The sequence below is a fragment of the Solibacillus palustris genome (genome assembly GCF_022549215.1).
Classification (GTDB): domain Bacteria; phylum Bacillota; class Bacilli; order Bacillales_A; family Planococcaceae; genus Solibacillus; species Solibacillus daqui.
Genome location: NZ_JAKZFC010000001.1, coordinates 173015 through 230685 on the forward strand (window position 1 = coordinate 173015; position 57671 = coordinate 230685).

The window sequence follows — 57671 nt, forward strand, 5'->3', positions numbered from 1 at the left end:
AGGTATTGGTACGATTGAAGATTTAAAAAAGGCATATGATGCCGGCGCTCGCATGGTACGTGTAGCAACACATGTTACAGAAGCAGATGTTTCAAAGCAGCATATTGAAACAGCAAAAACGATGGGAATGGAGACAGTCGGCTTCTTAATGATGGCGCACAGTGCTCCACCAGAAGTTGTTTTGGAGCAGGCGAAGCTAATGGAATCTTACGGGGCAGATGTTGTTTACGTGACGGATTCTGCAGGTGCAATGCTACCAAGTGATGTAACCGCTCGCATTAGTTTATTAAAGGCGCATTTGTCGGTAGATATCGGCTTCCATGCACACAATAATTTATCATTGGCGGTTGCGAACACTCTTGCAGCTATTGAGGCAGGCGCCAACCGTATTGATGGGAGTGTGTGCTGCTTAGGTGCAGGAGCCGGAAATACACAAACAGAAGTATTGGTTGGTGTATTAGAACGCTTAGGATATGAAACGGGTATCGACCTTTACAAAATGCTCGACTTGGCAGATGATGTGCGCACGAATCTTTTACCAGCGCCGCAAGATATTACGAGCGGTAGCTTCATTATGGGCTATGCCGGTGTCTATTCAAGCTTTTTACGTCACGCCGTCCTTGCGTCAGAAAAATTCGGTGTCGATGCACGCGATATTTTAGTTGAGCTTGGTAAGCGTAAAGTAGTTGGTGGACAAGAAGATATGATTATTGAAGTAGCACAACAAATGGCAGAAAAAAGGGTGAGAGTATCGTGAGTACAATTTATGAATTTGTAGAGCGCGTAGCAACAGCACAATCAGAAAAAACAGCAATCGAAAAAATTACGAATAGTAACCCAACTTTAACGCTTGAAGAGGCATACGAAATTCAACGTCTTAGCATCGAAAAATCGATTTCAGCAAGCAATGCATTTATCGGATGGAAGATGGGTTTAACGAGTAAAGCGAAGCAACTTCAAGTAGGTGTGGAGTCAACAATTTACGGTCGCTTAACAAATAATATGTTAATGAATCATAACGAAATTACAGCAGCAGATCACATTCATCCGCGTATCGAGCCGGAAGTCGCTTTTACATTCAAAAGTGCGATTGCCGGTGAAAATTTAACGGCGTATGAAGTATGGTCAGCAGTTGAATACGTTTATTTAGCACTAGAAGTAATTGATAGTCGCTACGAAAACTTTGCCTTTTCGTTAATGGATGTTATAGCAGACAATGCTTCTTCCACAAAATTCTTAATGGGAAGTCAGCCATATGCACCGACAACAACGGACTGGGCACAAATTAAAGTAGATGTGTATCACAATGGTGAGCGAAAGTATGAAGGTGTTGGTGCAGCAATTTTAGATCATCCGATTCATTCTGTGATTGAGCTGCTCAATTTGCTAAGCAAAGAAGGGCGCGGCATTCAACCAGGCCAGCTTGTATTAGCAGGTGCCATGACGGACGCAGTAGCTGTAAAAGCAGGCGATACAGTGACAGCGGATTATGGTGTGTTAGGTAGCCTAACAATAAATGTGAAGTAATGGTGAGAATTCTATGCCAATTGTACAAATTCAATTATTAGAAGGTCGCAGTGCGGAACAAAAACGACAGATTATTTATGAAATGACGGAGATGCTAGCGAGAGTTGCTGACGCTCCGAAAGAAAGCATTCGCATCATTATTCAAGAAATTCCATTAGATCATTGGGGCATCGCAGGTGAAACGATGACTGAGTATCGAAAAAACAAGGAATAGAGGGGATTCAATTTCATGAAAAAGTTTTTAAGTTTTGCAGCAATGCTTATGTTACTTCTAGTTTTAGCGGCATGTAATAATGATGAAAAAACAGTCACTACGAGCACTTCAGCAGGATCAGGTGATTATCCAGAAGTAACGTTTAAGTTAGCGCATATTACACCTACTGATCACATGTGGCACAAGGCTTCTGAAAAATTCAAAGAAGAACTGGAATCGATTACTGGCGGTAAAATGTCCGTTGAAATTTACCCAGCGAGTCAATTAGGCTCTGAGGCGGACATGGTACAGCAAGTAGAAGCGGGTTCAGTAGATATGGCGATGATTACAGCGGCCTATTTAACATCTCGTACACCAGAAATGGCAGCATGGTTTGCGCCTTATTTATTCGATTCATTAGAGGAAGCAAATAAAGTAGCACAATCCGATTTAGGGCAGCAAGTACTAAAGAAAGTGGAAGGCACAGGTCTTAAAGGCTTAACGTATTTATTTGCAGGGCAACGTACGATGGTTACGAAGGATGTAAAAATCAATTCGACAGATGATTTAAATGGCTTAAAATTACGTGTAACACCAAGTCCAGCACTACAGTCATTCTACCGTAATGCAGGCGCGGCGCCAGAATCTTTATCATTAACAGAAGTATATTCGGCGTTACAAACGGGCGTTATTGATGGAATGGACATGGACTTAGACGCAACAATTACAAATAAATATGCGGAAATCGCAAAATATGTAGCTGTAACAAACCACATGGTATGGCCTTCAACAATTTTAACAAATGAGAAAAAATTCAATGCCCTTTCACAAGATGCACAGGATGCCGTAACACAAGCTTGGAAAGTAGCAAGTGAATTCGCTGTAACAACACGTGCTGGTCAAGAAGAAGAATTCCGCAAAGAGTTAGAAAGTCAAGGCATGGAAGTATATGACCTAGATGCAAGCGTGTTCGAAAAGCAAATTGAAGCATTCGACAGTGAGTACGGTGGTCAGTCAGATTTAATTAAGCAATTCATTGAAGCGAACCGTTAATCAAATGAAGTAATCGAACAGTGATTTGGAGGGTGTAGGATGACAAAGCTCAGCAATGTTATTACAAGTGTAGAGGAAGTTATTATGGGCGTTTTAATGGCGATTTTAACGATTATCATGGTAACAGCTGTATTTTTTCGCTATGTATTATCTGATCCACTCCCTTGGGCAACGGAAGTTTCGATTTACTTATTCATTTGGTTTTCATTCATAGGAGGTAGCTGGGGCTTGAAGTATGGTACGCAAGCCGCAGTTACTTTTTTACTTGATGCTTTATCAGAGAATAAGCAACGAATGTTAAAAATTGTCCAAGATGTAATTATGTTAGCTTTTCTAATCATTATTTTAGTATATTCCGTGAAATGGCTTATGCTGCCTTCAACGATGCTCCAAAAATCTACGTCTCTTGGCATGCCGATGTGGATTCCATATAGCGCTGTGCCAACGGGTATATTATTTGCGATAATTCACATTGTTGCACGTCTAATTCGTCTATTAAAAAATGAAGAAAAACTACAAGAAAAAGAGATTGGAGATGAATTAGTATGACATTTATTACAATCGCTGTATTTGTCATTTTATTAATTTTAGGTATTCCAATTTCTTTAGTATTGGGGATTACGACAGTTGTTTACTTTTTAATTAATGGGCAAGCGATACTACTAGATTCTACGCCTTTACGCATGTTTTCAGGGCTCGAAAATTTTGGTTTATTAGCGATTCCGCTATTCATGTTAATGGGTGAAATTATGAATGAGGGCGGTATTACGACACGTCTTGTGAACTTTGCAAAGCTAATTTTAGGTCATTTTCGTGGCGGTTTGGCGTATGTAACCGTCGTAGCGAATATGTTTTTAGCGTCTATTTTAGGATCTGCCAACGCACAAGCAGCGATGATGAGTAAAGTGATGGTGCCGCAAATGGAAAAAGAGGGCTATAAGCGTGAGTTTGCAGGGGCAATTACGCTTGCTTCATCAATTATTGCCCCAATAATTCCACCAAGTATGATTTTCATTATTTATGGAACGTTGTCGAGCACATCGATTGGTGCGATGTTCATGGCTGGGATTTTACCGGGGATTTTATATGGACTTGCCTTTATGGGAATGATTGCATATTTGGGCTACAAAAATAATTTCCCAAAAAGTAAACGCCATTCTTTTAAGGAGATTTTGCAAGGGACAGTAAAAACGTTACCTGCATTATTAATTCCATTAGTAGTCGTTGTCGGAATTTTACGTGGCGTTTTTACTGCAACTGAGTCAGCGGCAGTTGCATGCTTTTTAGCAATTATCATCGGGTTATTTGTTTACCGTGAGCTCGATCTTAAAAAGTTTCCGAAAATGCTGGTTAACACTGTGACAAATACAGCGACGGTGACCTATTTAATCATTATGGCCAACATTTTTGGTTGGATGATAGCGTTTGAGCAAATTCCACAATTAATGGCCGACTTAATTTTAAGCTTCACAGAAAGTCCATGGGTGTTCTTACTATTAGTTAACGTTTTGTTATTAATTGTTGGTATGTTAATCGATGGTATTGCAGCGCTTGTTATTTTAGTACCAGTATTAATGCCTCTAGTACACGCGCTTCAAATCGATCCGGTACATTTCGGGGTGATTATTTGTATTAACTTAACGCTAGGTTTATTAACACCACCAGTAGGTACAGGGCTATTCATCGTATCATCGATGGCAGATATTAAGTTTGAACGACTAGTAAAGGCGGTTTTCCCGTTCATTATCGTATCGGTTGTCGTATTATTTATTATTACCTATATTCCAGATTTAGTATTGGTCATTCCTAGAATGCTAGGATTCTAATATGAAGCAGTTAAGATGGCTCGTTTTTCTCATCGTTATTGCTCAGCTATTAACTGCGTTTGTTGGAAGAAGCCTAAATCCATTTGCAGCGTATATTGGAGAAAGCCTAGCGCTGACCAATTTTCAAATTGGCTTTTTACCAACGGCGTTATTCGTGGGGCAATTTTTAGCCACATTACCAATTGGGTTTATAGCAGATTATATGGCGACCCACCGGCTGATGCTAATATTAATGTCAATTGTAGGGGGCGGATTTTTGTTGCTCTCTACAATTGATGAAAGTTATTTTTTAGCGCTTCTTTTTATTATGTTAGCGGGGCTTGGATATGGTGGCATGCATCCTGTAACGAATAAAATGCTTGTACAGCTTTATCCGATTCATAAAATTGCGCTGCCGATGGGTGTGAAGCAAATGTCGATTACGCTTGGCTCGGCTTTGTCGAGTATTGTGTTAATCGGCTTTGCACAGCACATAGGCTGGCAGCCAACCATTGCAATGGCATCCCTTTTATTATTAGTAATGGGTGTGTTCGTATATTGGTTATTAAAGCCGCATAAGGAAACGTTTCTTTCATATAGTGCTACGGAAGTTTCATTAGTTACACAGTTAAAAAAAATAATGAGCTCAACGCCGCTTTTATTTACTACGTTAATTGCGCTCATTTTAATGGGGATGCAAATTACCTTTAATACGTATCTTCTATTGTATTTAGTAGAGGTGAAAGTATGGGCCATTTATTTAGCAGGTTTGGCGCTTGCTTGCTCCGAAATTTTTGGTGCACTTGGTCGCGTTTTATGGGGTGTCATTAGCGACAAATTTCTACGTAGCAATCGCTGGTTAGCGCTGTTGATAATTGCGCTTTGGCTACCGTTCGCTTTATATGGGTTACATATCGTGCAAGATCATCTGCTATTGCTCCTTGTTATTGCCACGATTGGCTTTTCGCTTTCGGGGTTTAATGGTGTTTGGATGAACTTAGCTGTTGAAAGTGTCCCAAAAACATTAAGTGGTTCGGCAAGTGGCTTTAGCGTGACATTTGCGTCGGTAGGGGTCTTTATTATCCCACCGCTTTTTGGACTTATTTTAGATAAAGCTAATTATGTACAAGCAGGGGCTTTTTTAGCATGTGCAAGTAGTTTATGTGCACTGATTATTGTAGGGGTGCTGTTTAGTAAAAAGAAGAGCAGTGGCATAATTTAGAACCATACTTGATTGTATCGAAGTAGCTGTAAAACTAATAAATCTCGGGATATTATAGTTATTAAACTTAACTAACATTGAGCAAATTCACTAACAAAAAATGGATTAAGTACAGTGTTACTAATTTTCGGCGGGCTACGGCATGACCGCATTATGGCCACGTGTTACGTGTCCATACTACTGTCTTTAATGCCGCATGCAAGGCCCGCCAAATTAAAATGTTACGTTTTTTATAAAGGTAAAAGAGTCCAATGTTGCCACTTACGCTATCGCGAGGCGGCGGTGAAGAATAAAATAGTACGCTGTATACAAATTGTATCTATGGTTACAAGTTAGCTCTGTAGAAAAATGAGCTATTTTGAGTGTCTCAAAAATAAAATCATTTTAGACGAAAGTGGACTTTATTTCAATTACAAAGTTCAATTCTGTACACTTCATTCAAAAGTTTTGTAATAAAAACCAACTTTAGTTTTATAGTAGAGTGCCGCGAAGTGAAGGGGGCGACTTCTAGGGGATTAAGCGTGCGCGGAAAATCCACTATATATATAGTTAGTTGAAGCCACGCCCCCAGAAAAGCGTCCCCCGTAACGTAGCAGAACGGACTGTATTATATAAATACACTTGAATCCAAATTTTGTATTGAAAAATGCTCATTATGAGTTTTAATAAGAAAAGTCGATTCATACTAGGGCTTCTAGTGTGAATCGGCTTTTTTCATATGACACTAACGTCGTCATCATAGTACTTTGCTATATCTTGGTTTAATCGTGTTTTCAAAAATATCAATGGGCATAAATATGAGTGATCATTTAATTATTTCATTACTTTTGAGTGCATCATAAACGCATAGCCTTCAGCGCTTTCAAGTGAAAAAGAAGCACCCATACCTTCCATGACATCGACAATAATTTGCATATGTTTTAAATACGTATCCTGTGTTTTATCAATATAATAAGGCACACCTGCAATTTCACCAACACGTACATTTTGACTGCTAATATAATGGCCATCCGCGTGAAAGCACATCGGCACCGTGCCATCACAGCAGCCCGAAGATTGCTGAAACAACAAATTGCCGTGCTTTTTCTTTAACAGTTCGATTACTTCAATAGCCTTGTCTGTTGCGATTAATTTTTCCATTAAGTTAAACCTCCTTTTCGCATGAAAAAAGGGATGCGCTAAATTAGCACATCCCGGTATGAGCTTTATCGACTTAGAAGAAGCCCATTGGTGATTGGTTATAGCTTACTAACATACATTTCGTTTGTTGGTAGTGCTCTAACATCATTAAGTGGTTTTCGCGACCAATACCTGATTGTTTGTAACCGCCGAATGCAGCGTGAGCAGGGTATTGGTGGTACGTGTTTGTCCAAACGCGACCAGCTTGGATACCACGAACTGCGCGGTAAGCTGTATCCATGTTACGAGACCATACACCAGCACCTAGGCCGAAGTCTGTGTCGTTAGCAATTTCCATTGCTTCTTCAAACGTTTTGAACGTTGTTACAGAAAGTACTGGACCAAAGATTTCTTCTTGGAAGATACGCATGTTGTTTGTACCTTTGAATACTGTAGGCGCTACATAGTAACCGCCTTCTAATTCGCCTTCAAGAACGTTTTGGTGACCGCCGATAAGTAGCTCAGCGCCTTCTTCTTGACCAATTGTCATGTAAGACATGATTTTTTCTAATTGTTGTTGTGAAGCTTGTGCACCCATCATTGTTTCAGTATCTAATGGGTTACCGATTTTGATTGCTTTAATGCGTTCTAATGCACGTTTCATAAATTCTTCATAAATGTCTTCGTGTACTAATGCACGTGATGGACAAGTACAAATTTCACCTGAGTTTAGTGCGAATAATACTAAACCTTCGATTGCTTTATCTAAGAACTCATCATCTTTATCCATTACGTCTGGGAAGAAGATGTTCGGTGATTTACCACCAAGCTCTAATGTTACAGGGATGATGTTCTCTGTAGCATATTGCATAATTAAACGACCAACGCCAGTTGAACCAGTGAAGGCAACTTTGTTGATACGAGGGTTTGTTGCAAGTGGTTTACCTGTTTCAACCCCAAGACCGTTGACTACGTTGAATACACCTTTTGGTAATAAGTCTTGGATTAATTCGATTAATACCATCATTGAAGCAGGCGTTTGCTCAGCAGGCTTCATTACGATTACGTTACCAGCAGCTAATGCAGGAGCGATTTTCCAAGCAGCCATAAGTAACGGGAAGTTCCAAGGAATAATTTGACCTACAACCCCGATTGGCTCGTGGAAGTGGTATGCTACTGTATCGTTGTCGATTTCAGAAATACCACCTTGTTGTGCACGAATAGCACCAGCGAAGTAGCGGAAGTGATCTACAACTAATGGAATATCAGCATTTAATGTTTCGCGAACTGCTTTACCATTGTCCCAAGTTTCAGCAACAGCAATCATTTCTAAGTTTGCTTCGATACGGTCAGCAATTTTGTTTAAAATGTTGGCACGGTAAGCAACAGATGTATGAGCCCAAGCGTCTTTTGCAGCATGTGCAGCATCTAAAGCTAACTCGATATCTTCTTCAGTTGAACGAGCAACAGATGTGAATACTTTACCTGTCACTGGAGATTTTACGTCTAAGTATTGACCTTTAACAGGAGCTACCCATTCACCACCGATAAAGTTCTCATATTTTTCTTTGAAATTAACTACTGCACCAGTAGTATTAGGATTTGCATAAATCATGTTATATCGCCCCTAAATGCTAGATTTAAAGTTTGGTAACTTTATGCCTCGATTATGCATCTGCATATTCAAATAAGCAAACAAAAAAATTATTTTATTATTCAGAATAGTATCTTTTTCTGTGGGAAATGAATAGAGTATTCATCAAGAAAAGTTCGTTATTGTACTTATACAGATAGATTTCGAATAATGATATTGGAAAAATTGGATATAAATATATTATTTTGATATAAAAATGTATTATATAACAAATTGGATTAGTAAATATTAATTCGATTAATTGTATAAAAATTCTTGATAAAAATTCTCGATTAATCAAATGAATATTAAATGTAAACATTAAAAAAATTTAAGTCGCTGTTATTTTTTATGGTCATTGTCAATTTGATTTTGTTTGGCTTTTGTTTAGGAATTGCGTGGGTCATTTCCAAAACGACCGGGCTTATGTTTAAAACATCAGTCGCTGCCAATGTACCAGGGGGATTATCACAGTTGGTGCTTTTTGCAGAAGAAGAGGGCGATGTGAATTTAACGGCGGTAACGTATTTTCACATTATCCGTGTGTTAGGGGTTGTGCTCCTCATTCCGTTTTTAGTATCGGGGCATGTCATGAGTGGGGGAGCGATTCCAGTTTCGGTTGATGCTTGGCAAATCGTGCAGCTGATTTTAGTAGCAGCTGCACTTGTTCCGCTTGGAAAGAAAATTAAATTGCCGGTTGCACATTTTTTAACGCCAATTTTAGTTATCATAGTTTTGAAATTGTTTTCGATTGAAGCAGCTCCAATGCCGAGCGATGTCTTGCATGTTGCACAACTATTAATCGGGGCATATATTGGGCTCTTATTAAAGCCTGAAACGTTGCGCTTACCTGTAAAGGTGTTAATTGGGGGCATTGCTAGTACGGTGACGATGATTGCACTCACTTATGGAACAAGTCTTCTCATTGCCAATTATTTAGATTTAAGCTTTGCGACGAGCTTTTTAAGTACAGCGCCAGGAGGTCTCGACCAAATGGGCTTACTTGCCGCTGCTGTACAGGCGGATATTTCAGTTGTGACGGTGTTTCAGCTGTTTCGTTTATTATTCATTTTCCTTTGTATCCTGCCGCTTATAAAATGGGTTTACAGTAAAAAAAATACGTAATTGTGTCTGTGATTTTACAGGGGTGAGCGTGAAATTATTTGAAAAGGAGCTTGGAAGCTAACCCTTTGCGAGTGGTTTAGGTTATACTAGAGAAAGTGATTAATTGAGGGAGTAGGATTAGGAAACATGCAAACGCAATCAAATCGACAGTTGTGGGCGCAAGCTGTGAAAACCGGCATTATCAAATCAAACTTGATTCCGATGATTGCTGCACTGATGCTCGCACTATACACATATAAACTAGACTTTATTGAACAGATTCCAGCAATTATTTTTGCGACACTTGGCTCTGCAGCTGTTATTGCCGCAGCAGGTGCATATAACAACGTCTATGACCGAGACATCGACCAAATTATGCCGCGTACGAAAATGCGTCCGACGGTAACAGGTGAGCTATCATCCAAACAAGTGCTAATCGTGGCGACACTTTTACTAATTGTAGGTTGTGTAATGCTTTACTTAGCATCACCACTTGCTGCCTTACTTGGTTTTTTAGGTGTATTTTTCTACGTCGTTCCATACACAATGTGGACAAAACGCCGTACAATTTGGAACACAGAAGTCGGCAGTATTTCGGGAGCAATGCCACCGCTAATTGGTTGGGCTGCTGTTGCACCAGACATTTGGCACCCGGCTGCATGGGCATTATTTTTAATTATGGTCATTTGGCAAATGCCGCACTTTTACGCTATTGCCATCCGTAAAAAAGAAGACTATGCCGCAGCAAACATCCCGATGCTACCGGTAGTAAAAGGGGAACACCGCACATATATTCAATCGAATGTGTACTTAGTGTTACTAAGTTTATCTAGCTTATTATTTTTACCGCTCAGCTTAGGCTTAACGATTGTATCGTTTATTTTAGGGATCATTTGGCTGTGGATGAGTATTACCGCGTCAAAGAAAAAAGAACAGAAAAAATGGGCCAACAAAATGTTTGCTTACTCGTTATTCCATATGATGGCAGTTTTCGGAACTGTGTTCATCTATGCATCAGTCGGCATGATTTTAAATGCGCTCTAATTAGAGATACCGTAGTAGCTATGAATTCAATAGCGGCTACGGTTTTTTTATGGATAGGAAAGACGTTACATCAAAAGAAGTTAATATTTTGTGAACAGAAGATGTGATCATACTATGACAATCAAATAAGTGATATTTTGAAGTGGGCAGGCAAATGCTATGATAAATGTATCAAGCGAAGCCAATTGCTTGAAAATAAGTTTCGCACTCAAAATGATATGCTTAATTTTACTCATATTTCGTATACGACTTCGACAACATATAAAACCCCCTATTTTTATATGGTCAAGTACGGAAAAGAAAACTCCAACATGCATGTGGGCTGTTGGAGTTTTTTGTTGTTGGTGGCAATGAAGCAATTCAACAATTGACAGATGCTTCATTAGAGGAGATTGAATCATTACGCCAACGATATTAAATAACGAAAACACCGCTACATTTTCTTTTAAATAGACTATACTAATTAGAGGATAATATGTTCAATATATGAGCATATATCCTCTTATCCATAAGGGGGTTTTTTAATGACACCAGAACAAATTGTTAGAGAATTTTTTGAAAAAGTACGTTCAGGAAATGATCCTGAATACTCCAATCAATTAATGGCAGAACAAGTATTGGCACATCAAATTGTATCTGAAGTAGAACAAACAGTGGTGAGGACACCTAAGGATTATACTGAACACGTAAGAGAAATGATTGAAGCATATGGTAATTTTTCTTTAGAAATTCAAGAATTATTAGTAGGCGGAAATAAAGTATATGTACGATGGAAACAAAAAGGTACGCACGTAGGAGAAATTGATGGATACCAACCTACAGGGCTTCCAATAATACAAATCGCAAGTGCGGTATATAAAATAGAAAATGAAAAAATTTCAGAGTATTGGATACAGATTGATAGGTTAGGTATTCAAGTACAATTAGAGAGTAATAAAAATATTAAAAGTGTTTAATTTTCAATGTATTTGTTAATAAAATTATAGCTTTCAAAAATCTTGTTTCATTAACGGGTGCTTTAGTACAAGAAGAAAGGGATCTACATATTAGATATGACTAATATGTAGATCCCTTTAATTTATCTATCTTTTTTAAAATTAGATCTTGATAATATCAAGCGTAGCGGTGTTTCTCTTTAATCCTAGTAACGATGCTTTCTATAGCTTAATACTCGCTACTTCATGCATATAATCACCAAGTACGCGTAAGCCTTGGTCGAAGTTTTCTAAATGGAAGTGCTCGTTTGGTGCGTGGAAGTTTTCGCTTGAAAGTCCGAAGCCCATTAGCACAACTGGTAAGTTTAAAATTTCATCAAATGCAGCTACGATTGGAATCGAGCCACCGCCGCGCGTATAAGCAGTTGGCACATTGTATACTTTTTCGTATGAACGACCCGCTGCTTGAATTAATGGGTGATCGAATGGTGTGATGTAAGGTTTCCCTTTATCAAACTCAGAAATCACAACCTCAACACCAGCAGGCTTGTGCTTTTCAATATGTGCTTTAAGTAGCGCTACGATTTCATTTGGATCTTGATTTGGTACTAAGCGGCACGTAATTTTTGCGCCTGCTTCAGCTGGTAACACCGTTTTAATCCCTTCACCTGAGAAGCCACCGAACACGCCGTTAATTTCTAGCGTTGGACGAGCCCACGTTTGTTCTAAATAAGAGTAACCGGCTTCACCGAATAATTCTTTAACGCCCACTTCTTCTTTTAATGCATTTTCGTCAAAATTTAGGTCGCGGTATGCTTGGCGCTCTTCTTCTGATAATGGCAACACATTGTCATAGAAGCCATCAACTTGGATTGTGCCATGCTCATCGCGGAATGACGCTAAAATGTCAGTTAATGCGTGAATAGCGTTTTGTACGCCGCCACCGTAAAGGCCTGAATGTAAATCACCTTTCGCACCGCGCACATCAATTTGTACACCTGTTAAGCCACGTAAGCCGTAGCACACTGCTGGTTTTCCTTTTGCGTAAAGACCAGTATCCGAAATAACGATTAAGTCAGCAGCTAATTTTTCTTTATTGTCTTCCGTATATTGAGGTAGTGACGGACTACCGATTTCTTCTTCGCCTTCATAAATAAATTTAACGTTTACAGGCAATGTTCCTTCCGTAGCAAACAGCGCTTCAATCATTTTTAAGTGCATGAACACTTGGCCCTTGTCATCAGAAGACCCACGTGCATACAGCTTGTTGTCACGAATTGCTGGCTCAAACGGCGGTGTTTCCCATAAATGTAATGGATCAACTGGCTGTACATCATAGTGACCATAGAATAGAATCGTTGGTTTTCCTTCTGCGTGTAACCATTCACCATATACAACAGGGTGGCCAGCTGTTTGTTCAACTGCAACGTTTTCGATATTTAATGATTTTAAGTGATCTGCTAACCAGTTCGCAGCAGTCGCCATATCTGCTTTGTGCTCGGATAGGGCAGAAATACTTGGAATGCGTAAAAATTCGTTTAATTCGGCTAAATGGCGCGCACGATGTTCTGTAAAGTAAGCATCTAATGTTTGTAAATGATTCATAAATGGGCCTCCTATTATTTCGATTATAGAAATAAGTATAGCATACGCTTTAGCCTTTATCATGATTTGGCTGCACAGAATACGGTACATTCATAATAGAAATTCCAGGCTGTGCTAAAAGTGCTTGCTTCAATGCAAAGGCATGATGGTTATGCAATGCGGCATGCCGTTTTTTTTGTGTCACGAGCTGCGGTACAGCAACCATTACATGATAATTTTGTTTGTCTGCTCTAGCTTTTATTTTCAAAATCGTACGCATGAGCGGCTTTAACAAATACTGATTACTTGAGACAAAGGTGATGAGACGAATATTTGGTGCAAACTTAGCCCATTCCTCCTTCATATGTGCCACATCCTCCTTGGAGTGCCCAATATAAAGTGCATACATATTCGAGCAATGCTGTAATTCTAATATAGCAAGTGCTTTTTTCGTTGTTTGATAAATACCGCTAATCGGAATAATCATGATTTGCCCATTATAATTAGGGAAAACCGTTTCATTCGTTAAAGATTGTGCCACTTCATCATAGTGGTGGCGAATACGCAAACAGCCATAGACAATGATTGGAACAAAAATAACAACAGGCCAAACGACCATCCATTTTGACATAATAAGGGCGATCACAACCGTAGAAGTTAAGAGCATCGCCAGTAGAGGAACAATCATCTGAGCCGTTTTCCAATAGCAAATGACGAGCCCCAGTAATGCACACGTAAATGGTACAAATACACCGACTGCATATAAAGGAATCAGTTGCTCGGTATTACCTTGAAACACCACAATACACAGAATAGCTGCGATACTAAGAGCAATCATACTATTAGAGTAGCCTAAGACGATCTCCACGATTTAAAAAGATACGCGGTGCATAACCGTCCTTCGCGAGATTCGCTAATAGTTGCGGAAACGCTGCAAAGGAAGTGTTCGCTGCAAGTAATAAAATACTAATCGTTACAGCCTGAATGAAAAAATAAAAGCCATTTCGTCCAACAATTTGAGACGCAAGCTGTGATAAAACCGTCTCATTCATCGATGGTGTAATTTGAAAATGCGTGGCGAAAATCAGGACACCACTAAAGAGCAACGTTAAGATACCCGCTAATACTAACATCGTTTTTTGTGCATTGACGGCAGTTGGCTTCTTGAAATTGGGAACCGCATTACTAATCGCTTCTACACCTGTAAGCGCGGAACAGCCAACCGCAAAAGCTTTAATGAGCAACATCCATGAAAAAGCTTCCACTGTAGTCGGGGAAACGATCACCGCATCATTCCATTTAAAAAGTGCCATGATGAAAACGAGAAGCATCGCCACAATAAAGCCGTACACAGGAAACATCAATACACGTGCGGTTTCCGTTACACCACGTAAATTAAGTAATAGTATCCCACCGATAAAAAGCACACTAATTAAAATTCGAGACGCATGTAAACTTGGAAAGGCACTAGTTAAGGCATCCACACCAGCAGATACGCTTACGGCAATCGTTAAAATATAATCGACTAAAAGAAGCCCGGCTGTACAAAGTGCTACATAGTTATTCATATATTTTTGTGTGACTTTATAGGCGCCTCCACCCTCTGGAAACTGGGTAATGACCGAACGATAAGCAATAACAAGTAAAAACAGCAAAGCCAATATGAGCCCAGCAACGGGTAATGTATAGAGCGAATTCAAGGCAGTTGCCGCCCAAAGTACGATCATGATTTGTTCTGGTCCATAGGCAACCGAAGATAATGCATCCGAGGACAGGAGAGCAAGCGCTTCTTTTTTCGATACCGCTTGCTGTTTTTCACTGTTCAATTTTAAAGGCTTTCCGATAAAAATTTGTTTCCACATTACACACCACACCTTTTCCTGAATTTCTGTTTCATGTATTGAATATTTTGAATGAATGCATTATGCGCTCGAAAATGCTAGATAACAAGTTACTATCGATTCATTTATTTTCCAGTTTCGTGACGCATCATCAAAATGAGAGAGGGCTTTCTACTATGAAGGAAAAGCGAAGCATATAAAAAAAGAAGTGTAGGAAATTTAGAAAAACACAAATCGAAACCAAATAGCGCGACTTTATGTCTTTACTTATGTAGATTTCATTTGGAAAATTTTACGTTTCTATCGTCAAAAAAATACGCTACGATAGAATGAACAGATTTAACTTGTTTCAGCGGAAGTCCCAATTTCTATAAGAGGGGGATAAATGCCTAAATGTGCAACTCGATTCAGTGGAAGTTCAAACTCTAGCTGAATCAAGTTATGCCCCGGCGGATGTCACAGATTTTTAAGGGGAGTTTTTCGAGCGCGCTCGAAAAAATCTGGACGCAATTACGCCGAGGCGTAATTGATAATAAGCAATAAAGGAGATGCAGGCAATGCTGTATATTTTTCTAAGTTATTTGGTCGGCACCATTTTATTTGCGGTTCTAGTGGGTAAAGTAAAGGGCATTGATTTGCAACAAGCCAATAGTGGCAATTTAGGCGCACGTAATGCAGGACGAACACTTGGAAAAGGTGCCTTTGTCATTGTTGCGATTGGAGATGGCTTGAAAGGGCTCCTAGTCGTCTTAGTGGGGCGGCTGCTGGACTATTCTGAAATAACGATTGCACTTGCAGTTATTGCCGTTATTCTCGGTCACCTTTATCCATTTTGGAATAAGGGGAAGGGGGGCAAGGGCGTTGCAACAATCATCGGGGCAATGGTAATGTTTGCACCACTGTCTTTTCTCGTATTTTTAGGAGGATTTGGATTAAGCGTCATTCTTACAAAAAGTGCAACAATTAGCATGGTTGTAGGGTTTGTTGCTTATGGATTGCCACTTGTCGTACAACAACCCGCGGGAAGCCTATTTTGTATTGCCTTACTGCTCGTTATTTGGAAGCAACGAAAAAGCATAATAGAGAGAGTGAAACCAAATGTATTGGAGTAAAATTGCTACAACAGAAAAAGAATTCGAAGCGATTGCGGCCTTAAACTATGAGACTTTTGTTGAAGAAATTCCGCAGCATACATCAAATAATCAAAAGCGATTAGTCGATAAATTTCATGCTGAAAATACATATATCGTCGTCTATAAAGGAGTAGAAATCGTTGGCATGGCTGCGTTTCGCGATAAGCGCCCCTTTTCAATCGATCAAAAAATTGGCATCGTTGAAAAGCATTTAGCACCAGAGGATTGTAACTATTTATGTGAAATCCGATTATTAGCGGTGAAAAAAGCACATCGTAATGGGCGTGTATTTTCTAAGCTAGCTACGGCCATTTATCGCTACTATTATGACAAGGGCTATACGGCATGCGTCATTTCAGGTACGGTACGTGAGGAAAAGCTGTATAGCGAGATGGGCTTTAAACAGTTTGCGCCAGCAGTAGGGACAGAAGAAGCACGTTTTTTACCAATGGTGCTGACACGTAAAGATAGCGCAGTATTTCGTGAGCGCTTACGTGAAAATAATGCTGTATTTTACCCTGGCCCTGTCGCAATGGAATTGTCGATTGAGCAATCGGTTTTATCGCATCGCTCGCTTCAATTTGAGCAGGAACTTGCACAGATGAAAGAAACATTGTGTCAGCTAACGAGTGCACAGTTTGTCATTCCGATGGTGGGCAGTGGCACATTAGCGAATGACGCGATGTTAGGACAGCTAAAAAGTGATTTTAACGATGGACGCGGCTTATTTTTAACGAACGGCGAGTTTGGCAATCGGTTGATTCATCAGGCGCAGCAATGGGATTTATCGTTTGATTGGTTAGATTTTGGTTGGGGGCAGTCATTTTCAATCGAACGGATCGAGCAGCAACTGCAAATAGATACGTATCGTTATATTGTCTTCGTTCATAGTGAAACGTCCAATAGTACAATGAATCCATTAGAGGACCTGAAGCAATTAGCAGCGCGTTATGATATCGCTTTATGCGCGGATTGTGTGAGTTCGTTTGGGGCTACACCGTTTTCGATGGCGCATTTACATTATGCAACGGCGAGTAGTGGCAAAGCGCTTGGGACAATTGCGGGGGTTGCTTTCGTCTTTTGTAAGGAAGCGCCACAAGTAAGCGTCGCGCCACTGTATATGAATTTACCTTATTATATGGAAAAAACAATTCCATTTACGCTGCCACATTTCTTAGTTCAGTCCGTCAACACCGCGCTAAAGGCATATCCAGAACGCTTTGAAAACTTACAAAACCGGTTGGAGCTTGTAAGAAAAGCCGCGTTACCGATTCAGGCAGTGAACCCGATTATAGCGACGTTGCAGCATGCAGAAATGCCAAAAATTATGGAAACCTGTGTGTTAAATGGCTTTTTGTTACATGGGGATAGCGGCTATTTAAAAGAGCGACATAGCGCACAAATTAGTATGATTCAGCCGAAATTTGAACGGGATTTCAAAAAGGTAGCAGAACTTATTGCGAATATCATGAAAACGTTGTAGGAGAGGGCAAGGGTAGATGTAGCAACAGACCATAAATCATTTGATTTCTTTCAGCAGAAGTCTCTCACCTCTGTAGGGGGTGAGATGAATGCCAAGTGTTCACAATTTCAGTGGGTATTCAAATATTCGCTGAAAGAAGTTAAAGCCTCCCCGGATGTCACAGATTTGGAAAGGGGTTCTTTGCCCGAGCGTAAAGCCGAATCCAGACGTAATTACGCCAAGGCGAAATTGATAAATGCAAATAATTACGACGTACCTTACATCATTGTAAGTTAATTGAAAGCCAATCCGATAGAGTGTAAGTATAAATTTTGGCAAAATAAAGTTAGAAAGTAACTACATGCATTTAAACATACATTGACTTTTATATAAATAAAATCTATCGGAGGGTTTACAAATGAACGAATTATTATCAACAATTTATGATGAATACAACCGCTACATTTACCACCTATGCTTAAAATTAACACGCAATCAAACCGAAGCGGAAGACTTAATGCAAGAAGTTTGGGTAAAGGTTGTGCGCTACGAAGAATCAGTAGCTGGAGTTGACCATGTAAAAGCTTGGCTTACAACAATTACAATGAATACATTCCGCGACCGTTACCGCAAAAATGTGCGTCGTAGCAAATACATGATGAGCCAACCTGAACAATTAGACGTACCGATTTTAGATTTGGTTCCCAATAATGAGGCTTCAACAGAGGAACTTGTAGAAAAAACAGAAATCACAAAAATTGTCCAAGAAAAAATGAACCAATTAGAAGGCATTTATCAAAAAACATTATGGTATTTCTATGTAGATCAATTTTCATTAGCAGAAATTTCAGAGCTGATGAAAGTTTCCATCGGCACAGTAAAATCTCGTTTATTCCGCGCAAAGGCTCGTTTAAAAGAAATTTTATTGGCAGACAATCATGTAGCCGATGCGATTTTACCAGCTTAATTCTTAGGACGAAAACAACAGTAAAAAGGTTCAATAATTCAATGAAAAGAAGGCGCTTTTATATACTAAGAGCGCCTTCTTTTTATATTGTTAAAGGAACATGAGCATATTTGTAGAATTAACGGCTATAATCATTGGTTTGAATAAATTGTTAATGGAGGAGAGAGGGTTAAATAAAAAAGATTAATTTTTCTACTAACAATGAGCGAATATACTAACAAAAATGAATCAAGTGCAATCTACTTATTTTCGGCGGGCAACGGCATGACAGCATTATGGCCACGTGGTACGTGTCCATACTACTGTCTTTAATGCCGCATGCAAGGCCCGCCAAATTAAAATGTTACTTTTCCCTATATAGTTAAGAGCGTAAAATGCTGCCGCTTGCGCTATGGCGAGGCGGCGGTGATGGATAAAATGTTACGATGTTTACAATTTTGTATTTTTGATTAAAAGTTAAGCTAAAGCAATAAAATGAGCTGCTTTAATTGCGTCAAAATAATATCATTTTTGGACGGAAGTTGACATCATTCCAATAACAAAGGAAATTTTTGTACACTTCATTATAAAACCTTTGTAATAAGAATCAACTTTAGGTTTTATGGTAGAGTGGCGCGAAGGGAAGGGGGCGACTTCTAGGGGATCAAGCGTGTGCGGAAAATCCACTCATTTGTGCCACCGTTAGAGGCACAAATGAGTTAGTTGTAGCCACGCCCCCAGAAAAGCGTCCCCCGTAACGTAGCAGAACGGACTATATTAGATATATGCACTACTTGTTATGAGTCCCTCTTACTTCTAATAGCTGCTTGTAGCGTATTTGTTCTATTTATTCCCTATTACGACATAAAAAAGTACGCCAGCCTAGTAGCTAGCGTACTTTTATAATTTCGCGCATTTTGCAAAGATTTGTGTGAGTGTTTTAAGCTCGTCCTCGTCTAACATTCCAAACAAGCTTTCAAACACCACATCGACTTGTTTTTTCGATTGAGCAAGCATTTCGATGCCAGCCCCGGTAATATGAATTTGAGAGGCGCGGCGGTCAGTTTCATTTTGCGTTTTTTCGATTAAGCCCGCTTTAAGAAGCTTCGATGTTAATACGGTAACGCCACCCGTTGTCACCTTTAACTTTTCAGCAATTGCAGAAGGTCGTTTTGGCCCCTCTGTATGAAGAAAAGCTAAAATTAAAATATGCGACTTTGAAAAGCCTAATAGGTCATGGCTGTTCCATTGGTTTGCGATTTTACGTTCCAATGAGGTCAAAGTTTCGAAAAGAGCTGATATTTGCTCTCGTTTTTGCTCATTCATTAGTGGTCAACTCCAAAAAGTTTTCGCTATTCTACAGCTAGCTTTTGAAGGGCATTCAGTTCAAATGCACGCACCTTACGTGGAATGAAGCGACGGATGTCCATTTCGTTATAGCCGATTTGAATGCGTTTTTTATCAAGTAAAATAGGGCTACGCAACATACGTGGATGCTGCTGAATTAAATTGTATAGTTCTTGAATTGACAATTGATCGATATCAATGTCTAAGTTTTTAAAATCGTTTGAGTTTGTTGCGATAATTTCGTCTGTACCATCTTCTGTCATGCTTAAAATATGTTTGAACTCGGCTAATGTTAAAGGCTGAGATGTTGTACGTTTTTCAGTGTAAGCGATATGGTTTTCGTTTAACCATTTTAATGCTTTTCGTGATGAAGAACAGCTTGATTGTGTATAAATTGTAACTGGCATAATGAATTTCCTCGCTTCCCATAATTAAATATTTAGGTGATAGCTTAGTGGTAAGTTATGTGTTTATATTTATATCTTACTACTAAGCTATTTATATTGCAACATTTTTTTGTTGGTTTACTTTTCCATTATTGTTTACCCACTCTTTTAATAAAATATACGTCTGTGCCAATAAAAAGTTTCAATTTTAACATTACAGTTTTGTAAAGTTGGCGATAAAAGAGGGGTAACTTCAAAAAAAGATTCCGCCGCAACGCTGTGTAGTGAGCAAGGTTGCAACCAAATTTTCGGCATTGCGCTCATCGCAAATAACGTAGCAGAGTCGACCTTATTGAAAAATGAAAAAACGCTATTTTCCTGTTACAGAAAATAGCGTTTTGTTTCATTTTATTTAAATTCGTTTAATTCTTTCGTTTCGCGTGAAGTGAACCAATCTTGTACGTTCCAGATTTTTGTTGCTAGACCTTCGTAGAATTCAGGCTCGTGTGATACGAGAACGATTGTGCCTTTGAATTCCTTCATAGCGCGTTTTAATTCTTCTTTAGCGTCCACGTCTAAGTGGTTTGTTGGTTCGTCAAAAATTAACCAGTTTGTTTGATCCATCATTAATTTACATAGACGAACTTTCGCTTGCTCACCACCAGACAGTGAGTTTAGTGGACGTGTAATATGGTCTGTTTTAAGACCAGCACGTGCTAATGCGGCACGAACTTGGGCTTGCTCCATAGAAGGGAACGCATTCCACACATCATCGATTGGTGTAATTTTGTCCGCTTTTACTTCTTGTTCGAAGTACGATGGCTCTAAGTAATCACCTAAAATAACTTTCCCGTCTAACGGCTGCACTTTGCCAAGCATCGTTTTTAGTAAGGTTGATTTACCAACACCGTTCATCCCAACAAGGGCAATTTTTTCACCGCGCTCGATTTGGAAAGTAAGTGGCGGCAATAATGGTTTTTCTTTGTCATATCCGATGACTAAGTTTTCTGCTTCTACAACATAGCGACCAGGTGTACGTGCTTCTTTAAAACTGAATTCCGGTTTTACAGCTGTTTCAGGGCGGTCAATACGCTCCATACGGTCTAATTGCTTCGCACGTGATTTTGCACGGCCGCTTGTCGAATAACGAGCCTTGTTACGAGCAATGAAATCCTCTTGCTGTTTAATAAATTCCTGTTGTTTTTCATAAGCATCGATATGTTGACGCTTGTTAATTTCCGCAAGCTCGGTGAATTTTTCATAAGTTGCCGTGTAACGCGTCATTTTTGTGAATTCTAAATGTAAGATGACATCAACAACATCATTCATGAATTCCGTGTCATGTGAAATTAATAGGAATGCATATGGATAGTTCTTTAAATAGTTTTTTAACCAAGTTACGTGCTCTTCGTCCAGATAGTTCGTAGGCTCGTCTAGTAATAAAACTTTTGGTTTTTCTAATAAAAGCTTGGCAAGTAAAACTTTTGTACGTTGCCCACCTGAAAGAGCCGCTACGTCACGTTCTAAACCAATTGCATCTAAGCCTAAACCGCGTGCAACCTCATCAATTTTCATATCTAAGTTATAGAAATCGCCAGCGTCTAGTGCATCTTGAATTTCGGCCATTTCTTCTAATAGCTTGTCGTAATCTGCATCGGGCTCAGCAAGTTCTGTAGAGATTTCATTTAAACGCTCTTCTTTTTTATAAAGAGGTAAAAACGCGTCACGTAATGCATCACGCATTGAACGGCCTGCTGTTAATACAGTGTGCTGGTCTAAGTAACCATAGTGCGTACCCGGTAGCCATTCCACTTTACCTTCGTCATGAATTGCTTGTCCTGTGATGATGCTCATTAATGTTGATTTTCCAACTCCGTTAGCACCAACTAAACCGATGTGATCGCCTTCAACTAAACGGAATGAAACATCTTTAAATAATGTACGGTCACCGAATGAATGACCTAAGTTTTCAACTGTTAATATTGCCATATACTAATCCTCCGAATGTTTTTTTATAATTTAACTCTGAAATTACTTTGATTTGAGTTTCGTGGACGCTTTCCGCAGGCGTGGCCTGAACCTGTAGTCTCAGGCGTCACGCAGGAGTCGCCCCTACACTATCAATCAACTGTTTAATTTTATCCATCAAAAAACTCGCAGGCATTAAAGTGCTGCGAGCTGTTTATTTAGTTCTGCGAGCCTTGCTTCCATATTCTCTAGACGTGTTAATGCCTGTTTCACTGAATCTGCATGGCCAAGTGATTCTAATTTTTCCATATCGCCTTGAAGATTGATGTAATCCATTTTCAATTCGGCAATTTGCTGCTGTAATTGGTCCTTTGTTAGCATTGATATTTGCTCCTTTAACTAACGAAAATTCATCTTTTTTTATTGTAACATAATGCGTCTAAATTTTTCACTACATGTGCGCAAGATTATGACGAGAATATGCTAAATCGAGTAGTAAATTTTTTAAAATATCATTGTTCGTTAAAATTTCCAAAGCCCGCTGTTTGCGTACAGCACGTTCACGACGGGATTCGTGAAGTAATAGCTCCATGACTGCGTTTTGTAAAATGGACTGCTTCATTTTCCGACCTAAGCCAATGTGAATGAATCCGTTCATTTCGCGGGCAAATGTATAGTTTAATTCCTGCTCGTGCTGGGCAGTTGTAATGCAAGGAATTCCGGCAGCAGCCACTTTGTAAGGTGTATAATTGGCATTACAAATAATTAAATCGGCTTTCGGCATTAAGTGGAGTAGGGCATCTGGACGTTGCACGAGTTCTATATTGCGACGGCTTAATGCCATCATTTTAAGGCTATCAATATCGTGCTTGTAATCATCATCAATGGCGATTGAAATTTTGAGTGGGATATGTAGCTGCGTTAAGTGGCGTAATGTGCGGTACGTTAAATTATTGGCATCACCGTCTTCATAAGCAATAACGATGTGAGGAAGTTCACCTTTAATGTTGCAATCTGCTGCATCATAAATTTCCTGGGCTGTTTGTTGTAAATTTGGTGGCACAGCAAATGCATAGCTACCAGCAAGCTCTTGGGGAATCGAATCCTCGTGCGGCTCACCAAATAGTGCAATAATATGGCAGTCGACAAGCTGTGCACCCACTCCAAAATCATCGAAATGGACAATTGTCGAGCAATATGGTCGAATCATTTCAACTTGTTCAAGCTGTGTATCCTTGCCGTCATGGACGATTAAATCTGGCTCAAGCTCACGAATTTTCTTTTTCAATTCTATGAAACGATCGAATAATACAATCGTTAAACCCGTCTTAGCTAGCTTATCAATGAGCGCTTGGTTTTCCGTTTTTACAAATAAAAAAACACTTTCATCGCGTAGGAAATTTGCGAGGGTAACGGCGCGCTCAAATGGATACATGCCTTTCGTATCACAATGCTCGATAATCCAAATAATTTTTTTCTTAGGCAATTTCATCCCATCCTTTCCACTATCTCTATAAAATATGGCGGAATATCCGAAATTATGAATATATACATTTTATACACTACGAAAAATGAGGGATAGAAATGAAGGAGATGCGTTCAGCTTTAGTAGTTGGTGCGACAGGTTTAGTCGGCTCAGCTTTAGTTAAATTATTGTGCAATAGTGACGAGTACGTTTCTGTCAATGTTATTTCGAGAAGACCACTTGATTATTTTCATCCGAAATTAGTCGTAACATTGCGTGAATTTGATCAAATTGCAGAGAGTGATATTGAGTTTGCTCACGAAGTATATTGCTGCTTAGGAACAACGATGAAAAAAGCGGGTTCAAAGGAACAGTTTGAAAAGGTGGATTTCGAATACCCACTGACAATTGCGGCGTTGGCAAAAAATCGAGGGATCGGGCATTTTATCGTCATTTCGGCAATGGGTGCAAATGAAAAGGCATTTGCGTATTATAGTCGTGTAAAGGGTAAGTTAGAAAATGCGCTCATTACGATGGACTTCCCGCAATTATCCATTGTGCGGCCATCACTCATAATAGGCGAGCGTGGGGAATTTCGTTTTGGAGAATCTATCGGTGCAATTGCTTTAAAAATGGTGAATCCGCTGTTAGTTGGACCGTTGAAACAGGTGCGCTCAATTCCAGCCGAGCAAATTGCACGTGCGATGAAAATGATTGCACTACAAGGAGAAAAGCAAAAGGTAACGATTTATAAATCTGATGAACTATTATCGATGGAGATGCCGCCTGTAGAGAAAGTAGGGACGGAACTAGCAGAAAAAGAGATTACATTCAATTGGGGTAAGCTAAAGGATGAGGAGTTGCCACCGATTGACAAAGAGGTTGTGTTTGATCGAAGCAAAATAAAAGAAGCGGATAAACGTGACTAATTTTAACTTGCTTCAGCAAATTCTTTTTGTACTATAAGCAAAGAAACAGGTACAGAAGTCACTGTTTTTTAGAGATGTTTTAAAAGCAAATTTTTAAAAAAGTCTGCATGGAATTGCGCAAAAATGAGTTACGACAAAAGACTGAAATTGAACATTCATAAGCAACTCCCTATTATATTAAATCATTATTCTGATACAATAAGGATACAATGAGTTACATGGAGGAACAAAAATGAAGATTTTACTTGTCGATGGGACGATTTTTGGTCGCAAAACCGGTGTTCTTTTAGAACAGGTTCAACAATATATCACAGCTTTAAACCCTGAGTTAGAGCTTGAAATTTTATATTTCTCAAAGCTTCAGCATCAAATTTTAGACGGCAGCCCGCTAAATGATGATATGAAAAAGATGATTCAAAAATTTGAAGAGGCAGACGCTTACATTTTTGCGTCACCCATTTTCCAAGCATCGATTCCTGGTGTACTAAAAAATGCCTTTGACATGATTCCACCAAAAGCAATGCGTTACAAGCCAGCTGCAATCGTTGGTAATGGTGGGACGTACCAGCATCATTTAGTATTAGAAAATCAATTACGCCCAATTTTAGATTACTTCCGCTGCCTAGTCACACCAAACTACGTGTACACGCACGCGGATCATTTCGATAAAGACAATAATATTACTAGTGAAGATGTACACAACCGTCTACGCGAACTAGCGCGCGTGTTCGTGCAATACTGTGAAATGACAAAAACATTATCAAAACAAGCTGTGGACATTCAATAATCACCAAAATTAAACCAGCCCCGAAACTACGATTGCGTAAATTTCGGGACTGGTTTTGTTATGTGAATAAATGATACTTACTTATTAAATGGTTCCGCGTAACAAACCTCTCACCATTCGAATCAATATAAAGTTTCTCAAACATAAGATTACTTCAAATGTTCATTTAAAACATTCTCTTCTAAAACCGTAAATTTATCACCATATACTTTCGTAATGTGTTTTTCTCCCCAATCGCATAATAAATTTAAAATACCACTTAGGCTCGATCCATATTCACTAAGCTCATACTCCACTTTCGGAGGAACTTGATTATATACGATTCTATTAATGATTCCATCTTCCTCTAATTCACGTAATTGTTGAGTGAGCATCTTTTGCGTGATATTCGGCATCAAACGCTTCAATTCACTTGTTCGTTTTTTGCCGTGTGTCAGGTGGCATAAAATCACGCATTTCCACTTCCCTCCAATCACTTCCAAGGTAGCTTCAACTGTTATATTGTATTTCTTTTTCTTCATAACTAAGTCCTCCTAAATATATAGGCACTAAAAAGTATCTATGTTACTTTAAGGTTCCTATATCACTTTAAAGTGCGTACTTCCCATTCATTACAATATATTCGATAATAACATTTGCCCGCTGAAATGGGTAGTTCACTTATATCATGACCTTTAAGAAGGTTCATTCATACAATTTTACAATATTCGGGAGGGAACATATGTCTATCGAAAAAAAAAGAAGCACATTTGCGCTTCTTGCCTTGGCCATAAGTGCATTCGCCATAGGAACTACAGAATTTATTAGCGTAGGGTTATTACCGTTAATAGCCGAAGATTTAAAAGTACCTATTACAACAGCTGGACTCACTGTTTCACTATATGCTTTAGGAGTAACCTTCGGGGCACCTATCTTAACATCACTCACTGCCAGGATGTCACGCAAAACCTTATTACTTTCTATAATGATCATTTTTATTGTTGGTAATAGTATAGCGGCAAGTGCTACAAGTATTGGTGTATTACTAATTGCTCGCGTAATTTCTGCCTTTTCACATGGGGTTTTTATGTCGATTGGTTCAACAATTGCGGCAGATTTAGTACCTGAAAATCGACGAGCAAGTGCCATATCCATCATGTTCTCAGGGCTTACGGTAGCGACTGTTACAGGTGTTCCATTAGGGACATTCATTGGACAAAATTTCGGCTGGAGATCGGCGTTTATTCTTATTGTTGTAGTTGGGATTATTGCTCTAATTGCAAACAGTCTTCTCGTTCCATCTAACTTAAAACGAGGGACACGCACTGCACTACGCGATCAATTGAAATTAGTAACAAATGGTCGTTTATTACTTTTATTTATCATTACTGCCTTAGGATATGGAGGAACATTTATAGTCTTTACTTATTTATCCCCAATACTACAGGATATAACCGGATTTAAGGAAGGAACAGTAGCTATCATTCTTCTGCTATATGGGCTAGCTATTGCTATCGGAAATATGATAGGAGGAAAGTTATCCAATCAAAATCCGCTTAAAGCATTATTTTATATGTTTATCTTTCAAGCAGTAGTTCTTTTAATCTTCATGTTTACAGCACCATTTAAACTTGTTGGCTTGATTACCGTTTTCTTTATGGGCCTACTTGCTTTTATGAATGTTCCGGGATTACAAGTATATGTAGTCATGTTAGCAGAACGGTTTGTTCCGACTGCAGTTGATGTAGCTTCTGCGATCAATATAGCTGCTTTTAACATAGGCATTGCTTTTGGATCCTATATGGGAGGTGTTATTACAGATTCAATCGGATTGATTCATACCACTTGGATCGGTTCATTAATGGTTTTAGCAGCCGTTTTCTTGACTGGCTGGAGCCGGAATCTTGAAAAAAAAGATCAAAAAGTGGCTAAATTGAATAGTGAAGAGCATGAGCACTCTTAAAATACATTGTGCTCAAAAAAACATTACGGAGGAATAGATTATGTTAAACAATTTACAAGCGACAACAACATTAAATAATGGAGTCAAAATGCCTTGGTTTGGTATTGGGGTATTTAAAGTAGAGAATGGACCTGAATTAGTAAATGCCGTTAAATTTGCAATTAAACATGGTTACCGAAGCATTGATACTGCTGCCATTTATGATAATGAAGAAAGTGTTGGACAAGCCATCCATGCGGGCTTAAAGGAAACAGGAATTTCTAGAGAAGAACTTTTTATCACTTCAAAAGTATGGAATGCTGACTTAGGTTACGAATCTACCATCGATGCTTATGAAACAAGTCTAAAAAAACTTGGATTTGATTACTTAGATTTATATTTGATTCACTGGCCAGTAGAAGGGAAATACAAAGAGGCATGGCGTGCATTAGAAACACTTTATAAACAAGGGAAAGTAAAAGCAATTGGAGTGAGCAACTTCCAAATTCATCATCTTGAAGAATTAATGAAGGATGCAGAAATTAAGCCAATGGTGAACCAAGTAGAATATCATCCACACTTAACGCAAAAAAGCTTACAGTCTTATTGTCAAAAACAAGGAATCCAGTTGGAAGCTTGGTCACCGTTAATGCAAGGTCAGCTATTGGATAACTCGGTTCTCTTGGAAATTGCGAATCAATATAATAAGTCGATTGCACAAATTATCTTAAGATGGGATTTACAAAATGGTGTGGTAACTATTCCAAAGTCCACGAAGGAACATCGTATCGTTGAAAACTCAGATATATTTGATTTCGAGCTTTCCAAAGAGGACATGGAAAGAATTGACCAACTAAATCAAGACCACCGAGTGGGACCTGATCCTGATAACTTTGACTTCTAATTAGAGTAAAATAAATGACCAAAGGCGCTTCCTTAAAATAGGAAGCGCCTTTGGTCCGTTAATAAATTATACGTAAAACAACACTTTTTGTACTGGAAATTCAGACTTTTGAACGGCGGTTTTATCTTAAAAAAATGGTAATTTTAACGTATCAAAAGAGAAGAGGTAGATATTATGAATATAGACCACGTTACAATGTATGCTTCTAACTATGAAGCAACAAAACAATTTTATGTAATAACACTCAATTTCCCTTTAATTTCAGAAGAACATGACCGTTTTACAATAACGGTAGGTAAATCCACGGTTACATTTATTAAAGCCCTCTCGGAAGAAAAACCATTCTATCATTTTGCATTTGATGTTCCTTCAAATCAATTTGAAGAAGCGAAGGCATGGACAAAGGGAAAATTAGAATTATCTCAAGAGCAAGGGGATGATGAAGTATACTTTGCTTTCATTGATGCTAAATCTATTTATTTTGAGGATCCTGCCGGTAACATTGTTGAATTCATTTGTCGCTTTTCAGATGCAAAACAAAGTGATGAGCCGTTTACTGCTTCTTCCCTACAAAAAGTGTCTGAGATGAGTATTGTTGTAACCGATAAATTAAATGCCGTAACATCATTACATGAAGTATCCATTTTTGAACGTGATGGCGAAGAAATCTCAGCAGACGGCTTATCTTTTATGGGAGAACGTGAAGATGCGACATATCTACTATTTGTAAATGAGGGGCGTACATGGTTTTTCTCAAATAAAAAATCAACAGCATTTCCTGTCGAGGTTACATTACAACATGGGGTTACGGTTAAAATTAATGAAGAATTGGAATTAGTTAGTTCTATAAATTATTAACAAAAGAAAGAATTTGTGAAAATTGACAAAAAGGGTGGCAATCCTCTTAACATGAGTGACTGGCGTTATAAAGGCTTTTTCTTGCAAAAATATTTTATGGTATGATATTAAGGTTGTGCATCTACTATATGACACATTTACATTCATCTAAGAAAAGAGGTATTTATGCACTCTACAGAATTATCGAAGCAACATTGGTTGCTCATCTTAACACTTACTTTATTAACATTTGTTCTAGGAACAAGCGAATTTGTTATTGTGGGAATCTTAACTGATATTTCTTCAAGCTTTCAGATAACAAATGCAAAAGCAGGTACACTCGTTTCTGCGTTTGCAATCACGTTTGCCATTGCCACACCATTAGTGATGTCAGCAACAAGTCATTTTCCAAAGCGTAACTGGATGTTGTTTTTGATAGGAACTTTCATTGCCCTGAATGCTTTGTGCGTAATTTCCACGAGCTATATCATGTTCCTTACACTTCGGATTTTGACGGCAATTGTAACAGGCGTATTAATCTCCCTAGCAATGATTGTTGCAAGTGAAACGATGCCGATTGAAAAACGCGGAATTGCAATATCATTCGTTTTTGGTGGATTCACACTTGCAAATGTCGTTGGAGTGCCTCTTGGTATTGTCATCGCTGAAAGGTACGGCTGGAATGCCACTTTCATTTTAACTACTTTACTAGGTAGTTTGGCGTTTTTGGCATCTTTTTCATTCTTGCCAAATAAACTTAGCCAAGTTCGTAGTTCGATACTGGATCAGTTTTCTTTATTGGCCAACCCAAGAATTTTGATGGCTTTTTTCATTCCCGCTCTCGGATTCGGAGCAACTTATACTGTCTTTACGTACCTAGTTCCTATCTTGAACGGAATGGGCGCACCAGAAAACTCGATTAGTTTAATCTTGTTTGGTTACGGATTTATCTCGATTTTCAGTAACATTCTCGCCGGCAAGATTGCTAGCCACAATGCAATCGGTCGCCTTAGATTTGTTTTTCTCGTTCAGGCAATTGTGCTAACAACTTTATTTTGGACAACAAATCATTTTATTTTAGGACTTGTTAACATTGGCTTGATGTCGTTAATGGCCATTCTCTTAACAACATCTACTCAGCTTTATTTAATAGACCTCGCAGGAATTTATCAGCCCAAAGCAACGGGACTTGCTGCATCACTTATGCCAGTGGCAAGCAATGTAGGTATCGCTTTTGGTTCTGCATTAGGCGGAATTGTATACCATCAAGGGAATTTAATGAATGTAACATGGGTTGGGGGAGTAGTTGCAGTCTGTGCAAGTCTACTAACTTTCCTTAGTTATCATTTTGACCAAAAACAAAAGAAATCAGCATAAAAGGGAATCAACCAACGTTAGGTATGCTTCCTATATTCTTATGGTATCTCCAGAAGAACAAAAACCTTTCTATACCATAGTTAATGATATTACAGTAATCTCTTTTTTATAAAAAATTGAAAAAAAGAAGTATCAAGAACGTTTAATCGTTGATACTTCTTATAATTTTTTATTGAATTACTTTAACATTTTTTTGTCCAACAACCCGTACTTAAGCTGTCCAAACTTTGCTTGATTATAATATCCATTCTTGCTATTCAAGACTTTTACACCATTAACGGTTTCAACCCACTAGTTCGGACTAAAACATCCTTTATTTATGATACGGTTCTCCGTGATTTGTCTAAATGCGGTTTGCATTAAATATTGCTTTAATAGTAATGCTCATTTCCACCTCTCTAATTTGTGAAGATTTTTTACAAACATTCCTGCCAAAAACTTCGGAAAACCCATTTCGATGCACATATCTTTTACAAATCGTTTCATTTCATCTACCGAAATGTCCTTTTGCGTGAATTCACCTTCTTGATAACAATGCTTACAGTACATACTACTTTTATTTAAATTTTTCTCTGTACCACGATCTTCAATTTTTTTTAAAGGCATGGCACAGCTTTGGCATTTTTTAAATTCTTTCATACGATCACCTCAAAATGTACTTTTATTAAGCCTCTAATGTTTTATAAATCTTTTGGACTCTTTTTAATTGTGGTGCTGTTAGGTATTTTTCTCTTTTTCGTAACACATTCAATAATTCCTCTTTATTTTCATCTGTTACGGCTAAAAGCGTACTTTCCGAGTGCTGAGGAATTTCCTTTGGTCTGCAATTCTCAAGGTGATGGAGTAATATTGGAAAAATCACATCATTCTTTTCCTTACTGACAGCTGCTAGCCTCGCAAGAGTTAGGACACCTTTATCAATTGTAATAACTGAACCAACTTTCATTGCACTTTTTAATATGTCAAGATGAGCCATAATGGTTTCTGATGCACCCTCGGCAATCGTAGCTAATGCCGTCATTCCGCCCCAGACCAAACGATTATTACGGCTTTTTAGCAACTCTATAAAAGTCAGGGCGTACTTACTTATGAGTTCTGGTTTAACTTGCCCAATTTCGTACGCTACTTTAATACAATCGTATTGAATCTTTTTATCTTTGCAAGTTAGGTTTTCAATTATTTCTTCGATGCCCTCATAATTTTCTTCATTGGCTAATTTATGTGCCAGCTCAATATTTGGCACTTCATCATTTCGACTTAGTTGAGAAGCTAACAGGTTTACAACTGACATGATTATCCCTCATTTATCAAATTTATTTTATGTAATACATTATTACATTTAACCCTTAACCAATCTATATTCTTCTGCTTGTTTTGTAATAAATTTCTTACGAGATATTATCGTTTAATATTAGCAATATTATTGCAATATAAATGCCATAGACGTAAACAAATTAACACCTCCTTGTTCTTTTTCTCAGAAAAATCTATGATACGATTATTTTAAATTAACAACCAAGAACGAACATGGAGGATAAATAAATGCTTAAAAAAATTATATCAATTGTACCAGTTGCAATGCTTTCGGTAACTTTAGGTGCTAATGTTCAAGCTGCAACGATTACCGTACAAAAAGGAGATACACTTTGGGATCTATCACGTGCAAATAATACATCTGTAAAAAATATTCAAACGTTGAATCATCTTACTACCGACCTTATTCACCCCGGGGATGTCCTAACCATTGCACAGCAAAAACAATATACCGTTAAGCAAGGTGATACATTATGGGAAATAGCCCTAGATCATCAAGTAACAGTTTCGCAAATAAAAGAATGGAATCAATTACATACGGATGTCATTCATCCAGGTTTAAATCTAATCATCTTTGAAGGTTTGAAAACTAGTAATACGGTTGTAACTGAAAAGCCAATAATGCCTGTAGCAGATGAATCAAAGGAAACTACAACTGAAGCAACCGCTCCATCAACAAATAATACAGCTTCAAAGGATAGTAAGCCTGAAAAAACTGCTCCACCAACAAGTAATACAGCTTCGAAGGATAGTACATCTGAAGCAACTGCTCCATCAACAAGTAATACAACTTCGAAGGATAATACAACTGAAGCAACTGCTCCATCAACAAGTAATACAATTTCGAAGGATAGTACAACTGAAGCAACTGCGCCATCAACAAGTAATACAACTTCGAAGGATAATACAACTGAAGCAACTGCTCCATCAACAAGTAATACAGCTTCAAAGGAAATTACAGTTGAAGCAACAGCCTATACGGCTTCATGTGAGGGATGTTCAGGTATTACCGCTACTGGAATTAACCTTAAAACAAACCCGAATGCAAAGGTCATCTCAGTTGACCCAGCTGTTATTCCACTTGGTAGTAAAGTTTATGTAGAAGGCTATGGTGAAGCGATCGCAGGGGATACAGGCGGAGCCATTAAAGGAAATCGAATCGATGTCTTTGTTCCTTCTCAACAGGATGCAATCAATTTTGGAGTAAAACAATTAAAGGTAACAATATTAAACTAACATATCTACTACCAGCCTATCCTTAGGATTGCTATATATGTACAAAAAGGTGATTTGAATCTTAAATAAAAAAAGGAACCAGTTTTTTTTATTAAAAGTCAAGAGTTAAAGTAATACACTTGTTACATTAGTATTCTTTATGAAATGTGCAACATTATAACGAGTTATTTTTAAGCTGAACTATTTTTTAATTAGTTCAGCTTTTATTTGTGATTCAAATTATAATTAGAAATATTTGCGAAATGAACGTGTAAAATAATTGAGATGCTAAATTGTACCTTGTTCAACTAACGGGGCAGGTTAGTTGAATAAGACAATGGAAGTTTTCATGTCGCATTTGACACAAACTGCGAAACAAAAAAAGGCAGCGCAAAGCATTCTGCCTTTAAAATATTCATACTCCTTTTTATTAATAAAGGGAGGTCTGTAAGTTTTTTGACTCAATCATATCAGATACAAACGTATACAGATTTGGTGGATGCTCTGCAATGCGGTGTGCAAGATACAAGTACCATTCCGTGCGATATGTGACGTACACTTTTGTTTGTAGATTTTCATTTCTCAATGATTTAATTAAATCTGGACGAACGCCATAATTCCGGTATTGGAATAGTCATAATTGATTGTTCCCAGGGACGTGAAAATTTAAGATAATGGATTTCTCGCAGTTTGGGGGAGCTCAAACGTTCTTCAATTTAGCTTGTTTCTACAACACGATTACACTTCCATTTCATCCCCTGGCTAGTCACTCTTATATATCCGATTCAAACCACCTGTGATATGATGACAGAATAATAAAGTGTGATTTTAATCAAGGGGTGTTTAATATGTATCAAGAGACAAATAAGATTGATTTAGTTCAAAAGGTTTTAAAAAACTGGAAAGGCTTTTTCATCCCATATGAGATGGCGTTAAATGAGTTGAAGAGTGATTTCAATATTATTGATCTTGAATGGAAATCGAAACACGGATACTCTCCCATTGAGCATATGAAAACACGCATGAAAACTATTATGTCATTGGTTGAGAAAATTGAAAATAAAGAAATACCGCTGACTCAAGAATCTATTAAACAAGAAATACGAGATATTGTTGGAGTACGAATTGTCACTAGCTTTATTGATGATGTATATTTGCTGAAGGAACATATCGAGCAGCGTGAAGATATTCGCATGATTAGAGTAAAAGACTATATTAAAGAACCTAAAAAGAGTGGCTACAAAAGCCTTCATCTTGTTGTAGAAACGCAAGTCATCTTATCTAATGAAGTGATATGGGTTCCCGCGGAAATCCAAATCCGAACATCCGCTATGGATTTTTGGGCATCAACAGAACATAAACTCAACTATAAATATCAAGGTGAATCGATACCGGAAGAAGCTCAAAAACAATTAATTGAGCTATCCAATGCTTCCTCGTTACTGGACAAAGAAATGTCTAAATTAAGAATTCAACTACTATCTAGTGAAACAGATTCAAATGGATAAATAATGAAAACAGAGAAAATCTACTTGATAGGTTTTCTCTGTTTTTTGTTATTTCTATAATAGTTCTTAAAAACGGACATTTTACATTGAAGTGACCCCTTAAACTTAAACACAGTTATTAACATTATTGACACTGGGAAATAACAATCTTATGAATAAGGACTATCATAAGATTCAATCTATGTTAGATGAAATCTAATACACAGTACGACCATAATGTGTAATAAAAGAGAAGGTGCTTCTTCGACTAACGGGGGCTTTACTTGAAGGTCATTGAGTTGCATATGCAGTTCTTTTTTCTTTATTGAACTAACGAAGGAGTTTAGTTGAATAAGCAGGTTACTATAAACAGATATACCAAAGTGGAATTTTAAATTCCATTACTATATTGAATGAATATTTGAAAGAAAAAGTGCAGTAGAGATATTTCCTAATTACTCTGTCAAATTTAAAAATCCCCAGTTTTATACTGGGGAACTAATTATTTGGTGGTTCTAATTATTTTTCTGGATGATTTACATGTAATGGTGGAGGTACAAGCCAACCTTTATCTTTATTAAGGCGTAATAGTTTGGCACCAAGCAGTGCTTTAGCTGTATGGAATTGACCATACATTAAGCCAATGTCTTCTCTAATTGACATACCCATTGCTTGACTACAAGCAACTAAACAAGCAGCAGCGTCTAATGATAATGCGGCACTAATTTCAGGATCATTAAACTTTGCACCAGGAGGGATATCTTCTAGTCTTGCATCTGCACGTTCAGGCGGTGCAGGAGGTAATGCAATGCCATTGGTTTTTAGAATCTCTTCTAAAGGTTTAACTTCCTCTTTTATACCTTGAACAAATTCTTCTATGATTTTTTTCAAGTCTTTATCACCAGCATGATTATAAAATGTTTGATACCCAGCAATCATGCCATAGTTTGCAGCAAGATTTGTCCAGATACTGAATACCTCACCATAATGTAATGGTTCGTCTTTTGGATTACCGCTAAACATACCCATACTTGCACTTCCTTTTCTGTTTTTTTGCCATATTCAAAACAAGGATAGTATAGGCAAAATCAGAAATGTAATTCATAAAAAATTATTTTTACGAAACAATATGAGGTAATGAATAAATGAGTAAATCCACTTTTCATTGCGATTATGCAAGAATTTGTGAAGACTCACACTTACACTAACGGGGGCTTTACTTGAAGTTCATTGAGTTGCATATGCAGCTCTTTTTTCTTAATTGAACTAACGAAGAAGGTTAGTTCAATAACTTATGTTACTTTGTTCCATTTAATTCGTTTAACTTTACATCAAGAACCTTTTTCACAGCAGTCTTAGGGCTGAGAATAAGGCGTGAAATGGCTAAATAATAAATGGTTCAATTAGGCTATTTGACGGTGTGCTGGTTACATCTTTTCGTTATTTTTTGAGGAAATTCAAAGGTTATGATAATTTAATTTGATTGAAGGAGATTAGAAAGGCTAAAAGGGATTCGAAATGCGATCCGAACCCCTTTTGTTTACAAACAGTGAATGACTGTGGTTACCGTCATATTGACATAAAAATTGAATTTATTTTGCTCCCATACCACCGTCAATTCGGTACTGAGCTCCTGTAATAAAAGCACTGTCATCGGAGGCAAGGAATACTACTAAATTAGCAATATCGCTTGGCTCGCCATAACGCCCTATTGGAATACTGTTAGAAAGTGCTGTTTTAGCAGCCTCTGCATTTCCTGGTGCAAAACCTTCTTCTAATGATTGAATCATTCTTGTGTTTACAGGTGAAGGGTGAATTGAATTTACGCGCACATTTGCACTAGCAGATTCAAGTGCTGCTGCTTTTGTTAGTCCTACTACCGCATGCTTCGAGATACTGTAAGGCGATAAATTAGGGCCGCCATTTAGTCCTGCCACAGAAGAAGTATTGATAACACTACCAGAACCTTGCTTTGTCATAATTGGTAGAACATATTTCAATCCTAAAAAAGCACCACGAACATTAACATTCATCACTTTATCAAAGTCTTCCATTTTCTGTTCAATAAGAGGAGCTACTTTACCTTCAATACCAGCATTATTAAAGAAAATATCAATTTTCTCAAAATGTTCAACCGCTACTTTTACGTAATTTTCTACATCGGACTCTTTTGAAACATCGGCTTGAACTGTTAGTACTTCACCAAAAGGAGCTAGTTCTTCTTTAGATTTTGCAAGTGATTCTTCAAATAAGTCCACTAATACAACTTTAGCGCCTTCTTTTAGGAATTGTTCTGCTGTTACTTTCCCGATGCCACCTGCTCCACCAGTAATAATTGCAACTTTCCCAGATAATCTTTCCATATTTATATACCCTCCATTTGTTTTTTCTTTGCATTTATAATTTCCATTTTATCAATTAATCATAATTAAGTATAATTAATATATATTAATTATACTTAAGTATTGCTAATGGAAGGGTGTATAGAAAATGAATATCGAACAACTGGAAAATATCGTTGAAGTGACAAAAACAAAGTCTCTCGCAATTGCCTCTAAAAATCTTCATATTACTCAATCTGCTATCAGTCAATCTATTTCTAAATTGGAAAAGGAATTAGGTGTAAAGTTATTTACACGCTCACGGTCGGGAACTATACCCACTTTAGAGGGGCAAATAATAATCCAGAAAGCATTTGAAATCATCAAAAATATTGAAGAAATAAGAGTAGAAGCTCAAAATCAGTCAAATAATCAGGAAGGAGAAATAAGAATAGTAACGATACCTATTGCGATGGACTCTTTAGTAAAAATGATATCTAGCTTGATAAAGGATTACCCTAAAGTTAAGTTTGAAATATCTGAGTCGGGATCTAATGAAATAATGAATAGCATAAATGAAAATAAAGTAGATCTAGGTTTAATTGCAATAGAAAAAGACTCATTTGTAAAAGAAAAAGGGATAAATTTTGAACCATTTTTGGAAGGGGAAATAGTTGTTGGGGTTGGAAAGAACTCTCCATTGGCAACTAGGAAAAGTATTACTCCTCAAGAAATGCTGGATTATCCCTATGTAGTATATAATGAAGTATACAATCGTGAGTTTCTTGAACATTTTAGTAAAACAGTTGGACCCGTACAAATATTGTTTACAACCAACAATGTGTCAGCCATTCTAAATGCTTTAGAAGATGATATAGCCATAACAGTTGGATACGATTTTTCATTTTTTAATGCGCCAGCCGTTTCTAATGGTGACATTGTTACACTTGAGATTAAAAATTATGAACAACAACCCATAGTGTTAGGTTGGGTTAAGTCGGAAAAATTAAAAAATTCTCAATTTTACCGATATTTTATAGACCGTTTGATTCAAGCGTTTGAAGAAGCAAATCTGTATAAGTGGTAAGCCGATTTTGAATAAAAATAATAAAGAACTTTACAAACGTGGGCTTTACTTGAAGATCATTGAGTTGCATAGGCAGCTCTTTTTTTCTTTATTTAACTAAAGGGGCAGTTTAGTGGAAGAAGGACTTTAAATTGGTTTAACAGAAAAACTTATAATCAAATCAAATTTTCCGGAGGAAGATATGGAAGAATTTAAAGTAAAACAAATAAAAAATCTGTTTTATGTTGATTTAAATCAATTAGTGAAGGAAAGCAAAGAAGAGGGTTTTCGTTTTCTTGAAAGATTAGTTAATGATTATAAAAAAGGCACTAATAACTTTAATAAGCCTGGTGAATCTTTATATGGTGTGTTTAACAAAGAAGGTGTACTAATTGCTATTGGTAGGCTTAATATAGACCCATTTTCAAATCAACAAAAAATTGGACGTTTGAGAAGGTTTTACGTTACTAGGGATTATCGAAGAAATGGTCTAGGGAGACTCTTGTTGAAAAAGATAATTTGCGATGCAAAAAACTATTATAAAGTTTTAGTGCTTCATACAGATACAGAGCAAGCTGATAAGTTTTATACTTCTTTTGGATTTTTAAAAGAAAATAGATATCCCAAATCTACGCATTGTTTAAACTTGTAAAAAATAGTGAGGAGTTATTAAGCTAACGGGGGCTTTAATTGAATATTCGCATCCCGAAATAATCAAACTTTTTTATAAAAACCAAACTAGATAAATAAAGAACCAACTGTTTTGATCAAATTTTGTTTCAAAACAGTTGGTTTCTTTCTGTATAAAATCAGCGTTTGCAACTTACTTTTAATCGAACTTTATTAAAAAGCTACATCTATATAAAAATAAAAGCAGAATTAGTCCTTCAACTATTCTGCAAAAAGCTATTATAATGTGTAACATTCTATTTGTCATGTTGTTAAATCTTTAACAGTAGAAAATAACTTGACTTTTAATAAAACAGATTTGGTCCCTTTTTTCAGCCATTCCAATAGGGGAGTGTCCAAAAAGTTGGTCACTCCTTTTAAATAATAAAAATTAACGTTTTTCTTCTATTTCTTCATCTTCTCTCCAACATTCAACTTCTCCAATGTTAGGTACGTTTTTCGTATAAAACACTGGATCTTTGCCTTGTTTACGTTGGTTTAAATAATCATTAATTACTGGTTTTGCTACTTTCCAAAGTAACAGAATCGCGATTAAGTTTATGATTGCCATAATGCCCATAAATAGATCCGCTAAATCCCATACAACTTGTACTTTTGCAACCGAACCAAACATGACAAAGAGTACGACAAATATACGGAATACAAATAAGCCTTTTTTTGAATCTTTAATAAATCCAATATTCGATTCACCATAGTAGTAGTTACCAATAACTGTGCTAAAGGCAAACATAAATACAATTATTGCTAAAAAGCTCCCTGCCCAATCACCTAGGTTTTCAACTAAGGAAATTTGAGTTAAATTTACGGAAGTAGCGTCAGATTGAAGATATGCATCACCCAATAATACGATTGCAGCAGTTGCAGTACAAACTAATAAAGTATCAATAAATACACCAAGTGCTTGAATCAAGCCTTGCTTTACTGGGTGTGAAACAGCTGCTGTTGCTGCTGCATTAGGTGCAGAACCCATCCCTGCTTCGTTGGAGAATAGACCACGTTTAATCCCATTCATAATTGCTGCCCCTAACATTCCCGCAAAGGCTTCTTCCAATCCAAAGGCAGATTTAATAATCAGGGCAAACACATTCGGAAGTTCTGAAATATTGATGATTACAACAAAAAGTGCAATGATAATATATAAAATTGCCATAACCGGAACAACTATTTGAGTGAAGCTTACAATTCGCTTTAACCCACCAAAAACAATGATTCCTGTAAAAGCAGCCATTATTAAACCTACAACAACACGATTAGCACCAAAGCTCTCTTCAAAGGCTATTGAAATCGTATTGGCTTGTACTGCATTAAAAATAAAACCGTAAGTAACTGTAATAACAACGGCAAAAAGAATGCCCATCCACCTTTTATTTAAGCCCTTTTCCATATAATAGGCAGGACCACCACGAAACAATCCAGTACGGTGATCTTTAACTTTATATACTTGTGCTAATGTACTTTCAATCAGTGCAGACGCACTCCCAATTAGCGCAATCATCCACATCCAAAATACAGCACCAGGACCTCCAAGAGCAATTGCCGTCGCAACCCCAGCAATATTACCAGTTCCAATACGTGAGGCGGCGGATATTGTAAAGGCCTGGAAAGAAGATATACCCTTTTTCCCTGACTTATCTTTTGGCGCTGCTTCCGTAATAAGTTTAAACATTTCTGGGATTAATTTAAATTGAATAAACTTTGTTTTAACGGTAAAAAACACACCCGTTCCAACTAACAATACAATTAATACATACGAATATAAAATTGTATTTATTTCACCTAAAATACTGTCAAACCAATCCATAAATTCACTTCCTTTATTTAATAAAATCTCCTATTCACTATAGGAACACACATTAGAAAGACCGTGCCCTCTGAAAGCACCCTCGGAATGAAAATCATTTTTCATTATACTAAAAAAACACCATTTTCCTCAACGGAAAATGATGTTTTTGATATTTGTCTTTGAGCTTATAGGAGTTTTGTTCTATTAGAAAGATAAACAGTGAAATTATGACAATAAGTAAAATAAAATCTATTAAAGACCTCACTTACTTATGGTACGGTTCTCCGAAACTAGTTTATATGCGATTTTTTAAGAACAACTTATCGCTATGTCAATTGCACCAATTAGAACAAACAACCCAGCTATTTTATCTTAATAGAGGCTGTTCTCTAAAAATTAATATGTTCGTACCATTGGTGGTATATAATTTGCAATATATTGTTCGATTTCGGTGAAAGAGTTGGAGAACAGCATCGCTTTTTTATCTGCTTCAGTTAAAAAACCGTTTGTTACCATATCATCATAAAAATCTTTTAATTTATCATAGTAGCCACCTACATTGAATAAAATACATGGATTTTGGTGTTGTCCTATTCTTGCCCATGAAATTACCTCAGAGATTTCTTCTAAAGTTCCAGGTCCCCCAGGCAGTGCAATATAGCAGTTCCCTAATTCAATCATCTTGTTTTTACGTTCAGACATGGAGTGAACAACTTCTAAACGAGTTAAATTAGGATGACTTAGCTCTCGGTCAACTAAAAATGTTGGAATAATGCCGATTACTTTACCATTATGTAATAAAACTTCATCTGCAATCACGCCCATTAGACCAGCCTTTCCTCCGCCGTATACTAAAGTATGACCATTTTCGGCAATCCATTTTCCAAGTGATTTTGCTGCCTCTTCGTATAAATCATTGTTACCTAGACTTGCACCACAATAAACTGAAATATTCAAATTCTATTCCTCCTTTATGCTATCATTATAGAAGTATAAGGAGTGATTTTCATTGAATATTTTTGAATACCAAAAGTGGATAACAGAATTTTATAAAAAACGTGGCTGGTATGACTTAAATGCCTTTATTCGTGTAAATTTTTTAACGGAAGAGGTTGGTGAAGTTTCAAAAGCCATTCGAACAATTGAAATTGGGCGTGATCGTCCGGATGAAGAAACTCTACCAAGAGAAAACCAAATTGAGAATTTAAAAGAAGAACTAGGCGATGTTCTTGATAATTTATTCATTTTAGCTGATAAGTACGAAATTGATTTAACTGAAATAATGTTAAGCCATAAAGATAAATTAACCAAACGATATCAATAAGAATGCATCTAACCTTTAAACAGCCCCTAAATAAAAGGTCTAAAAATAACAAAACCACCTGAATCGTTGTCATATCAACGTTCTGGTGGTTCTTTTAATAAAACCGCACTTACTTATGATACGTTTCACCGTGATAAGTTTAAATGCGGTTTTTTCTACAAACTTTAATAAAAGTTAAAAATTCTAATCCTTATTTCTTTCTAATAGTTGCTCAATTTTATAATCTGCTTTTAGTAATACATGTTTTATTTGTTTAATGTTATTTTCCCTTTGTACCATTTGTGCATATTTATTTTGAAATATCTCTTTTATTTGAAGGACGTTTTGAATTTCTTCTTGTGTTAATTTTTTATTGTGATCCGTATTTTTCGACCAATCAAAAAGCATTTTAATTTCCAATAGTGAAAATCCAGTTTGTTTAAGTTTAATGATGGTTTCAATTAGAATGACGTCATTATTGTTAAATTCACGATGTTTGTTTATAATTTCTGGATGTAATAAACCTATCTTTTCATAGTATCGAATAGTATCTTTACTAATACCGGTACGCTCTGCAAATTCTCCAATTTTCACCACTACCACCTACTATTTTATAAATTTATAAACCATTAGAATAATTATACTATGAAAAATAAAACGACTGATATGATGGCTGTACTTAATGCGGCCATTTGTTACTATCCCTTGAACAATCGTCAATATATGTAGCAAAACAAATGAGAGAATTAGTAATATAAACAGCAAGTCTTTATTTGGTATAAATAAGATTAAAATTATTCCTGTTGATACAATAACGAATAATAAGGCTCGTACATGATATCCTACTTCTTTCCATTGTTTGATGCCTGCTATTGCTATTAAAAATGCATATAATCCAATCAATATATTCGTCACACTAGCCATTTACATCACTCCATTCTTTTAATATATTCACTTTAAAAGATGGAGTTAACTCCATGTCAATAAATAAAGAACAGCCTACTTTAATTCGTAGACTGTTTCATGTAATTCAAAAACCGCACTTACTTATGATACGTTTCACCGTTAAGGTTTAAAAATTTTCAAAAAAATTATTTTTTCTTTCGAACCGTTTTTAATTTTCCTTCGTTTCCTTTATCGAATAGAAATAATAGGAGGGAATTAACTTGAAAAAGAATGGTTATTTTTTCACTACTTTACTTTTAGCGTTCCTACTTCTTGCGGGGTGTAGCGCTGGAACAAACAACGAGGATCAGAATACAAAGGAACAAGCAAATGAGACAGCAAAAGTCGAAAACAATAAAGACGAAGCGAAATCCGCACTTAAGATGATGGAGAATGAAACAGTAGGTCAATACTTGGCTGATGCTAATGGAATGGCTCTATACTACTTTACTAAGGATGAGCCTAATAAAACAAACTGCAGTGGCGATTGCCTGAAAAACTGGCCATCTTTCTTTGCGGAAAATGTAGAGGTTCCTGAAGGATTCAACAAGGAGGACTTCGGCACGATTACTCGCGAAGACACTGGAGAAAAGCAAACAACCTATAAAGGCTATCCGCTTTACTATTTTGCCAATGACACTGCATCCGGGGATGTTAAAGGTCAAGGCGTCAAGGGTGTTTGGTTTATTGTAAACAGCGAAACAGTATTTAAATAAGGATAACATGAAGGAACTGCTGAAATTGGCAGTTCTTTTTTCTCTCCATTATATTTTTATATACAGTATATGGTTTATAATAAAACTAAATATTCTTACAAAGGGAGAGAATCAGAGAGTGAAGACTAAAACGGACGAGGAATTAATTGAATTAATTGTCCAAAAACATCGTCCAGCTCTGGAAGAACTGTATGATCGCTATATAAAGCTCGTTTACAGTTTCTCTATGAAAATGACAAAGGGCGACACAGAGAAAACAAAAGAAATTGTTCAACAAGTTTTTCTCCGACTTTGGACAACAAATAGAACTTATAGCCAAGCAAAAGGGGCATTTCCGAATTGGCTTATCACGATTACTAGAAATATTTCCATTGATTTAATTCGTAAAGAACAAAAACATAATGGAACTATCCAGTTAGAGTTCCATCAATGGGGACAAATGGAGGATCTTCAGTCAGAAGGCATCTTCCAACAAGTTTCAAAAAATATTTCAAAACAGCAAATTCATGAAGCTAAATGCCATCTATCCGAATCACAGCAACGCCTTATCAATCTATTATACTGGGAAGGCTATTCTTTAAGTGAAATTGCTGAGCTTGAAAAAAAACCCATTGGTACAATTAAAAGCCGGCTACATCAAACCTTAAAGAAACTGAGGGAATATATGAGTGAAGGAACTGGAGGTGTTAGGCGTGGAAAATAAATGCGAAAACCTGACTTTATATATGATAGACGAACTTTCTAAACAAGAAAGAAAACATTATGAACAGCATCTTAAAACGTGTATACCATGCCAAAATGAATTAAACTCCTTGCAAGAAACATGGCAGATGCTTTCATATGATATGGAAGGAGCGGAAGTCCCAGAAACACTTAAAACAGAGGTCATGAATTTTATCTTTGACGATGTACCTTTAAAAGCACCCGCAGCAATCGATAAAAAACAAACCATTGTTCAACGTTTGAAGTTACAATTGCGAAATCAATTCTCACCCTTATCTGCAGTAACAACCATCATTTTAATATTAGGTGTTTTTGGATTGTATTGGAAAAACGTTCAATTAAACGATTTTATTACAGCAATAGAAAGCGAAGTTCATACTCCTTCTCAAATCGTCAAAACCTTTACTTTAAAGGGACAGAATATAGCTTCATCTGCAAACGGAATGGCCTATCTTCTTGAAAACGACAATCATAACGATCTAATTATTGAGTTAAACAATATGCCAGGAACTAAAAGAGATGAAGTATATCAAGTATGGCTGTTAAAAGACGGGGATCGGCATAATGCTGGTATTTTAAAGCCCGATGAAAACGGTAACGGCTTCATTACGTACCGGCTCCCGAAAGATCAAATCTTCAATGATATTGGGATTACTTTAGAACCAAATCCAAATAACACCCAACCTCAAGGGGGGAAAGTGATGGGAACTTCTTAAATTTAATCTAAAAAAGGCTTTACCTATGGATTTATTCTTGTAGGTAAAGCCTTTTTTTCATAAACCGCATATGTTGTACTTGTTTGATCGTACTAAAAAAAATCGATGCTTCTATTGACAGAAAATTCAAACTCGATATATAATTTTTGGTATTACCACTGTCTCTAAATTGTATTACCAAAAAATAAAGGGGAAGAGGATTTGAAAGAAAAAGAACGGTCTTCAGATAAAATTGAGAGCACATTAATTAAAGCAATATTGGATGGTATTTACTCTGTAGGAAGTACGTTGCCGCCTGAAAGGGAGCTTGCAAAGGAATTTGGTGTTGGCCGTCCAACGATTCGGGAGGCACTTCAACGTTTAGAAAGGGGAGGATGGATAGAGGGGAGAACAGGAATGCCTGCGGTTGTGAATGATTACTGGCGCGATGGGAATATTACGACACTTGTGAATATTATTGAGAATCACCAACCGATAACAGATGAATTTATAATGTATTTATTAGAATTAAGAAGTTCTTTGACGCCCACTTATATTCGGGATGCGGTTACGTTTAATCAGCCTAAGGTCGTTGCGCTTCTTGCCAATCTAGAGCAGCTTGAAGATCGTTTAGAAAGCTATGCAGCATTTGATTGGGATTTGCAAAAAAGATGTGCTGCCCTTGCCGTCAATCCAATCTATCTACTCATCTTAAATAGCTTCGATTCCATTTATTTAGATATGGCGAAAATCTATTTTTCTGTAAAGGAACATCGAGAGTTGTCCTTCAATTACTATCACGACTTATTAAAAGCTGCATTAAAGGGAGATGCAATGGAAGCGGAAAGGTTATCTAAGACAACAATGGAGAAAAGCTTGGCTCTCTGGAAAGATAGAAAAAAATAAAGAATGCTGGAGGTATGGTAAATGAAATTGAAATATTTTAAAGAATATTTTTCTTATCCTGATATATTAATCATGAGCTGTCTGTTCCTCATTAGTTTTGGATATATGGTTCTAAATTTCAACTCAATCATAATTTTGGGTGCCTTTATTTTGGGAATGATTATGTATTCCTTAGCGGAGTATTTGATACACAGATTTGTTTTTCATCTGAAGCCACCAAAGAATGCATTTCTGTTAAAAATGCTTAAACGTTTACATTATGACCACCATGCAAATCCGAATGAATTACATTTATTATTTTTACCATTATGGTATAGTGTGCCAAACATTGCTGTTGTAGGAATTATTTTTTACTTTGTTTCATCTAGCTTTGTCATAACAAACGCATTTATTGCAGGGGTCATATTCTTTTTATTATTTTATGAGTGGAAGCATTATATCGCCCATCGCCCCCTTCAGCCGATATCTCCATGGGGGCGTTGGATGAAAAAGGTTCATTTATGGCATCATTTCAAAAATGAAAACTACTGGTATGGTGTTACGAACCCAGCCTATGATTTTCTAATGGGTACCTTTAAAAACCAAAAGGATGTTGACCAAAGTAAAACTGCTAAAAATCTAGAGAAACGTGGCGACTAGAATATAGAATTATAAAAAAAATTCATTGTCACTTTCTAAGAAATGTCCTTTAAACTAAAACCGTGCCAGCCCTCACAGGACTGGCACTTTATTTTTTCCTCTGAAAAAACCGCATTTACTTATGATACGGCTCACTGTAACACCTCTAAATGAGGGATAAAAAATGGATCCCCATATGTATGAGAAATCCTTCTTTTTACTCGATTCAATCTATAAAAGTGATACGATTAGACAAAAAGACCGTGGAGTGCTCCTAGTAAGGTAAAAATGATCAAATGGTCACCAATCGCAATTAAACAATTTCTCTTATTTACGAGTCCAAATAATGTATTTTTCAAATAAACAATTGAAATAAGAATGCCAATAATACCTCCTACTGCAGCACCTTCTAACAAACTATTTGAACTAGTCACTTGAACGAGTATTGCAATAAAGATGGAACTAATAAAGGCAACGATTACTGAAAACACATATTTTAATGCACCTTTGCTTTGATTTTCCTTACCTACTAATATGGAATAATAGATTGCCCCATAAAACATATACAAGATTCCACCTATAAGAATAGCAAGATAATTTAACGCACTTAAATCTATTGACATACTTTTACCCCCGATTTATTTAGGCTCTATGGCTAAAGAGATTGCACTGATTCTGCTTTAATTAGACGTTCTCCCTCTATAATGATTCATTGTTTTAATAATATTTTTCATAATGAACGCCCCCTAATAGTTACTGTCTAGAATAAATAGACTTTAATAGTATAGCATTTATATTAAATAAATCCGAAACATTCAGAAAATAGCAGAAGATTTGTTCTCCACTTTTAATGAAAAAGGTGTAAGAGTGCTCAATGAACCGAACCCCGAATATTGGGAATAGTGGAAACTTTATAAAAAGTGTACCTATTCGGGGTTTTTCTAATTCTCTATTTATTCCCTCAGACCTATCTAAAATTAGTCATTAATCATTTTTTTTGCTTTTTTAATAACTTTCTATTAACATCTCTATGACACCATTTTCAACAAAGTTTATTTAAAAAAACTATGTACGGTTCTTTTTTAGTAAATATGGACAAAATATTTATTACAATCACAAATAATTGAACCCCGCACATTATGTTTTAATTCATCAGGAGGTTACATATGCAATACGTTATTTCTATTTTAGGCATTCTTGTGGTTTTGTTTTTAGCTTGGCTGGCAAGTTCCAATCGAAAAGAGATAAAATTCAAACCAATTATCACAATGATTATCATTCAAATTCTTTTATCATTGTTATTGTTAAATACAGAATTTGGTTTAATCATCATCAAAGGAATTGCTACTGTTTTTAACAAGCTGCTCGAATATGCAAGCGAAGGGGTTTCCTTCGTGTTTGGTGGCATAGCGAATGAGGGAGAGGCTCCATTCTTTTTAACTGTATTACTGCCAATTGTATTTATTTCTGCATTAATTGGGATTCTTCAGCATCTAAAAATCCTACCATTCCTTATGAAAGGAATTGGCTTATTATTAAGTAAAGTAAATGGGATGGGTAAACTTGAATCATATAATGCCGTTGCTTCATTAATAGTCGGACAATCAGAGGTTTTCATCACATTAAAGAAGCAACTCGGTCTGATTTCAAACCAGCGTATGTATACGCTATGTGCGTCGGCGATGTCTACTGTATCAATGTCCATTGTTGGGGCTTATATGACGATGCTGGAACCAAAATACGTTGTCACAGCTTTAGTATTAAATTTATTTGGCGGTTTTATCATAGCTACTATAATTAATCCTTATGAGGTTGACCCAAATGAGGATTTATTAGAGATTGAGGCGCATGAAAAACAATCCTTTTTTGAAATGCTCGGCGAGTATATCCTTGATGGTTTCAAGGTTGCCGTTATTGTTGGGGCCATGTTGATTGGGTTCATTGCGTTGATGGCGGGATTCAATCATGTGTTTGAGCTATTGTTTAATATTTCTTTCCAGACGATATTAGGTTATATCTTTGCTCCAGTTGCCTTCATCATGGGGATTCCTTTCTCTGAAGCGGCAAGTGCCGGATCCATTATGGCGACTAAACTGCTAACTAATGAATTTGTGGCGATGTTGGATTTATCCGGTGGCAATTATCACTTTAGTGAACGAACAATGGGCATTCTTTCTGTATTCCTTGTTTCCTTCGCCAACTTTTCATCTATTGGTATTATTGTCGGGGCTGTCAAAAGTCTGAATGAAAAGCAAGGGAATTCTGTCGCTCGTTTTGGCTTGAAACTGTTATATGGTGCCACACTTGTAAGCGTACTTTCAAGTATCATCGTTAGTTTGATTCTATAAAACGTGCTGCGTAACCATGGGGTATTTTACGGTTGAAATGGAAAACAACGTCCGAGAAAAGGCAAACAACCTTTAATAACTGCAATCTAATCGCTTTAGAATCCTTATCATCCTTACTTAAAAAAGGCAGTGGTGCGCACCACTGCCTTTTGATTTAATAACCATTTACAAAGAAAGAAATCGTTTCTTTTTCGTCTTCTGTCAATTTCCTTTTTACGTGTTTTTCATATTCCTTCATTATTTTCTGTCCATCCCCACCACAAATATCTGTATATTTTGCAATCGTTCTAAGCTGGGCTACTTCTTGATTGAATTCCTCTTTTGAAATTGGCTTTTGATGCGAAGGTATATATGTATCTGCATCAAATTGCTCTAACTCATCTAATAGCCGCAGCGTTTCCTTGATTGTATAATTTTCTTTTACAGCATAAAGATTAGGGTAAATGCAATCAGCAAGGAAGAGAATCTTTTCTTCTTTAATATACACGATTGCTGAATCGGCAGCATGGTCACCACCAACATATTTAACAATACAGGTTACCCCGCCAAGGTCGATTTCCATTTGTTTTTCAAAAGTTACATCCGGCAAGACAATCTTGATATCTCGGTGATCCTTGAATTCCTCCTTAATGGCTTTGGCGCAAAATTCAATTTCCGTTCCCTCTTTCACTCGCTCATCTATTGCCTCGTCTGACCATGAAAATGGGATTAATTTCTCCATTTCTTCTTTTGTTTCTTTGGAAGAGATGGAAACTGTATTAGATAATGCAGAAAGGCCAAAGATATGATCCCAATGCCAATGAGTAAGAACAACCATATCAGGATTGGGAACTCCTCTTTTTAAAAGTTCCTTCTGAAAATAATTAGCATGGGCTTCTGAGTTGCCTGCATCAATCATTAATGTCTTATTATTGCCGACCACCATTCCTAGAATGGGGCGGTCTGTTACCGATATTGGAGTGATATACCAAAAACTGTTGCCTATTTTGTTAATTGAGTGCATAAAGCTACCTCCTTTTTATAATATTTTAATTCAAATAGCGGTAATTTACCCTATTGGAGAATTTTTTAAAATCAGTACTTATTTATGATTTGATTCTCCGTAACTAATTTATACGCAGTTTTTTATTAGCAATTAGTCTTTATTGATCTTAGCCAAATACCGCTTAATCGTGCCCATTATCATTACTGCCATTATATAAGAAAAAAGCATATGAAACGATTACGTTTACTCTCCTTGTAATAATCACATCTACATAAAACACGAAATATCAATCAGTATTATTCTTTAACTTTTATTCTAAAAATTAAATAGGAGAAATATCATATAGCAAGACAATAGTAAAGGGGGGACACGTTTGAAAAATTTTTTTCGCGCGATACCATTATCTTTACAGCATTTGTTAGCAATGTTTGGTGCAACAGTTTTGGTTCCAGTATTAACCGGTCTTGATCCAGGAAGTGCACTTATTGCCAGCGGTTTAGGAACCCTGATTTTCCATCTTATTACACGTGGAAAGGTTCCTACGTATCTAGGTTCATCCTTCGCTTTTATTGCTCCGCTAGCATTGTATGTGGGGGAGTTAAATTCGCCAGGTCAAGCAGTTGCAGGTCTTATCAGCGTTTCCATTGTTTATGCCATTGTATCTATTATCATTTCAGTTGTCGGTTTTGAAAAAGTCCGAAAAGTAATTCCTGCAGTTGTCGTCGGACCGGTTGTAAGTATAATCGGTCTTTCGCTGGCAACCACTGCGGTGACCAGCATGGCTTCTACCCAATGGGATGTCGCTATCGTCAGCCTTCTTGCGGCGATCATTGCTACGCTTGCGGGAACTAAGATGATCCGCCTCTTCCCACTCTTAATTGGTCTTGCAATAGGGTATGCTTATGCTGCGATGCGTGGATTTGTTGATTTTGATACCATCGCCAGCGCACCAGCCTTTGCTCTTCCACATTTCGTCATGCCGGAATTTACATGGGTTGTGATCCTTGGTATGGCACCGATTGCCTTGGTTACCATCATCGAAGACCTTGGACATATGTTTGTACTAAATGAGATTACAGGAAAAGAAGTGACAAAGGATCCTGGATTTTCAAGCATCCTATGGGGGAATGGCCTTGCAACATTAATCTCCGGCTTCATCGGTGGACCTGCACAAACTACTTACGCGGAAAATCTCGGGGTTCTAGCCATCACACGCCAGTTTTCAAGTAGGATCATTCAGGGTGCTGCTGTTCTTGCGATTCTTCTTGGTTTGTTCGGTAAAGTTGGAGCTGCTATCCAATCCATTCCAGTTGCAGTGATGGGTGGCATATGTATCTTGTTGTTTGGTATGATCGCAGGAATGGGGATCCGTCATATCATTGAAGAAAAAGTTAGTCTGGCTAATATGAAAAATTTAGTCATCGTCGCAATTATCTTTATCATCGGAGTTGGATATGCCCATGGTATCGCCTACGCAACAATTGCCGGATTGCTCATCTATTGGTTCGTACCTGATTTTACGACAAAGAACGAAAATTAGAATAAAAAGGCCATTCCACAACACTTTTAGCGGAATGGCTTTTTATTTGGAAGGCAACTACTTGGTAACCGAACTTACTTATGATACGGTTCTTCGACATAAGTATAAGTGCGGTTTTTTTCGTCTACGTTTATAATAAAGGAAAGGCAGTAGAGTGCTAATTACGGAGGATGATTATGTTAAATACACCTCTTGGACCTATTATGATATTGAACGGGCAACAAAAAATACCTTACACCTTTATACCACTTCCTAAAACCACTCATTGCCCAAATGTAAACGGTCGCTTTTCAATTACAGTTCCTATTGTAGAATCACCTGCTACTATTCAATGTATTATTGAAAATGAATTGCTCAATAGCTATCCAGAGACAGGAGAAAATCTAGAAGCCCTTTCATTTTATAAAGATGATGTAAAATTAACAATTGGTATTACTGCGGATTTTACATCTACTGATGGCCAATTGCTGAAAAATGGGCTGGAAGTAAAAACAGCTTTTCCTATAGAATTTGGAGTTTGCTGGATTCAGCCAGTTACCGACTCAAATGATGTTGAAACGTTTTTTGGCGCTGATTTATTTTATAAATAAATGAAATATGGCGCGGTCAATATTAATTGACCGCGCCGTATTAAAAACCGCACTTAAAAATAAAAGCAATAGGTAACTGGCCAAGCTCAAATCATTTGGGTTTTAACCAGTACTGCTTATGGGCAGTATAAGCATAATCTCTCTTGTAAACCTTCTAAAACTTCTTCTGGCATTTCCCTGACCTTGATATCCCTACCTAGGAAAAGTAGCCAATTTGTTATTTCATTTAATTCTTCGGGATTATTAACATCGATAAAAGTCTTTAGAATGGCTGTGGCTTGGTACGGATTCGTATAGGAAATAGAAACTTTTAAAGGATGATATTTTTTGAACTGGGCAATCGCATTTGGACCTAGTTCAAGGACAAGGTTAATTACTTCTTCCTGCTTACTTAGTTTTTCTAAAATCTTTTTCTTACTTAGTCTATTTTTCGTAAGGTTTGGTTCGACATTGGTGAGATTGTCGACAGGGAAAATCTTCCTCTTTTCATCGTTTAAGTCGAAACCTTCTATCAGCCAAAGGCCTTTTTCATGATAAAGGTGCAAGAGATAAATTGAATAAGGCTTTATTACCTTCTCTTCTTTGATAGTAATCGATAAATAGCTATCCAAAAGAAGGATTTGGATGAGTTTTTCTAACATAGGATGGGGTAGGTCTGACAGATCAAGTAAATCGGGATTATTCGGGTTGGTCCCTTCAAAAAGCAAGATTTGATTTAAAAGAATAAGGTCATCTTGCTGGTTTTCTGAGATGAGAAATAGTAATTTTTCAGCTAAAGACTGACGACTCTTTAGATAAGGGAGTTGTTTATTTCTTGTGGCCATAAAGGCAATAAAAAGAGCTTTAATCTCATTATCGGTAAAGCGAACAGTGGGTAGGACAGAGTTGTTCATAACAAAATACCCGCCGTCCCTTCCAACTTCAGCGACAAGTGGCATTCCCATGGCCTCAATTTCTCTGATGTCTCTGATAGCTGTCGAACGAGAAATGTTGAATTCCCGCATGATTTCAGAAATTGTAAAATGGGCGCGATTGTTGATATACCGCATGATAATATTAATTCGTTCAACTTTTTTCATTGTTGCCTCCAAAACAGTATCATTTTTTGACATGATTTAAGGCTATTATAAACTCATCAAGTGAAAAGACAAATCGTTTGATAATAAAAACTAGGAGGATTTTGAAAATGGCAAATTATAACCTAGAAGAAAAAGATAGCTTTACCGTATTTGGTATTGGAACTGAGCTAACGAGCCATTACACCGACTTTGCTGGTATAAACAAGGAAAAAGCAGACTTTTGGCAGGCCGTCAGCCAAGATGGAAGACTAGATTCTTTAAAAGCGATAGCCACAAACGACTACGTTTTTATCGTGAACGAAGCCGTGAATAACAAGATGATGCATTATGCTGGCGTCATGACAGAGGCAGTAGCACCAGAACCAGAACTAGGAGAAACTAGAGTTATCCAATTTCCTAAGGGAGAATACTTAGTTGTTAAAGGCGATGGGAATACAATCGATGAGTTGTGTAATAAAGTTACAGGCATTGCTTTTGGTCAAGCCTTACAAGAAGCAAATGATATTGCCTATGTTGGTGGACCTAATGCAGCGGTTGTGATGGAGCAGCGAAACGGTGTCTTTTATGGTGAAATGTTGATTCCTGTAGTTAGGAAATAAAGAGAAAAAGGAAGGTTGGAAATGGCCTATATCGTTGATTTTAAAAATATGTCTACAATTGGCTTAGAGTCTTCTCCTGTAGCAGAAGCTCTAGCTGGTTTACGTGCTAATGAAGCCCGTTACTTTATGAACAAATACAAGCATGAATTTACGGTTGTACCAGCTAGCGAGTCCTTCGAGTCCCTTGATTATGTGAACCGAATTTTGAAAGAAGATCGTGATATTGAGTTTGCGGCCAAACCTTTAGAAACTTCACGTTTTCAAGTAGAAAATATCCAATTTACTTACGTCTTTTATGAGGATGGTCTATCGGTCAACGTCATGTATACGGTGGATGATCCTAAGAAGCGTGCTGTTGGTTTTAAGCTTTCTGAGGGGATGGAGGTACCTAAGGAGTTAGAAGGCAAGTTTAAGTTTGCTAGGCAGAAGTCTAAATTAGCTGGAACAATACGGGGCTCATATTTTGTAATTAAAGGTGAATATTAAATAAAGTAAAAACAACTATACATGCAACAAATGTTCATCTAGGTATAACAAAACAGCACCACTCCATCAGATTAGAGGGTGCTGTAACTTATTTTGCAAAAACCTCATTTACCTATGATAAGGTTCACCGTAATAGGCTTAAGTGCGATTTTTATACAACGCTTAAATATAAATCGAATGTGTCCTCAGTTTTATGTATTCTGCGTAACGTAAACACAGAATACATAATTAATTAATATATCACAGGTTGCTATGCTATATTATATAAGTAGTAAACAACAATTATTGACATCGAATAATGGTAATTTTGGATTGAACAAATTAGCGTTATTGGGTGCCAAACCCATTAGAGTTCTTCAGGAACAAAGAATTCTACCGCAGCATCTCCTTGTGAGATGTTGCCTTTTTTGTTTCCATGAAATTTTTTGGGGCTATCGATTAAAATCATAAACAAAAGCGCTTTGCCATAAACGTAAATAATAGCATTTTCAATGTTACCTTCTGCGGAAATTTATATTTTCTTACTCAATAAATTAAAACCACCTAAGACGTTGCTAATTCAACGTCCTAAATGGTCTTTTTTAAAACCGCACCTACTTATGGTACGGTTCACCTTATCTAACGCTAAAAACTACTCCATACGATCATACACTAGCCCACCAGAAACTTACTACGAAGCGTTTCTCAAGTCCGCTTAAACCAGTACCGTCTCGTTAATACAAGCCAAAATCTCCTCTGCCACATTATGCGCAAGTTCTAGCTCAGATGTGAAGCCCACGCATGAACAGTTCATTTCGCCTAAGATGTATGTATCTTGACCATTTTCGTCTGTATCTAATATGAAATCGGCTGTCCAAATCAGTGGTAAATCATAGCCTCCTAATAGGGACGTGACTTCATCAAGCTGACCTAAAAAGCCGTGTACAAGCGTTATCCAATCATCCGGACTATCATAACGGTATTGTGCGCCTGAGAATAATGTCGCGCTAAATGCATCTGCATCATCAGCGGGCTTTTTGTGTACCACATTAATCGGCTTGTTACGCAGCATGAATAGACGAATTTCTCCTTCTTTAATGCGTGGTAGGAATGGCATATCAACAAGCATGCCGTTTGCGCCAACGATGTATTGCTCACAAAATGACATGAAGGCATCGAGCTCATGATATTCTACATGATTGTCCTTTGCTTCCGTACATTTAATCTTCGCGTTTAATGGCACGACTAAATCGCCATCCTCTAACTCGTCTACTAACTGCACGCGCCAAATACCTTCACCCGTTGACCCACGATTTTGCTTTAACACGCGCTCACCGTTAGCAAGTGATTTCGGGAATGTTGCTTTAAATTCTTCAATTGTATAGTAGGCGTACGTATCTTCAGGAACTAATGATGTATGACGTAGCTTCACAAGTGCATCCTTCGCACCGTAACCGATCATCGCATCAGGGTGTGGCATCCCAACAACACCTGCTGCACATAATTCACGTAGCATTTCGAAATACTCGGCTTCATGCGCTAAGTTCCCAGGATTGATACGTGATACGTAAGCTACCGCATTGTCTTTAACGTAGTTGAAAATTTCATCGCGCTTTTCTAACTCAAAGAAAATAACTTCTGCATCCTGCTCACGCTGTTTTAATGCTTCTACCATGGGCATCGTATCTGGACGATATCCATCTGGCCCTTTATCGCTTCCACTTTGTACTTCAAAAAATATGACTTTTTTCAAAATGTAATGCTCCTTTCGAATTATGGCTTACAGGTTCATCATAGCTTAAAAAAAGAAATAGTAATATTAAGAAATTATAGCGATATTGTTACAAAATGCTGTTTTTACCTTAATATAGCTCCAATAAAGCAAAGTAAATTACTCGTCTTTAACAAAAAATAAAGTGTAAATGTATAAATTTATAGTAATTTTTGAACTGTATAATAAATATTAATTTTAAGATTATAGAATGAAAAACGAGAAATGAATAAATCTAAAAGAAAAAGCATGAAAAGTGTAAGAACAGTCCAAAATCAATAAATCATCAAAAATAGGCAAATAAAAATGCCAGCAATTAAAAATCTGCTCTAGTTAAAAAAGCTAAAATTTCGAATAAATTGTGTCGGCATTGAATATAGTTTGAAGTTTGAAAATGTTAGAAAAATGGAAAAAAGAAAAGTTGGCATACAACGATTGAATGAAATGTCATTTTGTTGTAGCATGTATTTTTACGTAAAAGTGCGAAATGAAAGTTTTTACTTTCCAAGCATTTGGAGGCGACCGAAGATGGAACAAACGATTTGGCAGCAAGAACAAACACATTTAAATGAAATTAGCACACTGTTAAAAAAACATATTGCGGATTTAGAAACGCAATTACAAAAACAAAAAGGCGAAATTGTTGAGGAACGCACACAAGCTTCGGAGGAGTTTAATGATGTGTCGGGTGAAAACGCCATTCAATTTTCGCAGATGCTACAAACGATGCAGTTACGAGAGCGCGAATATTTGCAGCAAAGTGATCAGCTAGCAAAGGCGCAAATTTTATATAAAAGCCCTTATTTTGGGCGTATTTCAATTGAAAATGAACAGGGCGAGAATGAACATTTATATATCGGACTTTCAACATTCCGTGAGCAACAAACCGATGACGTCTTAATTTTTGACTGGCGTGCACCGATTTCGAGCTTGTTTTATGAAAATAAGGTCGGTATGTCACGCTATCAAATTCCGAATGGCGAGTACATTGATGTTCTAATCGAGGGGCGCCGTCAATATAAAATAAAGTATGATGAGCTATTGCAGCTGTTTGATGCCGATATTTATGTAGGTGACGAAGTGTTACAGGGGCTATTAACGGATACGGCAAAAGAAAAGATGAAGTCCATTGTCGCAACAATTCAAAGTGACCAAAATCTTGTTATACGTTCATCCAATAAGGATAATTTAATTGTACTTGGCCCACCAGGTAGTGGTAAAACCTCGGTAGCGATGCAACGAATTGCTTTTCTACTATATGAATATCGCCAGTCGATGAATGCACGCAGTATTTTGCTCATTTCACCGTCAGACCTATTCAACGACTATATTTCCAATGTATTACCTGAGCTAGGTGAAGAAAATGTACAACATACGACGTACTTTCATTTAGCGAAAGATGTAAAGCTATCGCACTATAAAATCGAAACAAATTACGAAAATATCGAACGCCTCTACACAGCAAGCCCAGATGCGCTAGCAAGCTATGCCTATAAAGGTTCACATGGCTATGTAAAGCAGCTGCTCCATTATATTGAAAGTGTAAAAAAAGCAGGGATGCCGTTTTATAACTTAAAAATTGGGGAGGAGCTCTTTGCCTCTGCGAAAAAAATATCAGAGTTATTTTACACGCGCTTTGGCGGATTAGATATTGATTTTCGCCTAAAGAAAATTCGTACACTGTTACTCGAAAAAATCGCGCAGTGTAAAGCGAAAGATCGTAAAGCATTTATGAAGGAATTACAAGCGGTCACAACGTACATCGGTACAGATAAAGAAATCGAACAGCAAGTAAATGAGCGATTACAAAAGAAATACGGCAAACTTGAAATGACTATCCAGCAGCTCGGCTTTGTGAATCTGAACAAAATGTATGTGCAATCACTGGCTTATCAAAAGGATGATTTATGGACACAATCCGTTTCACAATCGACAGCAGAAACATTAAAAAAGCGCACAATCTATTATGAAGATTTAGCACCGATGATGT

At 37.1% G+C, this 57671-nt stretch carries 57 protein-coding genes and 1 pseudogene (2 of these 58 running past the window's edge); 35 read left to right on the forward strand and 23 right to left on the reverse strand.

The features are described 5' to 3' along the window. The 7 genes in view from dmpG to LZ480_RS00820 are tightly spaced (at most 39 nt apart) and all read left to right on the forward strand, a layout consistent with a single transcriptional unit that may run on beyond the window. Positions 1-757 carry the 3' portion of a 4-hydroxy-2-oxovalerate aldolase gene (gene dmpG, locus LZ480_RS00790; RefSeq protein WP_241367426.1) on the forward strand. Its footprint begins 257 nt before the window's first position, so only the last 757 of its 1014 coding nucleotides appear in the window; the start codon falls outside the window, past its left edge; it ends in the stop codon at positions 755-757. Further along, entirely contained in the window at positions 754-1527 is a 774-nt protein-coding gene (locus tag LZ480_RS00795) for a 2-keto-4-pentenoate hydratase (protein ID WP_241367427.1), read from the forward strand. The genes dmpG and LZ480_RS00795 overlap by 4 nt, the downstream gene beginning before the upstream one ends. Before the next feature lie 13 nt (positions 1528-1540). Further along, positions 1541-1741: a 4-oxalocrotonate tautomerase gene (locus LZ480_RS00800; RefSeq protein WP_241367428.1), complete on the forward strand. Its 201-nt coding sequence runs from the start codon at positions 1541-1543 to the stop codon at positions 1739-1741. Between the two features lie 15 nt (positions 1742-1756). Then, positions 1757-2773, forward strand: coding sequence for a TRAP transporter substrate-binding protein (locus LZ480_RS00805; protein ID WP_241367429.1), 1017 nt, complete (start codon positions 1757-1759; stop codon positions 2771-2773). 39 nt (positions 2774-2812) lie between these two features. Continuing rightward, the gene (locus LZ480_RS00810) at positions 2813-3322 is read left to right on the forward strand and encodes a TRAP transporter small permease (RefSeq protein ID WP_241367430.1); all 510 of its coding nucleotides are present in this window, start codon (positions 2813-2815) and stop codon (positions 3320-3322) included. Next, complete coding sequence (locus LZ480_RS00815) at positions 3319-4599, forward strand: TRAP transporter large permease (RefSeq protein ID WP_241367431.1); 1281 nt, start codon at positions 3319-3321, stop codon at positions 4597-4599. Before LZ480_RS00810 ends, LZ480_RS00815 begins: the two co-directional genes overlap by 4 nt. A gap of 1 nt (position 4600) precedes the next feature. Next, a complete protein-coding gene (locus tag LZ480_RS00820; RefSeq protein ID WP_241367432.1) occupies positions 4601-5800 on the forward strand; it encodes an MFS transporter in 1200 nt (399 codons plus the stop codon). An 813-nt stretch (positions 5801-6613) separates the two neighbouring features. Here LZ480_RS00820 and LZ480_RS00825 read toward each other — a convergent pair. After that, the gene (locus LZ480_RS00825; RefSeq protein ID WP_241367433.1) at positions 6614-6940 is read right to left on the reverse strand and encodes a DUF779 domain-containing protein; all 327 of its coding nucleotides are present in this window, start codon (positions 6938-6940) and stop codon (positions 6614-6616) included. A gap of 73 nt (positions 6941-7013) precedes the next feature. Beyond that, the gene (gene exaC / locus LZ480_RS00830) at positions 7014-8534 is read right to left on the reverse strand and encodes an acetaldehyde dehydrogenase ExaC (protein ID WP_241367434.1); all 1521 of its coding nucleotides are present in this window, start codon (positions 8532-8534) and stop codon (positions 7014-7016) included. Between the two features lie 348 nt (positions 8535-8882). Between exaC and LZ480_RS00835 the strand changes: the two are divergent. The 3 genes and pseudogenes from LZ480_RS00835 to LZ480_RS00845 all read left to right on the forward strand — a co-directional run. Next, positions 8883-9677 (forward strand): annotated as a pseudogene (locus LZ480_RS00835) (AbrB family transcriptional regulator); the annotation flags it as partial. Positions 9678-9803: 126 nt separating this feature from the next. After that, the gene (cyoE, locus tag LZ480_RS00840) at positions 9804-10700 is read left to right on the forward strand and encodes a heme o synthase (protein ID WP_241367436.1); all 897 of its coding nucleotides are present in this window, start codon (positions 9804-9806) and stop codon (positions 10698-10700) included. Positions 10701-11224: 524 nt separating this feature from the next. Beyond that, the gene (locus LZ480_RS00845; protein ID WP_241367437.1) at positions 11225-11656 is read left to right on the forward strand and encodes an ester cyclase; all 432 of its coding nucleotides are present in this window, start codon (positions 11225-11227) and stop codon (positions 11654-11656) included. Positions 11657-11857: 201 nt separating this feature from the next. On the opposite strand, the gene LZ480_RS00850 is transcribed toward LZ480_RS00845, so the two are convergent. From LZ480_RS00850 to LZ480_RS00860, 3 genes are read right to left on the reverse strand one after another with little or no spacing between them, the layout of a single operon-like run. After that, complete coding sequence (locus tag LZ480_RS00850; protein ID WP_241367438.1) at positions 11858-13240, reverse strand: dipeptidase; 1383 nt, start codon at positions 13238-13240, stop codon at positions 11858-11860. Between the two features lie 49 nt (positions 13241-13289). Beyond that, positions 13290-14057 (reverse strand): APC family permease, encoded by a 768-nt coding sequence (locus tag LZ480_RS00855; RefSeq protein WP_241367439.1) that lies wholly within the window; start codon positions 14055-14057, stop codon positions 13290-13292. 4 nt (positions 14058-14061) lie between these two features. Then, positions 14062-15081 carry an APC family permease gene (locus LZ480_RS00860; RefSeq protein ID WP_241367440.1) on the reverse strand — a complete coding sequence of 340 codons (1020 nt, stop codon included), beginning with the start codon at positions 15079-15081 and terminating at the stop codon, positions 14062-14064. Between the two features lie 536 nt (positions 15082-15617). On the opposite strand from LZ480_RS00860, the gene LZ480_RS00865 reads away from it, so the two are divergent. The 3 genes from LZ480_RS00865 (at position 15618) to LZ480_RS00875 (ending at position 18622) form a co-directional block, all read left to right on the forward strand. Continuing rightward, the gene (locus LZ480_RS00865; RefSeq protein WP_241367441.1) at positions 15618-16172 is read left to right on the forward strand and encodes a glycerol-3-phosphate acyltransferase; all 555 of its coding nucleotides are present in this window, start codon (positions 15618-15620) and stop codon (positions 16170-16172) included. Beyond that, entirely contained in the window at positions 16159-17676 is a 1518-nt protein-coding gene (locus LZ480_RS00870) for an aminotransferase class V-fold PLP-dependent enzyme (RefSeq protein ID WP_241367442.1), read from the forward strand. The genes LZ480_RS00865 and LZ480_RS00870 overlap by 14 nt, the downstream gene beginning before the upstream one ends. Positions 17677-18073: 397 nt before the next feature. Next, positions 18074-18622 (forward strand): RNA polymerase sigma factor, encoded by a 549-nt coding sequence (locus LZ480_RS00875; RefSeq protein ID WP_241367443.1) that lies wholly within the window; start codon positions 18074-18076, stop codon positions 18620-18622. An 879-nt stretch (positions 18623-19501) separates the two neighbouring features. Here LZ480_RS00875 and LZ480_RS00880 read toward each other — a convergent pair. The 5 genes from LZ480_RS00880 to LZ480_RS00900 form a co-directional block, all read right to left on the reverse strand. After that, positions 19502-19927, reverse strand: coding sequence for a MarR family winged helix-turn-helix transcriptional regulator (locus LZ480_RS00880; protein ID WP_241367444.1), 426 nt, complete (start codon positions 19925-19927; stop codon positions 19502-19504). Between the two features lie 26 nt (positions 19928-19953). Next, positions 19954-20355 carry a transcriptional regulator Spx gene (gene spx, locus LZ480_RS00885; RefSeq protein WP_241367445.1) on the reverse strand — a complete coding sequence of 134 codons (402 nt, stop codon included), beginning with the start codon at positions 20353-20355 and terminating at the stop codon, positions 19954-19956. 387 nt (positions 20356-20742) lie between these two features. Beyond that, a complete protein-coding gene (locus LZ480_RS00890) occupies positions 20743-22323 on the reverse strand; it encodes an ABC-F family ATP-binding cassette domain-containing protein (RefSeq protein WP_241367446.1) in 1581 nt (526 codons plus the stop codon). Between the two features lie 174 nt (positions 22324-22497). Further along, positions 22498-22683 carry an SE1832 family protein gene (locus LZ480_RS00895; protein WP_241367447.1) on the reverse strand — a complete coding sequence of 62 codons (186 nt, stop codon included), beginning with the start codon at positions 22681-22683 and terminating at the stop codon, positions 22498-22500. Between the two features lie 70 nt (positions 22684-22753). Further along, positions 22754-23794 (reverse strand): PseG/SpsG family protein, encoded by a 1041-nt coding sequence (locus LZ480_RS00900; RefSeq protein WP_241367448.1) that lies wholly within the window; start codon positions 23792-23794, stop codon positions 22754-22756. Positions 23795-23886: 92 nt separating this feature from the next. On the opposite strand from LZ480_RS00900, the gene LZ480_RS00905 reads away from it, so the two are divergent. Then, positions 23887-24696 (forward strand): NAD(P)H-binding protein, encoded by an 810-nt coding sequence (locus tag LZ480_RS00905; RefSeq protein WP_241367449.1) that lies wholly within the window; start codon positions 23887-23889, stop codon positions 24694-24696. A gap of 232 nt (positions 24697-24928) precedes the next feature. Continuing rightward, on the forward strand, positions 24929-25483 hold the full coding sequence (locus LZ480_RS00910) for an NADPH-dependent FMN reductase (RefSeq protein WP_241367450.1): 555 nt from the start codon (positions 24929-24931) through the stop codon (positions 25481-25483). Between the two features lie 149 nt (positions 25484-25632). On the opposite strand, the gene LZ480_RS00915 is transcribed toward LZ480_RS00910, so the two are convergent. Continuing rightward, complete coding sequence (locus LZ480_RS00915) at positions 25633-26004, reverse strand: winged helix-turn-helix transcriptional regulator (protein ID WP_241367451.1); 372 nt, start codon at positions 26002-26004, stop codon at positions 25633-25635. Positions 26005-26204: 200 nt separating this feature from the next. On the opposite strand from LZ480_RS00915, the gene LZ480_RS00920 reads away from it, so the two are divergent. From LZ480_RS00920 to LZ480_RS00935, 4 genes are all read left to right on the forward strand, one after another. After that, positions 26205-27425: an MFS transporter gene (locus LZ480_RS00920; protein WP_241367452.1), complete on the forward strand. Its 1221-nt coding sequence runs from the start codon at positions 26205-26207 to the stop codon at positions 27423-27425. Positions 27426-27465: 40 nt separating this feature from the next. Then, positions 27466-28308 (forward strand): aldo/keto reductase, encoded by an 843-nt coding sequence (locus tag LZ480_RS00925; RefSeq protein WP_241367453.1) that lies wholly within the window; start codon positions 27466-27468, stop codon positions 28306-28308. Positions 28309-28482: 174 nt separating this feature from the next. Next, positions 28483-29166, forward strand: a complete 684-nt coding sequence (locus LZ480_RS00930) for a VOC family protein (RefSeq protein WP_241367454.1) — start codon at positions 28483-28485, stop codon at positions 29164-29166. 165 nt (positions 29167-29331) lie between these two features. Next, on the forward strand, positions 29332-30522 hold the full coding sequence (locus LZ480_RS00935) for an MFS transporter (protein WP_241367455.1): 1191 nt from the start codon (positions 29332-29334) through the stop codon (positions 30520-30522). A 384-nt stretch (positions 30523-30906) separates the two neighbouring features. Here the strand turns inward: LZ480_RS00935 and LZ480_RS00940 are convergent, their stop codons facing one another. Both LZ480_RS00940 and LZ480_RS00945 read right to left on the reverse strand, forming a co-directional pair. After that, positions 30907-31161, reverse strand: a complete 255-nt coding sequence (locus tag LZ480_RS00940; protein ID WP_241367456.1) for a zinc ribbon domain-containing protein — start codon at positions 31159-31161, stop codon at positions 30907-30909. Between the two features lie 25 nt (positions 31162-31186). Continuing rightward, entirely contained in the window at positions 31187-31813 is a 627-nt protein-coding gene (locus LZ480_RS00945) for a hypothetical protein (RefSeq protein WP_241367457.1), read from the reverse strand. A 251-nt stretch (positions 31814-32064) separates the two neighbouring features. On the opposite strand from LZ480_RS00945, the gene LZ480_RS00950 reads away from it, so the two are divergent. Beyond that, the gene (locus LZ480_RS00950) at positions 32065-33072 is read left to right on the forward strand and encodes a LysM peptidoglycan-binding and 3D domain-containing protein (RefSeq protein WP_241367458.1); all 1008 of its coding nucleotides are present in this window, start codon (positions 32065-32067) and stop codon (positions 33070-33072) included. 827 nt (positions 33073-33899) lie between these two features. Next, a complete protein-coding gene (locus LZ480_RS00955) occupies positions 33900-34559 on the forward strand; it encodes a GTP pyrophosphokinase (RefSeq protein WP_241367459.1) in 660 nt (219 codons plus the stop codon). Between the two features lie 498 nt (positions 34560-35057). Here LZ480_RS00955 and LZ480_RS00960 read toward each other — a convergent pair whose 3' ends face one another. After that, the gene (locus LZ480_RS00960) at positions 35058-35567 is read right to left on the reverse strand and encodes a DUF3231 family protein (RefSeq protein WP_241367460.1); all 510 of its coding nucleotides are present in this window, start codon (positions 35565-35567) and stop codon (positions 35058-35060) included. Between the two features lie 563 nt (positions 35568-36130). Next, positions 36131-36901 carry an SDR family NAD(P)-dependent oxidoreductase gene (locus LZ480_RS00965; protein ID WP_241367461.1) on the reverse strand — a complete coding sequence of 257 codons (771 nt, stop codon included), beginning with the start codon at positions 36899-36901 and terminating at the stop codon, positions 36131-36133. Between the two features lie 127 nt (positions 36902-37028). On the opposite strand from LZ480_RS00965, the gene LZ480_RS00970 reads away from it, so the two are divergent. Beyond that, on the forward strand, positions 37029-37946 hold the full coding sequence (locus LZ480_RS00970) for a LysR family transcriptional regulator (RefSeq protein ID WP_241367462.1): 918 nt from the start codon (positions 37029-37031) through the stop codon (positions 37944-37946). 181 nt (positions 37947-38127) lie between these two features. Continuing rightward, entirely contained in the window at positions 38128-38577 is a 450-nt protein-coding gene (locus LZ480_RS00975) for a GNAT family N-acetyltransferase (RefSeq protein WP_241367463.1), read from the forward strand. Between the two features lie 408 nt (positions 38578-38985). Here LZ480_RS00975 and LZ480_RS00980 read toward each other — a convergent pair whose 3' ends face one another. Then, a complete protein-coding gene (locus LZ480_RS00980; protein ID WP_241367464.1) occupies positions 38986-40416 on the reverse strand; it encodes an alanine/glycine:cation symporter family protein in 1431 nt (476 codons plus the stop codon). Between the two features lie 378 nt (positions 40417-40794). After that, entirely contained in the window at positions 40795-41355 is a 561-nt protein-coding gene (locus tag LZ480_RS00985; RefSeq protein ID WP_241367465.1) for an LOG family protein, read from the reverse strand. Between the two features lie 52 nt (positions 41356-41407). Here LZ480_RS00985 and LZ480_RS00990 point away from each other — a divergent pair, with 52 nt between their 5' ends. After that, positions 41408-41722, forward strand: a complete 315-nt coding sequence (locus LZ480_RS00990) for a MazG-like family protein (RefSeq protein WP_241367466.1) — start codon at positions 41408-41410, stop codon at positions 41720-41722. Positions 41723-41905: 183 nt separating this feature from the next. Here the strand turns inward: LZ480_RS00990 and LZ480_RS00995 are convergent, their stop codons facing one another. Continuing rightward, positions 41906-42295: a MerR family transcriptional regulator gene (locus LZ480_RS00995; protein ID WP_241367467.1), complete on the reverse strand. Its 390-nt coding sequence runs from the start codon at positions 42293-42295 to the stop codon at positions 41906-41908. A gap of 12 nt (positions 42296-42307) precedes the next feature. Then, complete coding sequence (locus tag LZ480_RS01000) at positions 42308-42625, reverse strand: hypothetical protein (protein ID WP_241367468.1); 318 nt, start codon at positions 42623-42625, stop codon at positions 42308-42310. Between the two features lie 242 nt (positions 42626-42867). Between LZ480_RS01000 and LZ480_RS01005 the strand changes: the two genes are divergently transcribed. The 5 genes from LZ480_RS01005 to LZ480_RS01025 all read left to right on the forward strand — a co-directional run bounded on the left by LZ480_RS01005 (position 42868) and on the right by LZ480_RS01025 (position 46325). Beyond that, the gene (locus LZ480_RS01005) at positions 42868-43362 is read left to right on the forward strand and encodes a COG4315 family predicted lipoprotein (RefSeq protein WP_241367469.1); all 495 of its coding nucleotides are present in this window, start codon (positions 42868-42870) and stop codon (positions 43360-43362) included. 118 nt (positions 43363-43480) lie between these two features. Continuing rightward, the gene (locus tag LZ480_RS01010; protein WP_241367470.1) at positions 43481-44065 is read left to right on the forward strand and encodes an RNA polymerase sigma factor; all 585 of its coding nucleotides are present in this window, start codon (positions 43481-43483) and stop codon (positions 44063-44065) included. After that, the gene (locus LZ480_RS01015; RefSeq protein WP_241367471.1) at positions 44055-44801 is read left to right on the forward strand and encodes an anti-sigma factor domain-containing protein; all 747 of its coding nucleotides are present in this window, start codon (positions 44055-44057) and stop codon (positions 44799-44801) included. The genes LZ480_RS01010 and LZ480_RS01015 overlap by 11 nt, the downstream gene beginning before the upstream one ends. A 201-nt stretch (positions 44802-45002) precedes the next feature. After that, the gene (locus LZ480_RS01020) at positions 45003-45686 is read left to right on the forward strand and encodes a GntR family transcriptional regulator (protein ID WP_241367472.1); all 684 of its coding nucleotides are present in this window, start codon (positions 45003-45005) and stop codon (positions 45684-45686) included. Between the two features lie 21 nt (positions 45687-45707). Then, positions 45708-46325 carry a sterol desaturase family protein gene (locus LZ480_RS01025; RefSeq protein ID WP_241367473.1) on the forward strand — a complete coding sequence of 206 codons (618 nt, stop codon included), beginning with the start codon at positions 45708-45710 and terminating at the stop codon, positions 46323-46325. A gap of 227 nt (positions 46326-46552) precedes the next feature. On the opposite strand, the gene LZ480_RS01030 is transcribed toward LZ480_RS01025, so the two are convergent. Then, positions 46553-46927 carry a DUF1761 domain-containing protein gene (locus LZ480_RS01030; RefSeq protein ID WP_241367474.1) on the reverse strand — a complete coding sequence of 125 codons (375 nt, stop codon included), beginning with the start codon at positions 46925-46927 and terminating at the stop codon, positions 46553-46555. 543 nt (positions 46928-47470) lie between these two features. On the opposite strand from LZ480_RS01030, the gene LZ480_RS01035 reads away from it, so the two are divergent. Beyond that, entirely contained in the window at positions 47471-48652 is a 1182-nt protein-coding gene (locus LZ480_RS01035) for a NupC/NupG family nucleoside CNT transporter (RefSeq protein ID WP_241367475.1), read from the forward strand. A 154-nt stretch (positions 48653-48806) separates the two neighbouring features. Here the strand turns inward: LZ480_RS01035 and LZ480_RS01040 are convergent, their stop codons facing one another. Next, positions 48807-49655 carry an MBL fold metallo-hydrolase gene (locus tag LZ480_RS01040; protein ID WP_241367476.1) on the reverse strand — a complete coding sequence of 283 codons (849 nt, stop codon included), beginning with the start codon at positions 49653-49655 and terminating at the stop codon, positions 48807-48809. 355 nt (positions 49656-50010) lie between these two features. Between LZ480_RS01040 and LZ480_RS01045 the strand changes: the two genes are divergently transcribed. After that, a complete protein-coding gene (locus LZ480_RS01045; protein ID WP_241367477.1) occupies positions 50011-51177 on the forward strand; it encodes a uracil-xanthine permease family protein in 1167 nt (388 codons plus the stop codon). A gap of 176 nt (positions 51178-51353) precedes the next feature. Then, positions 51354-51767: a hypothetical protein gene (locus tag LZ480_RS01050; RefSeq protein ID WP_241367478.1), complete on the forward strand. Its 414-nt coding sequence runs from the start codon at positions 51354-51356 to the stop codon at positions 51765-51767. Positions 51768-51883: 116 nt separating this feature from the next. Here the strand turns inward: LZ480_RS01050 and LZ480_RS01055 are convergent, their stop codons facing one another. Then, positions 51884-52846: a helix-turn-helix transcriptional regulator gene (locus tag LZ480_RS01055; RefSeq protein WP_241367479.1), complete on the reverse strand. Its 963-nt coding sequence runs from the start codon at positions 52844-52846 to the stop codon at positions 51884-51886. Positions 52847-52953: 107 nt separating this feature from the next. Here LZ480_RS01055 and LZ480_RS01060 point away from each other — a divergent pair, with 107 nt between their 5' ends. Both LZ480_RS01060 and LZ480_RS01065 read left to right on the forward strand, forming a co-directional pair. Then, entirely contained in the window at positions 52954-53445 is a 492-nt protein-coding gene (locus LZ480_RS01060) for a GyrI-like domain-containing protein (RefSeq protein ID WP_241367480.1), read from the forward strand. A 21-nt stretch (positions 53446-53466) separates the two neighbouring features. Further along, positions 53467-53931: a phage tail protein gene (locus LZ480_RS01065; protein ID WP_241367481.1), complete on the forward strand. Its 465-nt coding sequence runs from the start codon at positions 53467-53469 to the stop codon at positions 53929-53931. A gap of 694 nt (positions 53932-54625) precedes the next feature. Here the strand turns inward: LZ480_RS01065 and LZ480_RS01070 are convergent. Continuing rightward, complete coding sequence (locus tag LZ480_RS01070) at positions 54626-55663, reverse strand: Cj0069 family protein (RefSeq protein WP_241367482.1); 1038 nt, start codon at positions 55661-55663, stop codon at positions 54626-54628. Between the two features lie 546 nt (positions 55664-56209). Between LZ480_RS01070 and LZ480_RS01075 the strand changes: the two genes are divergently transcribed. After that, positions 56210-57671, forward strand: partial view of a HelD family protein gene (locus LZ480_RS01075; RefSeq protein ID WP_241367483.1) — the 5' portion only. 758 nt of this gene lie beyond the right edge of the window; only the first 1462 of its 2220 coding nucleotides appear in the window; it begins with the start codon at positions 56210-56212; its stop codon lies off the right edge, out of view.

Excerpts from the sequence above, each read along its gene's own strand:
- LZ480_RS00800 (WP_241367428.1), top strand. The coding sequence starts at position 1,541 with ATGCCAATTGTACAAATTCAATTATTAGAAGGTCGCAGTGCGGAACAA.
- LZ480_RS00805 (WP_241367429.1), top strand. The coding sequence starts at position 1,757 with ATGAAAAAGTTTTTAAGTTTTGCAGCAATGCTTATGTTACTTCTAGTT.
- LZ480_RS00810 (WP_241367430.1), top strand. The coding sequence starts at position 2,813 with ATGACAAAGCTCAGCAATGTTATTACAAGTGTAGAGGAAGTTATTATG.
- LZ480_RS00815 (WP_241367431.1), top strand. The coding sequence starts at position 3,319 with ATGACATTTATTACAATCGCTGTATTTGTCATTTTATTAATTTTAGGT.
- LZ480_RS00820 (WP_241367432.1), top strand. The coding sequence starts at position 4,601 with ATGAAGCAGTTAAGATGGCTCGTTTTTCTCATCGTTATTGCTCAGCTA.
- LZ480_RS00825 (WP_241367433.1), bottom strand. The coding sequence starts at position 6,940 with ATGGAAAAATTAATCGCAACAGACAAGGCTATTGAAGTAATCGAACTG.
- exaC (WP_241367434.1), bottom strand. The coding sequence starts at position 8,534 with ATGATTTATGCAAATCCTAATACTACTGGTGCAGTAGTTAATTTCAAA.
- cyoE (WP_241367436.1), top strand. The coding sequence starts at position 9,804 with ATGCAAACGCAATCAAATCGACAGTTGTGGGCGCAAGCTGTGAAAACC.
- LZ480_RS00845 (WP_241367437.1), top strand. The coding sequence starts at position 11,225 with ATGACACCAGAACAAATTGTTAGAGAATTTTTTGAAAAAGTACGTTCA.
- LZ480_RS00850 (WP_241367438.1), bottom strand. The coding sequence starts at position 13,240 with ATGAATCATTTACAAACATTAGATGCTTACTTTACAGAACATCGTGCG.
- LZ480_RS00855 (WP_241367439.1), bottom strand. The coding sequence starts at position 14,057 with ATGATTGCTCTTAGTATCGCAGCTATTCTGTGTATTGTGGTGTTTCAA.
- LZ480_RS00860 (WP_241367440.1), bottom strand. The coding sequence starts at position 15,081 with ATGTGGAAACAAATTTTTATCGGAAAGCCTTTAAAATTGAACAGTGAA.
- LZ480_RS00865 (WP_241367441.1), top strand. The coding sequence starts at position 15,618 with ATGCTGTATATTTTTCTAAGTTATTTGGTCGGCACCATTTTATTTGCG.
- LZ480_RS00870 (WP_241367442.1), top strand. The coding sequence starts at position 16,159 with ATGTATTGGAGTAAAATTGCTACAACAGAAAAAGAATTCGAAGCGATT.
- LZ480_RS00875 (WP_241367443.1), top strand. The coding sequence starts at position 18,074 with ATGAACGAATTATTATCAACAATTTATGATGAATACAACCGCTACATT.
- LZ480_RS00880 (WP_241367444.1), bottom strand. The coding sequence starts at position 19,927 with ATGAATGAGCAAAAACGAGAGCAAATATCAGCTCTTTTCGAAACTTTG.
- spx (WP_241367445.1), bottom strand. The coding sequence starts at position 20,355 with ATGCCAGTTACAATTTATACACAATCAAGCTGTTCTTCATCACGAAAA.
- LZ480_RS00890 (WP_241367446.1), bottom strand. The coding sequence starts at position 22,323 with ATGGCAATATTAACAGTTGAAAACTTAGGTCATTCATTCGGTGACCGT.
- LZ480_RS00895 (WP_241367447.1), bottom strand. The coding sequence starts at position 22,683 with ATGCTAACAAAGGACCAATTACAGCAGCAAATTGCCGAATTGAAAATG.
- LZ480_RS00900 (WP_241367448.1), bottom strand. The coding sequence starts at position 23,794 with ATGAAATTGCCTAAGAAAAAAATTATTTGGATTATCGAGCATTGTGAT.
- LZ480_RS00905 (WP_241367449.1), top strand. The coding sequence starts at position 23,887 with ATGAAGGAGATGCGTTCAGCTTTAGTAGTTGGTGCGACAGGTTTAGTC.
- LZ480_RS00910 (WP_241367450.1), top strand. The coding sequence starts at position 24,929 with ATGAAGATTTTACTTGTCGATGGGACGATTTTTGGTCGCAAAACCGGT.
- LZ480_RS00915 (WP_241367451.1), bottom strand. The coding sequence starts at position 26,004 with ATGAAGAAAAAGAAATACAATATAACAGTTGAAGCTACCTTGGAAGTG.
- LZ480_RS00920 (WP_241367452.1), top strand. The coding sequence starts at position 26,205 with ATGTCTATCGAAAAAAAAAGAAGCACATTTGCGCTTCTTGCCTTGGCC.
- LZ480_RS00925 (WP_241367453.1), top strand. The coding sequence starts at position 27,466 with ATGTTAAACAATTTACAAGCGACAACAACATTAAATAATGGAGTCAAA.
- LZ480_RS00930 (WP_241367454.1), top strand. The coding sequence starts at position 28,483 with ATGAATATAGACCACGTTACAATGTATGCTTCTAACTATGAAGCAACA.
- LZ480_RS00935 (WP_241367455.1), top strand. The coding sequence starts at position 29,332 with ATGCACTCTACAGAATTATCGAAGCAACATTGGTTGCTCATCTTAACA.
- LZ480_RS00940 (WP_241367456.1), bottom strand. The coding sequence starts at position 31,161 with ATGAAAGAATTTAAAAAATGCCAAAGCTGTGCCATGCCTTTAAAAAAA.
- LZ480_RS00945 (WP_241367457.1), bottom strand. The coding sequence starts at position 31,813 with ATGTCAGTTGTAAACCTGTTAGCTTCTCAACTAAGTCGAAATGATGAA.
- LZ480_RS00950 (WP_241367458.1), top strand. The coding sequence starts at position 32,065 with ATGCTTAAAAAAATTATATCAATTGTACCAGTTGCAATGCTTTCGGTA.
- LZ480_RS00955 (WP_241367459.1), top strand. The coding sequence starts at position 33,900 with ATGTATCAAGAGACAAATAAGATTGATTTAGTTCAAAAGGTTTTAAAA.
- LZ480_RS00960 (WP_241367460.1), bottom strand. The coding sequence starts at position 35,567 with ATGGGTATGTTTAGCGGTAATCCAAAAGACGAACCATTACATTATGGT.
- LZ480_RS00965 (WP_241367461.1), bottom strand. The coding sequence starts at position 36,901 with ATGGAAAGATTATCTGGGAAAGTTGCAATTATTACTGGTGGAGCAGGT.
- LZ480_RS00970 (WP_241367462.1), top strand. The coding sequence starts at position 37,029 with ATGAATATCGAACAACTGGAAAATATCGTTGAAGTGACAAAAACAAAG.
- LZ480_RS00975 (WP_241367463.1), top strand. The coding sequence starts at position 38,128 with ATGGAAGAATTTAAAGTAAAACAAATAAAAAATCTGTTTTATGTTGAT.
- LZ480_RS00980 (WP_241367464.1), bottom strand. The coding sequence starts at position 40,416 with ATGGATTGGTTTGACAGTATTTTAGGTGAAATAAATACAATTTTATAT.
- LZ480_RS01000 (WP_241367468.1), bottom strand. The coding sequence starts at position 42,625 with ATGGCTAGTGTGACGAATATATTGATTGGATTATATGCATTTTTAATA.
- LZ480_RS01025 (WP_241367473.1), top strand. The coding sequence starts at position 45,708 with ATGAAATTGAAATATTTTAAAGAATATTTTTCTTATCCTGATATATTA.
- LZ480_RS01030 (WP_241367474.1), bottom strand. The coding sequence starts at position 46,927 with ATGTCAATAGATTTAAGTGCGTTAAATTATCTTGCTATTCTTATAGGT.
- LZ480_RS01035 (WP_241367475.1), top strand. The coding sequence starts at position 47,471 with ATGCAATACGTTATTTCTATTTTAGGCATTCTTGTGGTTTTGTTTTTA.
- LZ480_RS01040 (WP_241367476.1), bottom strand. The coding sequence starts at position 49,655 with ATGCACTCAATTAACAAAATAGGCAACAGTTTTTGGTATATCACTCCA.
- LZ480_RS01050 (WP_241367478.1), top strand. The coding sequence starts at position 51,354 with ATGTTAAATACACCTCTTGGACCTATTATGATATTGAACGGGCAACAA.
- LZ480_RS01055 (WP_241367479.1), bottom strand. The coding sequence starts at position 52,846 with ATGAAAAAAGTTGAACGAATTAATATTATCATGCGGTATATCAACAAT.
- LZ480_RS01060 (WP_241367480.1), top strand. The coding sequence starts at position 52,954 with ATGGCAAATTATAACCTAGAAGAAAAAGATAGCTTTACCGTATTTGGT.
- LZ480_RS01065 (WP_241367481.1), top strand. The coding sequence starts at position 53,467 with ATGGCCTATATCGTTGATTTTAAAAATATGTCTACAATTGGCTTAGAG.